The organism is Rahnella sp. CG8, from assembly GCF_023701875.1.
In the GTDB taxonomy this organism is placed as follows: domain Bacteria; phylum Pseudomonadota; class Gammaproteobacteria; order Enterobacterales; family Enterobacteriaceae; genus Rahnella; species Rahnella aceris.
In genome coordinates this window covers 1-43018 of sequence record NZ_JABAED010000036.1, presented here as the reverse complement: position 1 = coordinate 43018, position 43018 = coordinate 1, and the positions used below count along the sequence as shown (strand labels likewise).

Sequence of the window (43018 nt, the reverse complement as noted above, 5' to 3'; positions counted from 1 at the left end):
CCATCTGCGTTTCCACTCTGACCTTAGGTTTTGACCTTAATACCCCACCCCAACCCTCCCCTTCGCAGGGGAGGGAGTTAAAACAATCCCCCCATTTATCACAAAACCGTTAACTCTCCGCGAGGATTCCGTAATCCCTCCCCTTGTAATCTGATGCCATCGACAGCAACCGGATCGGTGGCAAAAATGATTAACAGACGTAATTTCCTGCTGGGCAGTGGCGCGGTATCTGCCGCGGCCATGATGGGGCTGGTCCCGTCACTGTTTTCCCGCAATGCCGGCGCGCAGGTAAAACCTGCGAAATTCGAAATCATGCTGACGGATGCCCAGTGGCATCAGCGCCTCAGCGATGATCAGTACCGTATTTTGCGCGAAGCAGGCACCGAACGTCCTTATTCCAGTCCGTTAAACAACGAACATCGTGCGGGCGAGTTTGCCTGCGCAGGCTGCAACCTTGCTCTTTTCTCTTCAGCGACCAAATTCGACAGCCATACCGGCTGGCCGAGTTTCTGGCAACCTCTTGCCGATGCGGCGCAAACCAGCCGGGACACCTCGCTGGGTATGGTGCGCGATGAAGTGCATTGCCGCCGGTGTGGCGGCCATCTGGGACATGTGTTTGATGACGGTCCGCAGCCGACCGGTCTGCGTTATTGCATGAACGGGCTGGCCATGACGTTCACCCCTCAAGCTTAATCTGTCAGGAAATTGACTATGAAAATTGCATCGAAAAACCGGCGTAACTTTCGCCACTACAGCCTGATCGCCGGGCTGATGCTGGCGTCTGCGTTCGTGTTCGAAAATAATGCCTGGTCATGGGGCGGGGGCGCTGAACCGGCGGTCGTGATCCCGGCACCGGCAAAAGATGAGCCAGCAGGCACTGCACACAGCGAAACCGCGCTGTTTGCCGGTGGCTGTTTCTGGGGGATTCAGGGGGTGTTTCAGCATGTAAAAGGCGTGACCAGCGCGGTGTCCGGTTATGCTGGCGGTGTGGCGCAAACGGCCAGTTACGAGCAGGTCAGTACCGGCGAGACCGGTCATGCGGAATCGGTGAAAGTGACCTTCGACCCGACACAAGTAACGTATGGCGAACTGTTGCACATCTTCTTCTCGGTGGGGCATAACCCGACCGAGTTAAACCGTCAGGGGCCGGATACCGGCAGTCAGTACCGGTCGGCGGTCTTTCCTCTGAACGCTGCGCAGGCGGAAGTGGCGAACGCGTACATCGCCCAGCTTAATGCCAGCCACAGTTACAGCGAACCGCTGGTCACCAAAGTTGAAAGCAATGCGCACTTTTATCCGGCTGAGGCTTATCACCAGAACTTTTTAAACGATAACCCGGACTATCCGTATATTGTGGTGAACGATCTGCCGAAGATTAAAGATTTAAAGCAATATTTCCCGGCGGAATATCGTGAACAGCCGGTACTGGTGAAACAATAACGGATTTATTTTTTCAGCCCTGAAAAATAACAGGAGAGTGCACATTCCGGGTCAATGCAATGTGCACTCTTTGCAGCACATTAAACGTTAAATCAGAAATCCATCTCTGCGCCTAAATACGCACCATCAATAATGCGTTCATTAGGATTTCCCGCAGTGCCGTCAAGGCCAACATAGCGGTAACCGGCTTTTACTTTTAATGGTGCGACCGGGATCCAGCTAAATCCGGCATCGGCTTCGGAATAAGATTTTACACGATTGCTTAATGCATCAGGTGCTGCATAACCCTCTGCATAAAATGCCAGACTGTCGGTGAAGGGGACGGTAATACCGCCGCCGACGGGAAATGCCACGCCTTCATTATCAGAAGTAGAACCCTGCATATAAAGCGCTTTCGCGCCGAGATTAATCATTGCCGGGCCTGCCGGAATATTAAAACCGGTGCTCACGCCACCAATCTGGCGGCCATTTTGAGTATTCTTCGCCCAGTTACCCTCGACATAAAGACCGGATGTCTGACCGCCCATACCGGCGTTCAGTTCAGTGAAATTTGTGCCCGCTTTTACACCCAGTTCAACAGCCTGAGTCTGGCCAGAGAAAGCCATAAATACCGCAATTGCACTGCCAGCGACAGTCAGTTTGATTGTGTTAGTACGCATTTGTTTACCTATTTTTTAAGTGATCGGCGCTGAGCAGTCTTTGCCACTCTGCCGCCAGACGGATACCCCGTCAGTGAGTGGCTATAAAACACTCTTCCGGCCATCGTCATCAATTTATATGTCAGATTGCAACATAAATAGGTTTTTATTCTTAATTTTACTTTTATTAAAGATGAATAACCTGAAGAATGCGGGCGTGTTCAGTACGCGACACAAACAAATTGCGGGGAATAGGTACTGCTTACCACATACGCCTGGTCCCGTATCTTCTTAACACCAATGTTGAGTGAGGCATTATCGCCCGTGTTTTCCAGCCACATCTGGTCGAAATCAGTATCTGGCGTGTTATCCAAAGGTGACGGCGTCACTTTGTCAATGGTGAAATGATAGGTTTTATTATCCACTTTGACACCATGACTGAGATAGACGGTACGCTCAAGATAGGTACTGGCTTTGGCCGACTTTACATAGCCTTCGTACTGAATAATACCTTTGTCTTTATCGTAAAATTGCAGGCTTTCAACAATAGAAAAAACCAGTTGCCCCTGCTCAATATCCATATTCACTTTACCGAAGGCTTTACATTTTAAGGTAGGAATATCTTTGGATGGCCATAAATAAAGAACGGTTGCTGCGATGACGCAAACAGTTGCGACGGTGGCATAGAACCACTTCTTTTTAATCATGATCATGGTTTGATCCACTTATAGTGATAGAAGTTATCACACGAAATAATCTCATTATTATTACCAAGAGTGCATAAGGACAACAGTGTTCGGGCGTTGTTTTGAGATGAATAGGATAATTCACTGTTATAAATGAGCACGTTGGTTTTGTTGCACGTCAGGTTATTGGTTTTTAGTGTGTGACTGACCCGTTCCAGCACCGCAGTTTTGGCATCGTCCGAAATATCTTTAAGGAAAATAATATCGCAGCCGGTGTCGGGCTGTTTTATTTCGGTCATTCCGTTGGTGGCGTCGTCGTATTTCCACGCGCCGAAAGACAGGCTAACCAGAACCAGCAGGCAGAGCAGAATAAAAAGAGCACGCCGTGCAGGTTTAACCGGAGCAGAAACTGAATCGGGTGTTTGCACCCTGAGCGGAGGCGGGGAGGCCGGTGCCTGCCCGGCAGGCGGTGGCGCATCAAGGCGTTGCACACTGACCGCCGGATTCAGTTTAAAACCGACTTTGGGGAGGGTAATAATGAGTTCGTGGCATTCAAACAGCGCCAGATTGCGGCGGACAATACTGACGTACTGGTTAAGATTATTGCCGGAAGCATGCAGGCCGTGCTTGTCCCAGACTGTTTCCAGCAGATATTCCCGCGTCAGATCACGCCCTTCAGATGAAAGAAATTCTTCCAGCAACCGTGCGGCCGGGAGTGTCAGTTTGATCACGTCCTGGCTGGCAGGATAGTGCAATGTACCATCGTCTGAGTTGAATTCTATTTCGTTATCAATGAGATACTTCATCTGATCCTGACAGTAATAAGTAAAGCCACATCAAACCCGTTCGGATTTACACACCGCTAAGATTAATATTATACAGTCTACATTCCGCGGTCAGAATCTGTGAAAGGTATAGGTAAAAACTTCAGCCAGCATAGGGGAAAAAAGCCAATTATTATATCTGTTAAAGATACCATTAAGGAATAAAAACCTATATATACCCACTTTGGGCAATTAAATTGTCTGTCATCCCGAAATCCGGTTTCCTTCTCGCATTGTTGAATGAGTGGGAGTGGTTACGTGGACGTTACCTTTACGGATTTTCTTATCGGATTTTCTTCTGCGCTGGACTTGTTAAGCCCTGAAAACGGACATCGTGGTGTGCGGCGTGCTTATATCGTGATGAATATTGCCCGTCAGCGCCAGTTCAGTCCGTTGGCACAACAGCGGTTGTTCATTGCTGCACTTTTACGTGATATCAGCAGGGGGGCACATGCTCCGCACGATTGCGCCAGCCAACTTGCGGATATCCCGTTACTGGCCGACAGCGCGGGTCTGATCGTCGCAAGAGGACGGCAGCATTCAGAAAACCGCCTGCTGGATCTGGCCGATAATCTGGATTTACTGGCATTGCATGAATTTCCACGCGGTCATTATCCGGTGCGCGCGGTCGAAACCCTGTGTGATTCCATCGGATCCCGTTACCTGCTCGACGACATGCTGGCGTTACGCGAGCTTGGACTGGAAAAGGAATTCTGGACGGAATTCGCCTCCGCCACGCTTATCAGTACAGCCGCGTCCTTTTCACCCTTTGCTGACCGTGTGTTAAGTGACAAGGAAATGACGCAACTGTCTGCCCTGCTGGCTGTCGTCATTGACCTGCATTGCCGTTCAGCCGCACAACATTCTGTTGTGGTGGCAGGTATCGCCGCCAGGCTTGCGCAAATGTACGGGTTTTCTAAAAAAGGTGTCGCGCGGATCCGCGTCGCCGGTTTGCTGCATGATTTAGGTAAACTGGTTGTCCCCGCCGCCTTGCTCACCAAAGCGCAGCCTCTGACGGATTTCGAACGCCGCCAGATCCATATACACCCGCAGTTCACCTGGAAAATTCTTTCGCGGATTGCCGGCATGCAGGACATCGCCCGGATGGCCAGCTTTCATCATGAACGGCCGGACGGCAAGGGATATCCCTTCCATCTGCGCGGTGCACAGCTCGATCTCGGGCCGCGCATTATTTCGGTCGCCGACTGCTATGCCGCGCTGCGTGAAGCCCGTTGTTACAAACCGGCATATTCGCCGGAAAAAAGCCTCATCATAATGCAGGAGACCGCAGCGCGCGGTGGGCTCGACCCTGAAGTGGTGGAAGCGCTCCGTTCGGATTTGATGGGGGCGGGGCAGGATATGCTCAGTGCATCACTGCTTTTGCCTTAATACTGATTTCAACCGAATAGAAACAACAGCTGAAACGTTTACTCAGAGTCAACCTCTGGAGAACCCCTCATGCTGCGAGTGTTTTTATTTATTTTATCAATGAGTTATGCATCTTTGTCTTTCTCCGGCACCCCGGAGCATTATGTTATCAACGCAGATCGCACAACCATTACGTTGTCGTGGGTCATGCTCAGCACACATCCCTCGCAGGCGAATTTATCGCAGGTATCCGGCGATGCTTTTTTAGATCATCAGCAAAACATGCAGAATCATATAGATGTCAGAATTCCGGTTTCCTCGCTGGAGGCTTCGAACCTGCTGCTGACGCATCAGTTAAAGAGCAGTATGTTCTTTGATGAAAACCGTTATCCCTGGGTCACGTTCACCAGTCAAAAAGTCACGCAGTCGGGAAATGGGCAATTTAAGATTTTTGGCATGCTGACTATCAAAAATATCCAAAGACCGGTTGTGCTGGATGCTGTTATGAATGACGCCAGCGCGAAGTCCCTGATTCTGCACGCACACACGGCGATTTCCCGCTCTGCTTTCGCGATGGACAGTCTGCTGTCGTTGGTCGGTGACACGATTAACATCGATATTGATATTGCCGCGCAGCCTTATAAGGCATAACGCGGCTACGCGCTTTATCGGAATAGTTTCGTCCGTGACAGGGGTAAAAAAGCGCACGGGCAAAACAACAAACAGGCGTAAAACGGGGCTGCTTACACCTCAGGCGGGTTTCCGGATAGTTGGCGATCGAAATGATCGCGCAACCCAGACAAAATTCTTTTTAAGTGATCGGCTATTTGGCGACGTTATTTAGCCAGCAGTTCTTTGCGGACAATTTCTGCGCCTGCACTTAATGCATCCAGCTTGCCTCTGGCGACGCCACGGGGTAAAGGAATCATGCCGCAGTTGGTGCAAGGATAGAGTTTATCGGCGTCTACAAACTGCAGGGCTTTCCGCAGCGTTGCGGCGACTTCTTCCGGGGTTTCAATGGTATTGGTCGCCACGTCTATGGCACCCACCATCACCTTTTTACCGCGGATAAGCTCCATCAGTTCCATCGGAACATGCGAGTGATGACATTCCAGTGAAATGATATCGATATTAGATTTTTGCAGTTTGGGGAAAATCTCTTCGTATTGTCTCCACTCTGTGCCCAGCGTTTTTTTCCAGTCGGTATTGGCTTTGATGCCATAGCCGTAGCAAATGTGCACAGCCGTTTCACATTTCAGCCCTTCGATGGCTCTTTCTAACGTGGCAATGCCCCAGTCATTCACTTCATCAAAGAACACGTTAAAGGCCGGTTCGTCAAACTGGATGATATCGACGCCAGCAGCCTCTAATTCTTTGGCTTCTTCATTGAGAATTTTGGCAAATTCCCAGGCGAGTTTCTCGCGACTTTTATAGTGGTTGTCATAAAGCGTATCGATCATCGTCATCGGCCCCGGAAGAGCCCATTTGATCGGTTGTGTGGTTTGCTGGCGCAAAAACTTCGCATCTTCAACAAAAACGGCCTTTTTGCGACTCACCGGGCCAACAACTGTCGGCACACTCGCTTCATAGCGATTACGGATCTTAACCGTCTCACGTTTCTCGAAATCAACGCCCTCGAGATGCTCAATAAAGGTCGTGACAAAATGCTGACGCGTTTGCTCGCCGTCACTGACAATATCGATACCTGCCTGCTGTTGATCTTCCAGACACAAACGCAGGGCATCTTTTTTGCCGTCAATTAATTCCTGATCTTGCAATTTCCACGGGGACCAGAGCACCTCAGGTTGTGCCAGCCACGAAGGTTTAGGCAAACTGCCCGCAGTCGATGTCGGTAATAATTTTTTCATACACAGGTGACCTTATATTTTTTATGGTTAATCAGAGAGCGGAATGGGCAGACCATTGTTCAAGAACAGTTTGGTAAGGTTTGATGAAGCATTCTTCAGTAAACTTCCCCTGCTCAATAGCCAGATGGCCACGTTCTTCCCGGTCATAAACAATACGGGTTAAAGAATAATCCTGGTAATTCAGGCTGGGTTGATACTGTAATCCTGCCGCAGAATTAGCATTGTAAATCTCAGGGCGATAAATCTTCTGAAAAGTCTCCATCGTGCTGATGGTGCTGATAAGCTCAAGATTAGTGTAATCACTGAGCAAATCGCCAGAAAAATAAAATGCCAGAGGTGCAACGCTGTTTTCAGGCATAAAATACCGCGCCCGTAATCCCATTTTTGCGAAATATTCATCAGTCAGGGAGAGTTCATCCTGCTGATATTCAACGCCTAATACAGGGTGTTTATTTCCCGTGCGATAGTAAGTGTTTTTGCTGGAAACACTCAGGCAGATAACCGGTGTTTTAGTGAAATTATCTTTGTAAGTCGCTGATTTTAAAAATTGTTTGAATATATTCCCATGTAATTCGCCAAAATTATCCGGCAGGCTAAATTCAGGTTGATCCTTATTATGCTCTGGCAGTAAAACGCTAAAGTCATAATCACGCACATAGGAGGAAAAGTTATTTCCTAAAATGCCTGCAATGCGTTGGTGGGTTTTTTTATCAACGATAGTTGTTTTCAGTATTTCAATCACCGGGAAGCTGTCGGCCTTGCCTTCAGCATCAATATTCAACTGAGCAGTAATAATATCGAGTTCGACACAATACCGGTCTTTATTAGGATTATCCCAGTTCGCCAGGGAATTGAAGCGATTATCGATCATCACTAAGGTGTTGCGCAGGTTTTCCTGGCGTTTTTCACCCCTTGCCAGATTGGCAAAATTGGTGGTAATACGCGTATTTTCCGAGGGGTTATAATTCTCGTCGAAACGGATGCTTTTAAGGGTAAATGTCAGTTTTTTATTCATTGTTATCAGGTGTCCCGGCTGCTGAAAAATCTACGTTATTTCAGTCGTTTTCGTATTTTTAAGAGTGAATCGCGATGACTCTTTTATGCCTGAGTCATTGAGTGAAAAAAAGTGATTTAAATTCACTGAACATGAGACAAATTCATGATCATGCCTCCCCGGATGCCGTTCCTGCCCGCAGGGAACAGACACACTTCGGTGTTGACCGAAGCATCTGATTTTTGCCGGTAATAAGCTGAACGAAATTCATGAAGGAGCAGAACGATGATCGCAGTACTTTTTGAGGCAGATGCAGTACCCGAAGCGCGTGAGCGGTACCTTGAACTGGCGGCAGAACTGAAACCATTGTTATCGGACACGCCGGGATTTATTTCCATCGAGAGATTCCAGAGCCTGACCACGCCCGGAAAAATCCTTTCATTATCATGGTGGGAAGATGAAGAGTCGGTGGCAGGGTGGAAACAGAATCTGATGCATCTGGCCGCGCAGAAAGAGGGTAAACAGTCGATTTTTTCATTCTACAGAATACGCGTTGCCCGTGTATTTCGTGACTATTCTTCCGACAAGTCTTCCGGTAAAGGAGCGCATCAGCATGTATGACATTCACGTGATCCTCGACCATTCACCCGGTTCGCTGGCCTCCCTTGGCCGTATTCTGGGCATGAACGGTGTGGGGCTGGAGGGCGGCGGCGTATTTTCCACGGCAGAAGCGGGGCATGCGCATTTCCTGATAGAAGACGGTGAAAAAGCCCGTCAGGTTCTGACTGATGCTGGCTTTGACGTGAGAAAGCTGTCACGCCCGCTGATAAGAAAACTACCCCAGACACTCGCCCGGAATGGCATTAACATTCTGGTACAGTACAGCGACCACGATAACCGGCTTATTCTGCTGACGGATGACGATATCCGGGCGGCTGAAGTCACTCAACAATGGGCGATACCTTCTGCATGAATTTTCTTCAAACCGAATACGACAGTGAGCCGGATGAGTCTCTTGAAAAATCCATGTCACTGGTGGCTTCAGCAATATCTGACCCGTCAAGGGTCAGTATTTTGTGTGCCCTGATGGACGGACGCGCGTGGACCGCGACTGAACTCAGTGCGGTGGCGGGCATCGCCGCCTCCACAACCAGCGGTCATCTTACCCGGCTGCTCAGCAACGGGCTGGTGATTTGCCTGACGCAGGGGCGCCACCGGTATTACAGCCTGGCGGGCCACCATATCGCCGGATTGCTGGAAAACCTGATGGGGGTTTCCATGCATAACCACAAAACTTTTGCGTCGCGGACGCCGGTCGTTCTGCGTTATGCACGAACTTGTTATGACCATCTGGCCGGAGAGCTGGCGGTAAAAATCTACGATTTTCTGCTGCAGGAAAACTGGCTTGAAGCGGACGGTTACGCGCTGACTCCGGCCGGGAAAGCCCATTTTCAACGACTGGGCGCGGTGCTCAATCCGCGCCCGCGCCGCAAGGCTTGCTGTCCTTGCCTTGACTGGAGCGAAAGACGCTTCCATCTCGGAGGCGATGCGGGGCAGGCATTAATGACGCTTTTTCTGCAAAAAGCGTGGATATCCCGCACGCAGGGTTATCGTGAAGTGAGCGTCACCGACAGCGGCAGAATTGCCCTGAGCCGCCTGTTCGGTTTGAATCTGGCCTGATTCTGCAGGCTATGTTTACGCTTGCTTCGCCCCGCGTGACCGACGACTTAGCTTGTCTCCATACAAGACTGTGTTGAAAGTAACGGGGCATATCGCCACCAGATCAGCAGCCCCGTCAGGGCGATAACGCTCAGAACGCTGAACGCCGTAGCGAACGAATAATGCCCTGCAATCATACCCGTCAGGGCCGGGCTCATGGCCGCGCCGACGCCCTGCATCAGCATCACCACGCTTTGGCCCGCGTTGACATGACCGTTTCCGCGCAGCAGCACCACAATAAAGCTCGGCACTACCACGCCCAGTACGCCAGCCGCGAAACCATCAAGTATTTGCACCGGCACCATCATTAAAGGGGCGGCAGAACTCGCCGCCAGCGCTGCCCGGACGGGCATGATCAGTAGCGCCAGCATAATCAGGCGCCAGTAGCCGACTCTGTCGATGCGCGCGGCGGTCCAGATTGCTACCGGGATCATCACCATCTGAGAAATAATCACGGTTGCGGCAGCGTACAGGCCGGGATTGACGGAGCCGGGCGCCGCAGCGATTCTCATGCTGAGCATCGGCAACAGCGCCGCATTGGCCAGATGAAACAGCAACAGTGTCAGACCGGTGATCAGCAGCGGTTTATTTTGGGCCAGCACCGAGAAATCGGGAACCTGAGCGGATGCGCCAGACTCCAGCCCTCGCGCGGCATCATCGTCTATATCGCTGCGGCGGATGCCCGTCAGTGCGATGAGCGTTAATAACATCGTGCAGGTCATGAGAATGAAAATACCGCCGATGCCCCAGTACCAGGCGATCCCTCCGGCAATCAGCGCGGTGATAAAATTCCCGGCATGGTTAAACGCCTCATTTTTACCCATCTGCGCGCTAAAGCCTTTTTGCCCGGTCAGACCCAGCGTGATCCCGGTGATCAGCGGACCGACAAACGCAGCACATATTCCGCTCACGATCTGCGAAAACGCCACTACGGCATTTGCCTGACTGAGCCAGAGCAGCAGCGTCGTGCCGGTGATCAGCACGCACAGCAGCGCCAGAATCAGCCGCTTGTTTTTCGATGCATCAGTCATGAAGCCCGCAGGGAGCGTTGCCAGCAACCCTGCCACGCCGCCAGCGGTCATCAGCAAGCCGATATCATCGGGCTGCCAGTGGCGTTGTGTCAGAAAGATCCCCAGAAAGGGCCCAAGCCCGTCACGAACATCCGCAATAAAAAAACTGGTTAAACACAGTGCCTGCAATGAACGAATCGACATTTTTTTACCCTTCAGCGTTATTAACCAGCTTTATAAGCGATGAAGTATAAACAGGATTTTTCTATCAGGGATGACAGGAATGTTAAAACTCATGACGCGGTTTGCAGGGTTGCAACCCCTCCCCGACACCCGAAGGGTATTAAGGAGGGGCTGTGTGGTGAGGGGGAGCAGTCAGATTGTTTTGTATGACAACGTTCTCAGATCGCCGCTTTCGCCCGTTGTTTCACGGCATAAATCAGCACCACAGCGAAACATACCATCGGCAGGGCGTAAGAAACGGCGGTGTTGTAGTGGTCGGCAATTGCGCCCATCAGATACGGCATCACCGCGCCACCGACAATCGCCATGATCATCACCGAGCTGGCGCGTTTGGTTTGTTTGCCCATGTTCTTGACGCCCATCGCGAAAATGGTCGGGAACATGATCGACATAAAGAAGAAAATCGCCACCAGTGCAATCACCGAGACGTTATCAATACCGGCCACCACCACGCCGCACAGCACAATATTGATGATGGCGTAGACCACCAGCAGCGTGGCCGGGCGGACAAAGCCCATCAGCCAGGTGCTGAAGAAACGCCCGACCATAAAGCTGATCATGCCGACAGACAGCAGATACGACGCGTTCTGGTTCGACAGCGTGTGCCAGTGTTCGGTGGTGTAGTTAATGAAGAAGGCACCGACGCCAACCTGTGCCGCGACGTAGAAGAATTGTGCGATGACGCCGCCGGTGAAATGGCCGTGCTGCCACAATCCTTTCTCGATACCGTGATCTTCCGGAGCGCTTTGCTCGCGGATGTCCGGCAATTTTGTGCGTCCGAACAGGAAGGCAATCAGCAGCACTAACACGGCGATGGCGACGTAAGTGGTTTTCACCGAGGACAATCCGTCCGTCGTGGTGCCTTGTGTGGCGGAGAAGAACAGTGAACCACCGATGATCGGGCCGATGAACTGACCTAAACCGTTGAAGGACTGAGAAAGGTTCAGGCGGCGTTCGGCTCCGGCCGGATCGCCGAGAACGGTAGCGAACGGGTTAGCGGCGGTTTCGAGACAGCCCAGACCGAGGGCGATCACGAACAATGCGAACAGGAACATGCCGAAGCTGCCTGCGGAGGCGGCGGGCACGAACAACAGTGCGCCCAGGGCATACAGACACAGACCCACCAGGATCCCGGCTTTATAACCGAACCTGTCCATGAAGAAACCGGCGGGCAGGGCGATGATAAAATACGCCCCGAAATAGGCGGCCTGTAGCAGACCGGACTGGGCTTTATTGACGTGCAACACGTCCTGGAAATGCTTATTCAGGACATCCAGCAGCCCGTAGGATAAACCCCACAGGAAAAACAGCGTGGTGACCAGTATGAACGCCAGTCGGAAACCGGACGTCGTTTTGCGCTGCGCATAAGCGGGCGCGGCAGTTTTATCGGCGAGCATGTTGTATTCCTCAGTATCTGGTGACGCATGTAGGGGGTCAGCTCAGGTGGCTGATTTTTTATGTCAGATAACGTGAAAAACGGTTTCTCCCTCATAGCAGGGAGATGTATAGCTATTTCTGATCAGCCAGCGAAAAAATCTTCTCCATTTCCACCCACTTTTCACCGGCGGGCGTCCACGGCGTAGGGCGCTGATACTTCCACATCAGGGCTTCCCATTCGCAGACTTTCGGATCCTCCAGACTGCGGCGTTCGAACAGTCCGCTGTCAAAATCTTCCGTGGTTTCCATCACCATCATCAGGCGGTTGCCCAGCCGGTAAATTTCCATGTCTGCGATGCCATAGCGGCGCAGGTGCGCGGTAATTTCCGGCCAGATTTCGCGGTGATAACGCTGATATTCTTCGATAAGCACCGGATCGTCCGCCAGATCCAGCGCCTGACAATAGCGGCGTTTCATGTTAAGGCCCGGTCGAGATGCATATAACCGCCGTCCACGGTCAGCCACTGGCCGGTGGTGTGCGAGGCGCGGGAAGAGAGCAGGAACACCACGGTGTTGGCGATTTCCTGCGGCGTGGTCATACGCTGTCCCAGCGGAATATGCGAAGTGATTTGTTGCAGCTTTTCTTCGGGATGGTCGAAGCTTTTGATCCAGCGTTCGTACAGCGGCGTCATGACTTCCGCCGGGATCACCGCGTTCACGCGGATACCGTCGCCGAGCAGCGCCGCTGCCCATTCGCGGGTCAGCGCCAGAATGCCGCCTTTGGCCGAAGCGTAACCGCTGGTGTTGCCTTGTCCGGTGAGTGCCGTTTTTGAGCTGATATTGACGATAGCTCCCCGGCTGGCGCGCAGGGCGTTCAGGCTCAGGTGCGCCATCAGGTAATAGTGGATCAGATTCTGCTCGAGCGATTGCACAAAGGCTTCGCGACCGGCATCCAGCCCGACGCTGTCGTTGGCACCGGCATTGTTCACCAGCCCGTCGATGCTGCCGTAGCGGGTAAGCACCTCATTCACCGCTGCCTTGCAACTGGCTTCGTCGCGCAGTTCAGTCAGTACAAAACTGGCCTGTGGCGAAAGCTGTTGCAGTTTATGCATCAGTTCATTGGCCGGTTCGGTATTGCTGATGATCACCGGAACCGCGCCTTCTTCCGCCAGCGTCAGCGAAATCGCCGCGCCGATACCGGAACCGCCACCGGTGACCATCACCACTTTATTTTGCAGATGCAGATTCATCAGTCATTTCCTGTAATCGGTAAAGGCTGTAATCGATAAATCGTGCAGGCATTGCCGCCATAAATGGCTGCCTGCTCGTCAGAACTGAGTGCGGCCGTGGCCTGTTCACATAAATCCCACGGATTTTCATCCCCGTCTGCCAGTAAACACACCGGCCAGTCGGAACCAAACATCAGGCGTCCGGCACCGAAAACGTCCAGTGCGGCATCGAAATACGGCAACAGATCGCGGGCTGGCATACCTGCCGGACGCGGCTCGGTCAGCAACCCCGAGAGCTTGCAACTGACGTGTTTTAACCCCGCCAGCGGTGCAATCTGCTGCTTCCAGTACGCTGCACCCCGGCTGAGATCCGGCTTGCCGAAGTGATCGAGCACCAGAAAATGCCCGTCATGCTTTGCCGCGAACTGCACGGCATCGCGCAGATGGCGGTGTGTCACCAGAATTTCATAGACATAGTCCTGCCGCTGAATCTGGCGAATACCCGCATTGATGGTCGGATTTTCCAGCCACTGCGCAGGTGAAGACTCGTCCTGAACCTGATGACGAAAGCCGCGCAGCAGCGGGTGTGAAATCGCCTCCAGATCCCGTTGCAGTGCGGGTGATGGCAGATCCACCCAGCCGGTCACGGCATGCACAAAGTCGGTTTGCTCTGCGATCTCCAGCAGCCAGCGGGTTTCCTGCACAGAGGAACAGGCCTGAACCAGAACCGTGCCCTGAATATCGTGACGTTGTAACGCAGGCCGCAATATCTCCGGCAATAAATCCTGTTTCAGCACCGCCATGTCATCGCCTATCCAGCGATAATCCTGCGGGATGTAGCGCCAGAAATGCTGGTGGCTGTCGATTCGCATCATCGGCGTTCTCCTTGCTGCTTTTTCGATCATTAAGGTCAGGTGTGATGGCGGTATCTTTCGATCGACGCCTGATGCATCTCAATGGAGAATCCCGGTGCCTGCGGCGGCATATAGGCCGCGCCCCGGACGTCGCACGGATGCACAAAATGCTCGTGAAGATGGTCAACGTATTCGATGACGCGGCCTTCGTGCGTACCTGCGATGCACAGATAATCAATCATCGACAGATGCTGCACGTATTCGCATAACCCGACGCCGCCCGCGTGCGGACACACCGGCAGATTGTATTTGGCCGCCATCAGCATCACCGCCAGCACTTCGTTGACGCCGCCCATGCGGCAGGCATCAATCTGCACCACGTCGATGGCTTCGCGCATAATGAACTGCTTGAACATGATGCGGTTCTGGCACATTTCGCCGGTGGCGACTTTAACCGGTGCAACGCCCTGACGGATTTTGCGGTGGCCTTCGATGTCGTCCGGGCTGGTCGGTTCTTCGATAAACCAGGGGTTGGCAAAGGCGAGGGCGTTCACCCAGGGGATGGCGTCGTTGGTTTCCCATACCTGATTGGCGTCGATCATCAGTTTGCGGTCCGGGCCGATCACTTCGCGGGCGATGCGCACACGGCGGATGTCGTCTTCCAGGTCGCGCCCGACTTTTAGTTTCAGATAATCGAAACCGGCGTCGACCGCTTCCTGACATAAACGGCGAAGTTTATCGTCGGGATAGCCGAGCCAGCCCGCTGACGTGGTGTAGCACGGGTAGCCTTCCGCCAGCAGTTTCTCCGTGCGCCGGGGTTTGTTGTCGGCACGTTGCTGCAATAAGGCCAGCGCTTCCTGCGGCGTGATGCAGTCGGTGATGTAACGAAAATCGATGCAGCGCACCAGCTCTTCCGGTGACATATCCGCCACCAGTTTCCACAGCGGTTTACCGGCGGCTTTGCTCCATAAATCCCACACCGCGTTAACCACCGCGCCGGTCGCCAGGTGGATTGCGCCTTTGTCAGGACCAATCCAGCGCAACTGGCTGTCGCTGGTGAAATCGCGCCAGAACTGGCCCATATCGGCGGTAATGTCCGCCAGTTCGCGGCCCACGATCAGATGTTCCAGCGCTTTAATCGCCGCACAGCAGATTTCATTGCCGCGCCCGATGGTGAAGGTCAGGCCGTGGCCTTTCAGCGCCTGAGTGTCAGTGTCTAAAATCACATACGCGGCGGAATAATCCGGATCCGGGTTCATGGCATCCGAACCGTCCAGCGCCAGCGAGGTCGGGAAACGCACATCTTCAACACGTAAAGCGGTAATCGTTGTCATCGCAAAATTCCTTTAGCTGTAAAGGGTTATGCCTGCACTGTCTTCTGGCGCTGCTCACCCAAACCTTCAATCCCAAGCCGCATCACCTGACCGGCTTTCAGGTACACCGGCGGTTTTTGCCCCAGTCCGACGCCCGGCGGTGTGCCGGTAGAAATGATGTCACCGGGTTGCAGGCTCATGAAGTGGCTGAGATAACTGATGATTTCGGGGATCTGGAAAATCATGGTGCGCGTATTGCCGTTCTGCCAGCGCTTGCCGTCAACTTCCAGCCACAGATTCAACTGGTGCGGGTCAGGGATTTCATCCGCTGTCACCAGCCACGGACCGGTCGGGCCGAATGTGTCGCAGCCTTTACCTTTGTCCCAGGTGCCGCCGCGTTCAATCTGGAATTCGCGCTCAGAGACATCGTTGATCACGCAGTAACCGGCGACGTGCGACATCGCATCGGCTTCGCTGATATAGCGCCCGCCGGTGCCGATCACCACACCGAGTTCCACTTCCCAGTCGGTTTTGACAGAATCACGCGGGATCTCCACGTCGTCATTTGGCCCGACCATCGCGCTGGTCCATTTGCTGAAAACCACCGGTTCTTTCGGGATCTCCGCGCCGGTTTCGGCGGCGTGGTCGGCGTAATTGAGGCCGATACAGATAAATTTCCCCACCTTGCCGACACAGGCACCCAGACGTGGTTCACCGCCGACCAGTGGCAGCGTGTGCGGATCGAGCTGGCGCAGTTTATCCAGCGTTTCAGGCTGCAGAAATTCGCCGCTGATGTCGGCAATATGTGCGCTGAGATCCCGCAACGTGCCGTTGTCATCCAGCAGGCCGGGGCGCTCAGAACCTGCGTTGCCGTAACGTAATAATTTCATGGGTCAGTGTCCTTCTGTGAAAGTCAGATCGGTGAAAATCAAATGTTTAAAGCCGCTGGCGTGTCAGTTGCTCCAGCCGCCGTCAATAATTTGAACCGTGCCGGTGGTGTATGAACTGGCGTCGGAAGCCAGATACAGCGCAAGCTGGGCGATTTCTTCGGTTTTACCGATGCGCCCGATCGGCTGGCGGGAAACAAACGCCGCGTACACCTCGGCTTCGCTGCGGCCTTCGGCCTTTGCCTGTGCCGCGATGCGCTGGCGCAGGGACGGCGATTCCACCGTGCCCGGACAAATCGCGTTACAGCGAATGCCGCGGGTGACGTAATCCGCTGCAACAGAACGGGTCAGGCCAATCACGGCCGCTTTTGAAGCGCTGTAAGCAAAGCGGTTCGGCACACCTTTGATGCTGGAGGCGACGGAAGACATGTTGATCACTGAACCGTGGTTGCGCTCAAGCATGGCGGGCAGAAAAGCGCGGATCATGCGGAACATCGCGGTGACGTTAAGATCGAGCGCAAACTGCCATTCGCGTTCGGTGCAGGTCAGGATATCGCCGCTGTGCACCACGCCGGCGCAGTTGAACAGCACATCGAGCGCGCCGGTTTCTTCTGCCAGCGCAGCAATCGCCTGCGGGTCGGTCACATCAAGCAGACGCGGGGTGATGCCGGGAATATTGTGTAATGCGTCGATGTTGATGTCGGTGGCAATCACCTCTGCGCCTTCACGGGCAAACAGCGTGGCGGTGTTGAAACCGATGCCTTGTCCGGCGGCGGTGATCAGAACTTTTTTCCCGGCCAGGTTCATAACAATTCTCCCTAAAAGGTGCTTTAAAGGCCTAATGGTCAGGCCATTGGAGGTGAAAAAAACGCGTTAAACGCAGTGCTTTTTGTTAAGATGTTCGGCAAGCTTCTGCTTAAAACGCCATTTCGGTTAACCAATTTTTTACATGCATAAAACAAATCAGCAAGATTTTTGTCCGGAAAATGCTAGCTGAATCACTTAATGAGAATTGACCTCAGGTGTCCGATGCCGATAAAAAAATTAGAAAATCCCAGAATATACAGGCAGATAGCTGACCAGCTTAAAACGTTAATTGATAACAAAGAATTTCCGCCCGGCAGCCGTCTTCCGGCCGAGCGTGAACTGGCGAGTCAGTTACAGGTCAGCCGCGCGTCGGTGCGTGAGGCGCTGATTGCGCTGGAAGTGATCGGGCTGGTGGATGTGCGGGTGGGAAACGGCGTCATTGTCCGTCAGCAACCTGCCGTTCCGGTCACGCCTTCACAGGAGCCGGTGATGTCGCAGGCGGGGCGTAATCAGTGGGCGGATGTGGATGATGAGCTGAATATTGAGCTGGATTTTACGGCTGAACTGCCACCGTTTTCGCTGTTGCAAACCCGTCGTCTGATAGAGCCGGAAACCGCCGCGCTGGCGGCAAGAAATGCCACTGACGCCGAACTTGCGGCGATCAGGCAGGCATATGAACAAAACTGTCGCGATAACCGCAATGGCTCGGCAACGCATCCCGGCGACCGGTTGTTCCATATCCGTATTGCGCAGGCCAGCGGAAATCCGGCTTATGCCTTCATCATCGCCCACCTGCTCGGCCACCGTTATGGCACCATGTTCCGCAGCCTGCAATTACACTACACGCCGCAGGACATGCCGCACCGTTCTGAGATTGAGCACCTCGAGATCCTGACCGCGCTGGAGGCCCGTGACAGTCGTGCAGCGAAGAAGGCAATGAAGGAACATCTGGATGCGGTGATTAAGATTTTCGGGCAAGGGTGACAACGTTCGCTGCATCTGACATCGTATTTTTAATGCGACTTCATTCCGGCTGCCGTCATCATCATTCTGAATAAGAATGCCACCACGGCCAGTGATAAAACACTCAATGAATAAATGACGATCAGCCAGACGACGCGTTTCCAGAAGGGCTTCTTACTATTAACGGTCATATCCTGCATCAGGAACCTCCGGTGATAACCGGGCGAAATGCGGTCATTTCGCCCGATACTGTTGCGATCAATGGTAGCCTTCGTTTTCCCTGATTTTCCCCCGGAAGACGTAATAGCTCCAGAAGGTATAAATCAGGATCACGGGGATGATGAACACCGCGCCAACCAGCATAAATGCCAGGCTTTTCTCTGACGATGCCGCATCCCAAATCGAGATGGCCGGCGGAATAATATTCGGCCAGATGCTGATCCCAAGCCCCGAAAATCCGAGGAAAATCAGCGCGAGAGTCAGCAGAAACGGCATATAGTGCGCGTGACTTTTTATCGCCCGCAAAATTCCCCCGGTACAGGCTAAGACCAGTACCGGCACCGGCAGAAAGGCGATCAGATTCGGCATGCTGAACCAGCGATGAGCAATATCGGCATGGGTCAGCGGCGTCCAGATGCTGATCACACCGGTGATCGCCAGCAGCGTTATCACCAGGGGTTTAGCCAGACGGCACATCTTCTGATGCAGGGCATTTTCCGTTTTCATGATTAACCATGTACAGCCCAGCAGCGCGTAGGCGACCACCAGCCCGATACCACAAAAAATAGGGAAGGGGGCCAGCCAGCTTAACGCTGAGCCGCTATACGTTCTGCCTGTCACCTCAAAGCCATTAAGCACTGCGCCGACGGCCACGCCCTGACTGAAGGTGGCCACGATGGAACCGGCAATGAACGATTTGTCCCAAAACGGACGGTGCTTTTCGGTCGCCTTGAAGCGAAATTCAAACGCCACGCCGCGAAAAATAAGACCGAAAAGCATCAGGGTTAACGGAATGGTGAGTGCATCGGTGATCACTGAATAAGCCAGCGGGAAAGCGCCGTATAAGGCCGCGCCGCCCAGTACCAGCCAGGTTTCATTACCGTCCCACACCGGTGCAACGGTGTTGACCATCATGTCGCGTTCGGTTTTGTCTTTATTGAACGGGAATAAAATACCGATACCCAGATCAAAGCCATCCATTACGATGTACATCAGGTTCGCAAATACGATAATTCCAAACCATATAATAGTGTAATCAATCATATTTTTTACTTCCCTCAGGATTGCTCAGCCCTTCCTGCGCCGCAGACAGCGGACGCGCCGGTGTGTTTGGCTTACCTGGTCCACCGTGAGAAACCTCATCACCTTCACCGGTCACCGGCCCTTTTTTGATAAGACGCATCATGTAAACGTAGCCAATACCAAAAACGGACGAGTACACCAGCAGGAAAGCTAACAGGCTGAGGCTCATGTGCATTTCACCGTGTGCGGAGACGGCATCGCGGGTGCGCTGAACGCCATAAACCACCCACGGCTGACGGCCAATTTCAGTGGTAAACCAGCCCGCAAGCAGGGCAATCAGACCGGAAGGTCCCATCAGCAGCGTGAACCAAAGGAACGGGCGGGACTGATAAAGCCGCTTTTTATAACGCAGCCACACACCCAGCACGCCTGCCGTGATCATCAGCAGACCGAGCGCGACCATGATGCGGAAAGACCAGAAAACTACCGGCGAATAGGGACGATCTTCTTTCGGAAAATCCTTCAGCGCGGGCACCTGTTTTTGCAGGCTATGTGTCAGGATCAGACTGCCCAGATAAGGGATCTCCAGCGCATATTTCGTGCGTTCCTGCTCCATATCCGGGACGCCAAAAAGAATTAACGGTGTGGCTTCCCCGGGCGGATTTTCCCAGTGCCCTTCAATGGCCGCAATTTTGGCGGGCTGATATTCCAGCGTATTCAGTCCGTGGGCGTCACCGACCATTGCCTGAATGGGGGCGACGATCAGCGCCATCCACAATGCCATGGAAAACATTTTCCGAACCGCTGGCGTATCATTGCCGCGAAGCAGGTGCCAGGCACCGGAAGCCCCCACAAAGAACGCACTGGCGAGGAAAGCCGCGATGGACATATGGAACAGACGATAAGGAAATGACGGGTTAAAAATGACCTTAAACCAGTCCGTCGGCACCACGACGCCATTGACAATTTCATAGCCCTGCGGAGTATGCATCCAGCTGTTCGATGCCAGGATCCAAAAGGTGGAGATAAGCGTGCCCAGCGCCACCATACAGGTCGCAAAGAAATGCAGGCCAGGCCCCACCCGGTTCCAGCCGAACAACATCACGCCCAGAAAACCGGCTTCGAGGAAAAATGCGGTCAGCACTTCATAGGTCAGTAAAGGGCCGGTAATGCTACCGGCAAATTGCGAGAATCCGCTCCAGTTGGTGCCGAACTGATAGGCCATCACCAGACCTGACACGACCCCCATGCCAAAGTTAACAGCAAAAATTTTGGACCAGAAATGATACAGATCCCGGTAACTGCGGTTGCCGGTTTTCAGCCACATCCCTTCAAGCACCGCAAGAAAACTGGCCAGCCCGATCGTAATGGCAGGAAATATGATGTGAAAAGACACGGTGAATGCGAATTGTATTCTTGCCAGGTGAAAAGCATCTAATCCAAACATTGCTGACATCCCCTGTGGAGAAAGTGGGACACGTTAATTAAAATTAACATACAGAGTACACTTGTGATTTATACGTGATTAAGATGAAAGGATTGTGCACTGATATTATTTTGCGGGGTAGATACAGTTTGGTGAAAATACACTATAACAGTTCAGGTTATTTTCATTTTTATCATTAAAATTCAATGGGTTAATTGTTGTTTTTTTCGTGAAGCGAAATTGATTTTATTTCCCGCCTGCGCATGATAGAAATTAAAAACATTGTCGCCAGCATGGTGTAGTTTATTGATTTTTAAGGATTTATATTTAATCTGTATTTTTTACTCCGCCGGGAGTAAATTTTATCCCTAAAACGTATATTCAATTTTAATAAAACTGTTATAGCTCAATCCGGTTCAGGGAAATGAACCGGAAATAGTTTTAACATGATGATAAATTGAGTATTCGGATATGATGGTAACAATGTTTATGTGGAATTAATTTTAGCTGTTTTTAGGAATTTACTGAATGTTCATCAGCCTATTTCCCTGACGCTATTCGTGCTGGAGGGACGGGGTTTCTGCGCCGTCACCGGACAGGCCAACCCTGACGCACAAGGCAATGATCAGCGCAGCACTTAACATCACAATACCTGCCGTGATAAATACCCCGGAGATCCCACCCAGTCCGAACATGACGCCTCCCAGTGCCGCACCGGCCGCGATAGAAGATTGCACGGCAGCCACCACCATGCCTCCTGCGCTCTCAGCCTGATCGGGCACCGAGCGGGTTACCCAGTTTGACCAGGCGACGGGGACACCGCCGAATGCCAGCCCCCACAGCAAAACCAGCAGCGTGAGTCCGGTGATCTGAACGGGCAGTAATATCATCCCCAGCGCCGCGATACCGACTAAACAAGGCATCACAATCAGCGTCAGGCGAAGGCTGTAAGTCATTATCCATCCGGCCAGCAATGTGCCCGCAAAATTTGCCACACCGAATCCGAGCAATAGCAGGGCCAGTCCGCCCGCATCTACATGACTCACGCTTTCCAGAGAAGGGCGAATATACGTAAACAGGGCATACTGGCCGGTATGTGCCAGCACGCAGCCGGACATCCCCGTGGCAATGCCGGGACGGCGCAGCAATGTTAAGACTGATGCTATATGTGTAACCTGACGGGGCGCCATGCGCGGTAATGTGAACCACTGAAAAGCAAGAGTGACTCCTCCCACCAGAGCCGCGGCAATGAACGCGCTGCGCCAGCCATAGAGTTCACCGAGAAAGCTTCCCAGCGGCACGGAAACGACGGTTCCCACCGCAATACCACTGAAGATAACCGACAGTGCCCGCGGCACGAGTTTCTCCGGAACCAGCCGCATCGCAACCGCTGCGGCCATACTCCAGAATCCGCCCAGCGCGACGCCAAGCAGGATCCGCATCACCAGCAACACGGCAAGGCTGGAGGAAAGGGCGACCAGCAGGTTTGAGGCGATCATCAGCACAGTAAAACTTAACAGAACGGTTCTGCGGTCAAGCTTACGGGTCAGGCCCGGTACCAGCAGTCCGGCGAACAGCGCGATAACCGCGGTGACCGTCACCGCCTGACCGGCCAATGCTTCCGTCACCTGCAGGTCTGAGGCCATGGGCGTTAACAGGCTGGCTGGCAGGTATTCTGCTGTTAACAAACCGAACACGCCCATGGTGAGGGAGAAGACTGCCATCCATGCTGGCGGAGCCTGTTGTACATCTTGTTGGGTCGCGGGCGCTGAGCCCTCTGTTTTATGATTCATTTCAAATGTTCCTGAAGATTAACGTAGCGCAGAGTCTAGGCAGGATGGTTGAGATGATCTATGATTCGAAATCCTTGTTTTTTGACTATTACTCCTGAAATGACCCAGCACGATCCCTTTGCCCTTTCTTCTGACCTGATCAGTGAACTCCTGACAGGAATGCGTCTGCGTGGTGTGCAATATCGCCGCATCCAGACCGGCTCTGAATTTGGCATGGCGTTCAAACCGAGGCCCGGACATGCTTATTTTCACTATCTTGCCGTCGGTTCCGCTGTTCTTAAAACCGGGGATGGCGCGCTCCATCCATTGTCTGCCGGTGATGTCATTTTTATGCCGCACGGAATGGCACATCAGCTTCTTTCTGAACCCGGCCATACCGCTCAGGACATTGACGACTTCGATGTCGCCCCATTAGGGGAAGCCGTGAGTGGTGTGGATACCTGCCCGAGCAGGGATACGATACCGGGCGCGATTCTTTTTTATGGCTGCATGGCGTTTGATCTGGGCGGAATGCAAAGTCTGGGTAAACTGATGCCGGAAACCATGGTGGCGGATGCCAAAGGCGAACGCTATCCCGGACTGTTGCCGGTGATGGATTCGATGAAACGTGAAATATGCTCCGGCCGCATCGGCTTTGCAGGCATTCTGGCCCGGCTTGCGGAAGTTGCCGCGGCAATGATTGTTCGCGGGTGGGTGGAATGTGGATGTGAAAATGCCTCAGGCATTGCCGCTGCATTGCGGGAACCCCGGCTGGCTAGGGCAATTCTGGCGCTGCACCGGCATCCGGGCAGGAACTGGACCGTCGCGGAGCTGGCGGCAGAGTCGCACATCTCGCGCTCGGTTTTCGCCGCGCGTTTTCAATCGATGATTGGTGTATCGCCGTTGCGTTACGTGACGGAACTGCGCATGCAACTCGCCACGCAGTGGCTCTCAGACAGCAAGATTTCTATCGAGAACGTGGCATTTCGTCTGGGTTATACCTCACAGGCTGCGTTTAGCCGGGCTTATAAGCGCATTACCGGGCAATCGCCCGGTGTCAGCCGTTAATTGCTGTGAGTCATCGGGGCATAAAGAATATTCCCTCAGGCTGCTTCGGGATAAGCCAGAAGCAGCCTGTATACGTCATCAGCGGGAGCTGTTGCTCTCCAGAAACTCCCCGACGCATTTCATACAGGCTTCCCGTTCCTCGACGTGTGGCATGTGGCTCGAATTCTCGAAAATCACCCATTCAGCGCCTTTGATTAAATCCGCGAACGGCTGCACCACGTCGGGAGCGGCTTCATCGTAGCGGCCGGAAATCAGCAATACCGGCACGTTAATGGCGGGCAGGCGGTCGATCACCGTCCAGTCTTTCATGCTGCCAATGACATGGAATTCAGTCGGGCCGTTCATGGCGAGGTACACCGTCGGATCCTCGTCCATCGCCGCAAAGGTACGTTTTACCTCCTCCGGCCACGGATCGAGACGGCAGACATGGCGGGCATAGAATACCTGCGACGCCGCTTTGTATTCTGCGCTGTTGAGGGTTCCGGCGGCTTCATGTGCCAGTAAGGTTTCCTGAACCTCCGGCGGCAGTTCGCTGCGCAGGCGGGCGGCGGCCTGCAACCAGAGTTCCATCGAGGCCGGTGAATTGGCGATGACCAGCGCTTTCAGGCCAGGAGGTTGCATGACGGCGTGTTCGGCACCGAGCATGCCGCCCCAGGACTGGCCGAGCAGCGCGTAATCTTTTTCAATGCCCAGATGGCGCAGCAAATTATCCAGTTCCGCCAGAAAGAACGAGGGCTGCCAGAAGCCGGCGGGTTTGTCGGGAAGGTGCGTCGAGCGGCCATTACCAATCTGATCGTAGTGGATCACCGCGCGGCCGGTTCCGGCGATATCGCGGAAGGCATCAACGTAATCATGGGTGCAGCCGGGGCCGCCGTGAGCAATAACCAGCGGAGTCTTGCCGTTGTGTAAATCGCCACAGATGCGGTACCAGGTCTGGTATTCCTGAAACGGCGCATAGCCTTCAGTGATGTTGTACATTTTGTTTCCCCTGTCGGTGAATAATAACCACAGGGTAAACATCGGGGCGGCGTTGAACAGCTAGTAAAAAAGATAGAAAACAGGGCAGATTAACTGTCGAGTAAACGGTAATGCATCGCGCGAACCACGGCCTGCACACGGTTACTGGCCCCCAGTTTGCGGGCGGCGGTATTGAGATGGAGCGTGACGGTGGCAATCGACCGGTTGAGTTTGCGGGCGATCTCTTTGGCGGTTAAGCCTTCTGCCGCCCACGTCAGACATTCGCGTTCGCGCTTGCTTAAGCGCACGTGGCGACAGGTGAGAATGCTGCTGTCGAACAGCGGAAACACGCACTCCTGAAAGGTCAGCGCCAGCAGGCTCAGTTCGGCCAATACATCATGAATATCCAGCTCATGTCCCGCACCGGTGTGAATGCCGGTGACCGTCACAAATCCACCATTTGGCAAATGCAACGGCACCGTCGCGCCGCTCGGCATGTTGTTATCGCACATGTAATGGGTGACCGGTTTGTTGAGGTCACTGAGGCGGTTTTGCAGCGAGGTATTGTCCGGGCGCTGATAAGACCAGACAAACGGTGCGCAGCTTTCGAGAGCGTAATGCTGCACCGGATCGACCTGATAATACCCGTTCTCCAGCCATAACCGCTGCATGTCGCCGGGCACATTACACATCCGCAACAGCGACGGTGTGATCAGCTCGCCCTCAAGCGAACGCGGTACCGGCGTGTAGTCGTAAATCAGGGCGTCAAACCCCAGGCGCGAGGTCTGAGCGAAAAGCTGATCAAACGCACCATCAACGGTCGTTTCCCGCAAAGACACTGCACTCTCTTGCACCGCGAGCTTCATGAATTTATCTCCGCATCACTGTTTGCCAGTCTGAATGGGCTGATCGGGCACCGGTTTTGCTCAATCTCACCTGGTAAGGAAAATTTATGCAATCGCGGTGCCACATCGCTGACGGTGCAAACCTAGTATTTTTGCTAACTACCGGCGCGGCCTGACTGCGGATAACGTAAAGCCACAGGGGAAAAGACTCTCGCTCTGCACCAGAAACTGTCATTAAGAGGATTGTCATGCACCGTTACCGATTTTTGCTCTGGCGACCGCTGCAACTGCTGCCGGTGTTGCTGGGGATAAGTATTCTGACTTTCGTGATGGTGCGCGCCATACCCGGCGATCCGGCGCGGATCCTGCTTGGGGTACGCAGCACACCGGAAGCCATCGCCCGAATCCGGGTGCAGTACGGACTGGATCTGCCGGTCTGGCAGCAATATCTCTATTTTCTGCGCAACCTGTTTCATGGCGAGATGGGCAAGTCACTGATTTACCGTGTGGATACGTTAACGCTGATCATGTCGCGTATTGAGCCAACCCTGTATCTGGTGCTCGGCAGCGTGCTGCTGGCGATGCTGTTTACTGTGCCGCTGGCGGCCGGAGCGGCACGACATCGCGGGCAACTGGCGGATCAGGTGATCCGTTTACTTTCTACTATCGGCCTCGGATTACCGGCGTTCTGGCTGGCGATCATGATGATTTTACTGTTCAGTCTGTCCCTCGGCTGGTTCCCGGTGTCGGGCTATGGCAGCGATGTCGGCGAGCGTATTCATCACCTGTTTCTGCCGTGCCTGACCGTTGCGCTGGCGCTGTCAGCGGTTCTGACCCGTAACCTGCGCGCCAGTCTGCTGATGGAATTACAGAATGATTACGTCACCGCCGCCCGTGCGCGGGGGCAAAACGAAAACCGTATTTTCTGGCGACATGTGATGCCCAATTCACTGGTGCCGACAGTCAATCTGCTGGCAGTAAATATCGGCTGGCTGATTGGCAGCACGGTGGTAATTGAGAGCGTATTTGCCATTCCCGGTATGGGGCAGTTGCTGGTGAAAGCCATTATCAGCCGTGATTACATGGTGGTGCAGGGTGTGGTGCTGGTGTTCGCCCTGGCGACAGTCATCGTGAACCTGATTGCAGACTTACTGACTGTGGCGCTGGATCCGAGGGTGAAGCTATGAGCATGACCGAAAAGATAGCGACACAACGCATGGGGCATTTTCACCTGCGCGGGTTGCCGCGCCAGCAGGCGTTACGGCTCGGCATGCTGATGCTGAGTGTCTGGGGTCTGATTGCGCTGCTCAGTCCGTGGATCGCGCCGTTCGATCCGATTGCGCAGGATGCATCTGTGACACTGTCACCCCCAACGTTCGCCCATCCGTTTGGCACCGATAACTTTGGCCGCGACATTCTTTCCCGCGTGATGTGGGGGGCACGGATTGATCTGCAAATCTGTCTGATTGGTGTGATTTTTCCGTTTACCTTCGGCACGCTGATCGGCGCGTTTGCCGGATATCTCGGCGGCGCAGTCGATACCTTTTTCATGCGGGTGATAGACGTGGTGCTGGCGTTTCCTTTTCTGGTGCTGATGCTGTCGATCATCGCCATTCTCGGGCCGGGACTGGGCAGTTTTTATATTGCGATGGCGATGGTGGGCTGGGTGTCGTATGCCCGTCTGGTGCGCTCGCAGGTGCTGACGCTTAAACACCGGGATTTCATTCTGGCCGCGCGCAGCCTGGGCTACAGCCATCCGCGTATCTTACTTTTGCATCTTCTGCCCAACGCGCTGACCAGTTCGCTGGTGTTCTCGATGTCCGACTGCGTGCTGGTGTTACTCAGTGGCGCGTCGGTGAGTTATCTCGGCCTGGGCGTCCAGCCGCCGGTAGCGGAATGGGGCGTGATGGTCGCCGAAGGCCAGAGCTTTATTACTACGGCGTGGTGGATAACCACCTTCCCCGGTTTGGCGATTGTGGTGCTGGCGATGAGTTTCAGCCTGCTGGCGGACGGACTGGGTGACAAACTGGGGGAACGGCCATGACGTTAATGCAGGTTTCCGGCTTAACCATTGAAGACCGGCAAGGTGTGGCGCTGGTGGACAGACTCTCGCTGACATTGAATGCGGGCGATATTCTCGGGCTGGTCGGCGAAAGTGGCTCCGGCAAAACCCTGAGCTGTCGCGCCATGATGCGTCTGCTGCCCGGTGAAGGGCTGCATATTCGCGCCGGGGAAATCCGCCTCAATGGCACCGATTTACTGACGCTGAACGATAAACGCATGACGGCCATTCGCGGGCGGGAGATCGGCATGATTTTCCAGAATCCGGCCAGCCATCTGAATCCGGTGATGACCATCGGTCAGCAGATTGCTGAAAGCCGCCGTCTTCATTTTGGGGCCAGCCGCCGTGAAGCGCAGAGTCAGGCGGTGGAACTGCTGCGTCAGGTCGGTATTCCGGATCCGCAGCGACGGGCAGATAACTATCCGCACGAGTTTTCCGGCGGCATGCGTCAGCGGGCAATGATCGCCGTGGCGCTGGCCTGCGAACCCAAAATGCTGATTGCTGATGAACCGACCACGGCGCTGGATGTCACGGTGCAGATGCAGATTTTACGTCTGCTCCGCGATCTGCGCGACCGGCTGGGTATCGCGATTATTCTGATCACTCACGACCTTGGCGTGGTGGCGCAAACCTGTGACCGCATTGCGGTGATGTACGGCGGGCGTTTATGTGAAACCGGTGAAAAACGGCCGGTCCTGGCCCAGGCGCAGCATCCTTATACGCGCGGCCTGATTGACTGTCAGCCGGTCAGTGAAGGCGGCAGCGGACGGCTGATCACGCTGCCCGGTCAGCCACCGGTCGCAGCACATTTTCCCAGTGGTTGCCGTTTTCATCCGCGCTGTGCGCAGGCGTCCGCGCTCTGCCGTGAAAATCAACCCGCGATGTCAGCGGGCGGCCACGCAACGGCCTGTCATCATCCGCTGAACCACGGGAGGCACAATGAGTCATTCGTCTGATCTCACGCCGCAGCCGTATCCGCTGCTGGAAGTGGAAGCACTCTCCGTGACATTTCCGGTCTCCGGCTTTGGCCTCAAAAAGCGTCACGTTCAGGCGGTGAACGGTGTGTCCCTGCATATTCACGCAGGCGAAACGCTGGGGCTGGTCGGTGAATCGGGCAGCGGAAAAAGTACCCTCGGGCGGGCGATGTTGCAGCTGGAAAATGCCAGCGCCGGACGGGTTCGTTTTAACGGGCAACTGATTACCGACGGCATGAAACCTGACATTGCCCGTCTGCGACAGCAAACCGCGATGATTTTTCAGGATCCGTTTTCCTCACTCAACCCGCGCCAGACGATTGGCGAAAGTATCGGCGAGGTGTTGCGGGTACACAACAAAGTGGCGAAAGCGGAGATCCCGGCGCGGGTCAGCACGCTGCTGACGCTGGTTGGCCTCAGCCCGGAACATGCCACGCGCCGTCCGCAGGCGCTGAGCGGTGGACAATGTCAGCGCGCCGGCATTGCCCGGGCGCTGGCTATCGAGCCACGCCTGATTGTCGCTGATGAATGTGTTGCGGCGCTGGATGTGTCGATTCAGGCGCAGATCATCAATCTGCTGATGGATCTGCGCGAAAGCATGGGGCTGGCGATCTTATTTATTGCCCATGATCTGGCGATTGTGCGCCGCCTGTGTGACCGCGTGGCGGTGATGTATCTCGGACGTATTGTCGAAAGCGGGCCGACGCAAACGGTGTTTAATGCGCCGCGCCATCCGTATACCGCCGCGCTGGTAGCGGCAATCCCTGAAATCGACCCCGACCGGCCGCTGCCGGAGCATCCGTTACAGGGAGAACCACCCAGCCCGGTTTCGTTGCCTGCGGGCTGCGCTTTCCATCCACGCTGTGCCTTTGCGCTGCCTGAGTGCAGGCACGGTGCGGCACCTGAAACCCGGCATATTGCCGACCATGCCTTCGCCTGTGTTCTTGATAACCACAAAAGCGACGGGATCAATCCGATGACTGAAGGAATGTTACATGAAGCAAAAGCATTTTAACGTTGTGGCCGCCGGGGTGCTGCTGGCGTTGAGTCTGGTCAGCGAAATGGCGCAGGCTGCGGGGGTACTGACCATCGGCCGTCGTGAAGACAGCACCACATTTGACCCGATCAAGTCGGCGCAAAACGCCGATAACTGGGTGTTCTCCAACGTGTTCGATCCGCTGGTGCGCGTTGACAATACCGGCACCAAACTGCTGCCGGGCCTGGCTGAAAGCTGGACGATTTCGCCGGACGGTAAAACCTATACGCTGAAAATGCGCGACGCGAAATTCTCTGACGGCACACCGGTGACCGCCTCTGATGCTGTGTTCAGCCTGACGCGTATCCGTGATGACGCCGGATCGCTGTGGAAGGATTCATACAGCATTATCGATACGTTGAAAGCCCCCGATGCCCATACGCTGGTGATCACCCTGAAAACGCCGTCGGCAGCATTCCTTTCTCAACTGGCACTGCCGAATGCCTCGGTGATTTCGCAGCAGGCGCTGACCAAACAGGGCGCGGATGATTTTGCCGAACACCCGGTGGGTTCCGGCGCGTTCAGCGTGAAAGAGTGGACGCGCGGTGAGAAAGTCGAACTGGTGAAGAACCCGTACTACTGGGACGCCGCAAAAGTGAAACTCGATGGCGTCGAGTGGCTGACGCTGCCGGACGACAATACCCGCATGCTGAAAGTGCAGGCCGGAGAAATTGACGCGGCACTGTCGATTCCGTTCTCGCGCATTTCATCGCTGCAAAAAGACCCGAAACTCGCCGTCGAACTGGATACGTCAACCCGTGAAGATCACCTGCTGATCAACCATTCTCACGGTGACCTGGGCAAAGTGGAAGTGCGTCAGGCGCTGGACTTCGCCATCGATAAAAAAGCCATTATTGATACCGTGACGTTTGGTTACGGCAAAATCGCCAACTCCTACATCCCTGATGGCGCGCTGTATCATTACGCTGACAACCTGCAACGCCCGTACGACCCGGAAAAAGCCAAACAACTGCTGGCCGCCGCCGGAGTGAAAAATCTGACCCTGAAATATCTGGTGAATGCCGGTGATGAAGTGGATGAACAGATTGCGGTATTGCTGCAACAGCAACTGGCAAAAGCCGGGATCACTGCCAACTTGCAGAAAGTGGATCCGAGCCAGAGCTGGGACATGTTAGTGGCGGGGGACTATGACATTTCGGTGATGTACTGGACGAACGACATTCTCGACCCTGATCAGAAAACCACCTTTACGCTGGGCCATGACTCGAACATGAATTACATGACGCGTTATCACAATGACAAAGTGAAAGCGCTGGTGGCCGCCGCGCGGGTGGAGATGGATCCGAAGAAGCGTGAACAGATGTACATCGATTTGCAGAAAATGGCGAAAGCCGATGTGAACTGGATTGATCTGTATTACAGCCCGTACCGCAACGTGACCCGAAAAAATATCAAAGATTTCCACCAGAACCCGTTAGGGCGCTTCACACTCGAGGAGACGGTGAAAGAATAAGAAATCCTGCACCAGGGAGATAATAAGAAAGTTGAGACAAAAGTCTGTTTTGCCCTTTTTAGCCCGCTTCCGAGCGGGCTTTTTTATTGCCTGTAAATCTGACGTTTTCCCCCGTTACATCTTCAACGCTTCATCAACTGCCAGGCAGATGCTGCTTGATTTTGAGCGGTTGCTCAAGTACCTTGCTGGCCTTGAGCGTTTGCTCAAAATCTATCTGAGGCACTTTTTATGTTCGTCAATAACCGCTGGCTGATACTTGCGATTGTCACCAGTACACTCTTTTTGATCATCATTGATATGACCGTGTTGTACACCGCTTTACCGCGTCTGACGCAGGCGCTGGGCGCCACGGCATCGGAAAAATTATGGATAGTGAATGCCTATCCGCTGGTGGTCGCCGGTCTGTTACCGGGCGCGGGAATGCTCAGTGACCGCATCGGACACAAAAATCTTTTTATGAGCGGGCTGCCGGTATTTGCGTTCGCTTCCCTGTGCGCGGCGTTTTCTGCCAGCGCTGAAATGCTGATCGCCTCCCGCGTTTTCCTGGCGATTGGCGCGGCGATGATGATGCCTGCGACGCTGGCAATTGTGCGCCACGTATTTACCAACGAACGTGAACGTGCGCTGGCGATCGGCATCTGGTCGGCGGTGGCTTCCGGCGCTGCGGCGCTCGGGCCGGTCATTGGCGGTGTGCTGCTGGAATATTTCTGGTGGGGCTCGGTGTTCCTGATCAACGTGCCGATTGTGCTGGCCGTTTTCCCGTTTGCACAGGCGCTGATCCCGCGCGGTGAAGGTAATAAACAACGTCCGTGTGATTTTGCCGGTTCTGCGCTGGTGATGGCGGGGCTGGTGGGCGTGATTTACGCGCTGAAAGAGCTGAGCCAGATTAATTCGTCGTGGCTGGTGATCATGGGTTCTGCGGCCGCAGGCGTCCTGTTCCTCGGTTTATTCGTCAGAAGACAAAAACGCGCAGTACAGCCGATGATCGACTTTTCACTGTTCCGCAACCGTGCGTTTGCCTGTGGCGTGGGCGTGGCGATCACCTCAATGATTGCGCTGATCGGTATCGAACTGGTGCTGAGCCAGCGGTTGCAGCTGGTGCTTGGACTGACGCCGTTTATGGCGGCGATGTTTATCCTGCCGATCCCGGTGGCGTCTGCGCTGGCCTCGCCGCTGGCGGGTATGCTGATCCCGCGTGTCGGTGTGCGCAAAATGATGCTCGGCGGCTTCGCGATATCTGCACTCGGCATCGTCATTCACGCCCTGGTCTACGATGGCAGCGCGGTGATACAGCTGATCAGTCTGTTTATTTTAGGTTTTGGCCTTGGTGGCGCAGTGACCGCAGCCTCGACGTCGATCATGCTCAACGCCCCGGAAGACAAGGCCGGAATGGTGGCCGCGATAGAAGATGTGTCGTGGGAAATGGGCGGCGTGCTCGGCGTGACCTTGCTGGGCGGCCTGATGACGGCGGTTTACAGCCGCAGCCTGACACTTCCGCAAGGACTGGTCAGCGGTGAAACGGCGTATGACAGTCTTGATGAAGCCTTGACGCTCGCCGGGCATCTCAGTCCTGAGCATGCTTCGTTACTGACCAGTCTGGCTCGAACCGCATTTGATCAGGCGTTTCTGGCGGTGCTGATTTCTGCGGCTGTGCTGGTGATTACCAGCGTCGTGGTGCTGAAAATCGTGCTGCGTAAGTCCGTGGGCACACGCCAGGCTTCCTGATAAAATGCCGGTCTGAGCAACTGCTCAATGCCAGTACAGGATAAATTATGAAAGAAAACCGGGAAGCGTTAAGGGCTAAAATTCTTGACGGAGCCATCAGTCTCTTTATCGAAAAGGGGATTGAAAAAGTCACGACGCGCGAGCTGACGGAGTACGTCGGGATTTCCCGCAGCCACATTTATCATTATTTTCCTGACTGGCAGACGCTGTGCGTTGAAGCGCTGTCGGTGGTGATGATGGCGGAGCTGAAAGAGTTTTCCGCTGAAATTTCACCGCTTGAGCCCAAAGCAAAATTACACACGCTGGTGTGCAATTATCTGCCCGATACGCAGGGCGATATCTGGCAGTTGTATGGTTCGCTGTGGCAACTGGCGGCGCATAATGAGGCTTACGCCGAACTGGCGCGGCTGATGGTGCATAAGTGGCTGGCGCTGCTGGCCGACATTATCCGCGCCGGGATCGACAGCGGCGTGTTCCGCCCGACCGATGCCGGACGCGTTACCCGCCAGTTGTCTGCCATCATGAATGGCTATTCCGATCAGCTGATCGTCATGCCTTCCGCCGCCGCACGTCAGGAAGCGATGGACGATATTCTCGATTTTATCGGGCGGGTGCTGGAGAAATAAAAAAGGGAGAGGGTATAGCAGAGTTGTCTGCTAAACCCCCTCCCAGCCTCCCCCTTCGCAGGGGGAGGAGCAAGGCAAACCGACCCTTAATCTCCCGATGCTGAGGAAGACAGCGCCCGGCTCCCTCCCCTGCGAAGGGGAGGGTTGGGGTGGGGTATTACAGCAATTTTAGGGAGTTGAAGCTTGCTTCGACATTGCGTGCACCAGCAAAATTCCTCCCAATCGTTTTCATTTAATGACTTCTCATTCCTGCCGCAAACATCAGCAGATGAAACACCGATGCCACAACAAATAACGCCAGCACGCTGCCGCCCCAGATGACGGCCATCCAGCCGACACGCTTTAAGAACGGGGCTTTAGTGATGTTGCTGTCATCCATTTTTCTGATGAGATTCATAACGCGATTCCTCAGTGATAACCCTGATCCGGTGTGACTTTCCCGCGGAACACGTAGTAGCTCCAGAAGGTGTACACCAGAATGATCGGGATGATGAACAGGGCGCCGACCAGAATAAAGCCCTGGCTTTGCGGCGGTGAAGCCGCTTCCCAGATAGAAATGGACGGCGGAATGATGTTCGGCCAGATGCTGATCCCCAGACCGGTATAGCCGAGGAACACCAGCGCCAGCGTCAGCAGGAACGGCGCGTGATGCGCATTTTTGCTGATGGCGCGATACATCCACGCGGAGACCAGCACCACCAGCACCGGTACCGGCAGGAACCAGTAAAGATTAGGGCGCGAGAACCAGCGGGTGGCGATATCGCTGTGGGTCAGTGGCGTCCACAGGCTGACTGCAAGCGTCACCAGCAGGAATACCAGCAACAGGGGTTTAGCGATTTTGTGCATCGCTTCCTGCAATTCGCCTTCGGTTTTCATAATCAGCCAGGTGCAGCCGAGCAGGGCATAAGCCACCACCAGCGCAAAACCACAGAACAGCGTGAACGGCGTCAGCCAGTCCAGTGCGCCACCGGCATAAGTCCGGTTCACCACCGGAATTCCGTTGATCACCGCGCCCAGCACCACGCCCTGACAGAAGGTGGCGATCACCGAACCCCAGATGAAAGATTTGTCCCACACGTGACGTTTGGCCGGACTGGCTTTGAAACGAAATTCAAAGGCTACGCCACGGAAAATCAGACCGAACAGCATCAGGGTCAGCGGGATAGTCAGTGCATCCAGAATCACCGAGTACGCCAGCGGGAATGCGCCATACAATGCCGCACCGCCGAGCACCAGCCAGGTTTCGTTGCCGTCCCAGACCGGCGCAACGGTGTTCATCATCACATCACGGTCGTGTTCTTTTTTCACCAGCGGGAATAGCAGGCCGATACCCAGGTCGAATCCGTCCATCACCACATACATCATCACGCCGAAGATGATGATCAAAAACCAGATCAGCGGTAAGTCGATACCCATTATCAAGCTCCCTTATTTTCGTCAGTCAGTGATTCTGAAATCGCAGACAGCGGACGCGCAGGCGTGCGGTGCTGGCCCGGACCACCGTGATCAACACTTTCACCTTCGTGCGCCTGCGGACCCTTGCGGATCAGACGCATCATGTAGCCGTAACCGACACCAAACACCGAACAGTAAATGACGATGAACAGGATCAGGCTGACGCTCATCTGGATGACGTTATGGTTAGATACCGCATCTTTGGTACGCAGCAGGCCATAAACTACCCACGGCTGACGCCCCATTTCCGTGGTGATCCAACCCGCCAGCAACGCCAGCAGACCGGAAGGCCCCATCAGGAAAGCAAAGCGCAGGAACGCTTTAGAGGTATACATTTTGCCGCCACGGCGCAGGATCAGGCTCAGCACCCCCAGCAAAATCATCAGCATGCCGAGACCGGCCATGATGCGGAAGGTATAGAAGATGACGGAAGAGTTCGGGCGGTCTTCTTTCGGGAAGGATTTCAGCGCCGGGATCTGATGCGTCAGGCTGTGCGTCAGGATCAGGCTGCCCAGATACGGGATTTCAATCGCGTAACGGGTTTCTTCACGGTTCATATCGGGATAGCCGATCAGCACCAGCGGGGAAGGTTTGTTGTCTTTATTTTCCCAGTGGCCTTCGATGGCCGCGATTTTAGCGGGCTGATATTTCAGGGTATTCAGGCCGTGCGCATCGCCCAGGAATGCCTGAATTGGCGAGACGATCAGCGCCATCCACATTGCCATCGACAACATGGTGCGAATGGCTGGCGTATCGCGACCGCGCAGCAAATGCCATGCCGCAGCAGAGCCCACGAAGAAGGCAGACGCCAGAAACGCGGCGGTGGTCATGTGCATTAAGCGGAACGGGAAGGACGGGTTGAAGATAACCTTCATCCAGCTGACCGGCACCACCAGGTTGTTAACAATCTCGTAGCCCTGCGGGGTTTGCATCCAGCTGTTGGAAGCGAGGATCCAGAACGTCGACATCAGTGTGCCGAGCGCCACCATGCAGGTAGAGAAGAAGTGCAGGCCCGGTCCGACGCGGTTCCAGCCGAACAGCATCACGCCGAGGAAGCCAGCTTCAAGGAAAAATGCAGTTAGCACTTCGTACGTCAGCAGCGGACCGGTAATGCTGCCCGCGAATGACGAGAACATACTCCAGTTGGTGCCGAACTGGTAAGCCATCACCAGACCGGAGACCACGCCCATACCGAAGTTAACGGCAAAGATTTTCGACCAGAAATGATACAGGTCGCGATATGCCTCTTTTTTTGTTTTCAGCCACATGCCTTCCAGAACAGCCAGAAAACTGGCAAGCCCGATAGTAATAGCGGGAAAAATGATGTGAAAAGAGACGGTGAAGGCAAACTGGATCCGGGCCAGTTCTAGCGCATCAAGACCAAACATAACAACCTCTTTTGTGTGTCAGGTTACCCTTCCAAACAGCAATACCGGTACGGGAACCGGCGATGTATGACATTCGCAGGTGAAGTCATGAATGAAAGGGTGGGACTGCCGGGGTTTTGCGAGAAACCGATTTAAGCACATCGCGCGAAGGGATTAACAGGGACCGTTCCGTGGGGAAATTAGTCGCTGAAACACTTTCAGTACGGGTAAAAAGCAGGGGCGGGAAAACTAAATTCGGAGAAAAGCGGGGGAAGGGAATTAACCACAAAAAGTGAGAGGTCATGTTGTTGCATTGATCTGGATCAAAAAGTTGTGATGTTTTTCAAATGTAATTTCCCTGCATTCGGTAATGGCTTGTTGTGTGCAAAATTGGTAACAAGAAAGTTAAATTTGCAGGAGTGACAGCGCATTCTTATTTTTAATGCAATGTAAATTTATGTCATCGGTTTTGGTGAAAAATGGAGCCGGAAGGTAATTTTTGTAGCATTTTTTTACATTTTAACGGAAGTCTGCCCGGGTGACTGAGGAAAAAAGACGCCCGAAGGCGTCAGGGTAATAAGCCTCCTATCAGCTCAAAAAAGGCATCTTCACTAAACGCCCGCTCTGGCCCGGTGAAGGGATTTGCAGGGCGCCATGTCCAGTCCCTGTTTTCGCCAGCACGCATAAACAACCGGCACAGGACAGTGACGCGACCCTGAACGCAAAGACTGGATTCCACACAGCCTGTGACGCCCTGGCCATATAAATAGACCGGCGTGAATTTCACCTGCCTGTCTTCATAAAACAGCCGTATACCCGGAACGCTGAATGATTTCCCGCCCATCAGACATTCAACCAGTGAGATAGGGGTGCCTTCGATCCGTATACCGGTGCCTTCCAGCCATTCTTCCATGTTTTCCTGCAGCAGGCTGATCCGCTGCCGGAACTCGGCGATATCCGCCTGACCTTTATTTTCAAAAGAGCCAGTGCGAGGTTGGCTGTCTTGTAATTTTTTTAGAAACCGTTCTTTTGCTGACATACTTCCTCTGTAATTTAAGATGGCTGACGTCCGCCGCCACAAACATCAGTCAGTGATCTGCCTGACCATTTTTTTCGGTTGTCGCCGGTAAGTTCTGGAGGAGCAACACATACCTGTTCAGCAACTGCGTGAACTGGTTATCCACTTGCATAATCCGCTGCGGGGATATGCCTTTTTGCTGCTGTTTATCCTGCGCCAGTTTGCGCAGCGATTCTTCGACTGGCGGCGAACTGTTCAGCGCCTGCTGGATGGCAAACACGGAGGATTTTAGCTGCGACACGGTCATATATTTACCGCGTTGTTCATCCAGCCCGTTGAGTTTGTCCGCCAGTTGCTGTAACTGCGTATTCGCCTGTTGCCAGCCATCGAGGTTTTCCAGCGGTATCGCACTGGCGTTAAGCTGTTGTGTCCAGTTTTTTGCCAGTTGTTGAGATGCGGGGTTATCCGGCCAGAGGATTTGCGCCTGTTTTACCAGTTGTGCTCCGGTGTCCTGTGCCCAGCGCGGTGGCAATGCTGCCAGCTGGCGTGTTTGCTGTTGGGTGGCGGCCAGAAATGCCGGTGCCTCGCGGTGGAGCATCTCAGCCTGTTGGTTCTTAAGTGTTTCCAGCGCCTGTGCGTTCAGCGATTTTGGTAATACCGGCAGCGTCGCCATCAGTTGCTCTGCCGTTTGCGGATGATAAAAAGCATCTATCCCGGCTTTAAAACCGGTACCGGCCAATGCCGTCACCACGATACCTGCGATAAACCCTTTCCACTGCACCGGACGTTTCACTGGCGAAGGCGGTGCAATCACCTGCGGTTCGGCAGGTCCGCTCTGCGCAACATACACCCATTGTTCACCGGGTTGCGCGGTCCACTCTTTTTCCGCTTTTTCTGCCGCTGCCGCCGGTAAAACGATTGCTGCATCGCTGGTCGCGTGCATATTCTCCAGCCTGACGGCAGTACCATGCATGAAACTAGTCAGTGCTTCCAGCTGGCTGACGTGTTTCAGTTCAAGGCGTTGCAACACATTGCAAAGCGAAGCGATCAGTTTTTCTGCCTGATAAATCTGCGATAAATCATGATATTCCAGTGACATACCGCGCAATATTTGCTGAAGACGCTGACTCAGACCCGAAAGAATTTCCATCCGCGCGTGCACCGGCTGCGGCCACAGTCCCGGCCACTGACGTGAAATTAATGCCTCGAGGATCGCCAGCCCTTCATTTAATCCCGGCATGCCCGCTAGCCGCGCTCTGGCCTGTGTGTACCAGGAGGCCGTTTGCAGCTCGATACCGTTTTGCTGGAACAGGTTCAGACACAGGTGTTCCACCTTTTTCCAGTCCACATCGGGACGCGCCGGATGGGTTAATTTGCTCAGTTCTTCGCGTAAAACCGCGTAATCAGCCAGCGCACGCGGGTCATCCCCGGTGCGCAACTGGCGGTTTTTGTCTTGGGTTATCATCTTGTCTTACCTGAGAAAGCTTTATTTGGCGGTAAAGTTTGTGCACCCGATTTTTTGGGTGCACATTGACTAGCATTGTAAATTAATAATTATCGCCACCTAAAAATGCGATGCGTTCATTTGTCATTTTTGTCTGACAATCATAAATATTAATCCTGTTTTGAATTGGCGTAATTTCCATATCCGCATCCGATAATTTTCCGCATTTAAGCGCTTTTTCATTCACCCACGCTTGTTGTGATTTCTTCATGGAAGTTTTAATCGAGTCCGGGAGGCTTTTCCAGATATCATTCAGGTTTCGGTCGCTTCTTGCATAGTTATTTTTTGAGTTGGATAATTTTACAGTGAAATTAGAAGTGATGATATGATCTTTATTCACTGCGAGTGTGGACATTTTATATATAGAGTTCTGAATGTAATTAACTCTGCTTACAGATATATCCTTTTTGTTATCAGCCAGACTGAGGCTGTAGGGATAATTACTCCATACAACTTTACCGTTATTCATTTTCCCATTATCTGAAATGATACTGGACAGATACTCCGGGTTGTTTTTTAACACTTCAAGGGTTTCTGGTGGAAGTTGTGCCGCTATTGTTGCACTACAGTTCAGCGTTCCGTCGGTTGTTGATGTTGTTGAGACATTAGAAATCGTCATGGGTATTGAATCTATTTTACTCTGAAATTCCTGGATGTCTTTTTTATAGAATGCTCCGGAGTTGATAATATAATCGTTCTGCAGTTTCGCTCCTGCTTCACTTTTGATGTAATCCTGAACAGCTTTGACAGCATCATCTCTGCCACATTTGAAGTCTTCGCCTCCAAATAGCCCCGCTTGCGCGCTTAAAGAAAATAATGAGGCGGTGGTCAGTAAAAAAATACCTTTAAACATATATAAAAACCCTTTATTAATTTAAATGACCAGACATTGCGCCTGGTTAGCTTTTCCATGCATATGATCTGTTTTATTTAGAGGCTATTTCATGATTGTGGGTTACTCCTCCCTGTTGACATTAAATTTTAAAAAACAGGAATTAAAATATTTTAAATTTGTCACACGTAATTCTGTTGTTTCATATGACGCATCAGCACGCGGCCTTCCGGCATAAACTCTGTTCCGAAGCGCACAAGTCCGAGGTCTTTCAGTTCGGCGTCGAGGGCGTACTCAAGATGCCCCGGCCTGGACTGCGGCAGCAATATCACATTGATTTTTCTCAGGCGGGGTTCGTATTTGAGTAACGTGCCGGAAAGCGTGGTCAGCAGCGAGTGCGCCGTGCCGGGCATCCCTTGCAGGATTTTGCTCATGTCCGGCAAGCCATAATCGGGCAGGTGCGTAAGCGTGCCCGCGCGACAGTTAAGAATGCGCTGCATGTTATCAAGCACAGAGAGGATCACCTGATTCTCTTCGCTGACGTTGTGCAGGTCGAGGCCGCCGGCAAAGTTGCCAGTGAGGATTTCATAAAGAGAGGGGGATTTTGAGTTCATTCGCGGTTAAAGTCCTTTCTTAAGCACAAAGCACTGCCGCGCGCGCAGGATCAATTGAAACCAATCCGGCGAGTAGCGTGTCCATTTCGAGGATGAGTTTTGCTTTATCAGTATCGCCGCGCTGGAATTGCATTCTCAGCAGTTTGAGTCGTCGTGCTTTTACTTCAAACAGCAGGGCCGGCTCCCATTGCTTCAGCGTGAGGCTATTTCCTGTGCTGTCCAGTTCTCCAAGTAAGTGGAGTGCCATTTCATTTTTTCCATATTGTTCAGCAACACGAGCCATGAGCAGCCGTATTAGCCAACGTTGGCGAGGTGTAGTGATCCCCGGGCGAATCTGCAACCAATTGAGTGCAGCTTCAATACCTTCACCGTCTGCCTGCGCCAGTGCTTCGGTTTCAAGCTGAAGAACATCTTCATCGCCACTTGCAGAGACTGCATTGGGTTCAGATTGCCATCGCCCGTCATTGTCCTGAATATCACGAGCGATCCAGCCTGCGGTCACTTCGTCTGCAAAGGGGGTACCGTCACTGTAGGCCAGCGTTTCCAGTCCCGGTAAACGAAGCAGCAATAACCGCAGATCCTGTTCGATAAATTCTGCCCAACTATCATAAGGCGCCCCCGACTTGCTGAGTGCCTGGTGCAAGTACCATTGAATATCCAGCCAGAAATGGTTCACGCCTTCAGTAAACATCCTATCTGCATTTTCCAGTAATTCGCTCCAGCTTTGTTGCAGATACAGGCGTTTGAGTTGGGCACGGTAGTCAGTACGGGGTGGTACCAGGCGAGTACAACCTTTAGCGTCCAGCGGAGGTAGTTGGTCGACGGTGTCCCAGCGTATTGTAGTCATCAAGCGGTGTCCTGATAGCCAGCCTTGTGGCTGGTCTCGCAGGTACTGAGCTAACGCCTTAGCCTGATCGAGTAACTCACGACCAGACTGTATTACCTTTAATGTCGGCATGTCCGGCGAGATGGAGCGCGAATCAGACGTTGCCTGACCGCCGCTATTTTGCGGAACAACGGCATCGAAGCCACCAGACTGAGCCAGTCGGGATTCAAGGGCATCATAAAGACCGCCCAACTGTGGTCGGTTTGCGTCTTCCCATGATGTAATAACGTCTTCAAACAGGGTGAGTGCAGCCAAAATGCGTTCAAACTTTGGCTTATCGACTTCGGGATACAGCGAAAGGCTGTCGAGGACTTTACTTCCTGCCAGCCACTCCATGGCAGCCCGCCTGCTATTTTTTCGTGATGGCAACAACTGGTCGCCATAGCGTGAGACCAGTCCGCTCAACAGCTCCAACCCTTCGGCCAGACCCGATTCGCCGTCGCGATGCAATCGTGCCCAGAGGTAATAAGTGGCCACCCTTACGTCTTTGCATACAGTGGTCAGTAATTTCTCCGCCAGCTGGCATACCAGTTCAGTATCCGCGCCTGAAAGCTTATTAACTTCTTCACGCATACGTTGAAAATCATCGTCATAACCGGGATCTTCACCAGTTGCGTTATCGCTGCTAACCGGGTTTAGCCATTTTTCCCACAGCGCCGTTTGCACTTTGGCCTTTTGCATCAATATATCTGGGTTTTCCTGTGGGCATAGCGCTAACAGGGTGTGTAATGTGGCCATGAGACATTCCTTTTCGTTATGGCATTTTTAATGTGGCGGGGCTGGGAAATACAAATTTCTGGATTAAAAATTGAAACCTTTTCAAACTCTACTTCGGAGTTGAAAACTCCTATTTCAACAATGGCTATTGTTTTTTAGGATGAGCAATAGTCCATACCTGTGGTTTCTTTTCAACGTAGAAAGTAAATCGATGAAAGCTTTTAGTTGGTTAAAGTCTCTTTCTCCGGCCAGTTGTATAATTCTTCCGGTAATCCTTTTGGGAAAAAACCTTCCGGTGGCACATCAATAAATTCGCCTTCAACCCGGCGGATAAGGGTCCAGCCGGTTTTTGCCCACTGAGACTCCAGCCAGCAATATTCCTTTTCACCTGTTTCTGAATCCACCCAGTCACTGCGTCGGGTACCTTGTCTCGCTGAGGCCGGTTTACCATAGTCTTCAGCAATAAAACGTGCGGGTGCACAATCAATATCCGGCAAATAGAATCCTGTCTGGCTGGGAATATCACCTAACTCAATACGTACTGATTGATCTAATTTATACCGAGGAATCGTCTTAGGTAAATCTGATTTATCATACATTGAATTAATATAAGTCAAATCCCCCTCATCCCATGCACCTCTCAGTGAATCAGAAAGTCTATGATCTAATTTTGATGCGATAGTTTCTAACTGGGAAATAACCAAAATTTCTTCTTCAGTCATCCATCCATTCCAAAACTCAACAATACCTTTGCTAATATTGCTCATAGCATGACCGATATCGAATGCTTTGATGTCGTTATGAGTTCGTAGAATATAAGCTTTCATGTAACGTTCTTTCATCGGTCTGATATTAGGCATCACGCGTGACTCCCATACTATATCAGCCTGCTGCCATTGAGGGAGTTTGCGAGTATTAATCGGCATTTCACGTTTATATCTTGCCAGGGCTTCTTCATGGGCATCAATGTAGGCAATAATGGCATCACGGGTTTCGGCATAATGTTCTGCTGAGATAAATTTTTCTAAAAAGTAACATTCCTGCGGATGTAAAATTCCCATTATTGTTTCCTTTAGATTTATCCGCCACGTCCTTGTTAATCACAGTAACCGGTTTAAATCAAAACCGGCTACATGCACAAAAGTCATTTAGCTGTTTATAAAAACGCTGCCCTTATCATCCCGCTCCAGCAGTGACC

At 53.2% G+C, this 43018-nt stretch carries 44 protein-coding genes; 16 read left to right on the top strand and 28 right to left on the bottom strand.

The window, feature by feature from the left end; all coding sequences use genetic code 11:
• Positions 1 to 186 precede the first annotated feature (186 nt).
• On the top strand, positions 187 to 693 hold the full coding sequence (gene msrB, locus HGO41_RS22985; RefSeq protein ID WP_013577892.1) for a peptide-methionine (R)-S-oxide reductase MsrB: 507 nt from the start codon (positions 187 to 189) through the stop codon (positions 691 to 693).
• Positions 694 to 711: 18 nt separating this feature from the next.
• Positions 712 to 1440, top strand: a complete 729-nt coding sequence (msrA, locus tag HGO41_RS22980) for a peptide-methionine (S)-S-oxide reductase MsrA (protein ID WP_014416561.1) — start codon at positions 712 to 714, stop codon at positions 1438 to 1440.
• A gap of 92 nt (positions 1441 to 1532) precedes the next feature.
• Here msrA and HGO41_RS22975 read toward each other — a convergent pair whose 3' ends face one another.
• The 3 genes from HGO41_RS22975 to HGO41_RS22965 all read right to left on the bottom strand — a co-directional run bounded on the left by HGO41_RS22975 (position 1533) and on the right by HGO41_RS22965 (position 3570).
• Positions 1533 to 2099, bottom strand: a complete 567-nt coding sequence (locus HGO41_RS22975; RefSeq protein WP_250981497.1) for a YfaZ family outer membrane protein — start codon at positions 2097 to 2099, stop codon at positions 1533 to 1535.
• A 200-nt stretch (positions 2100 to 2299) separates the two neighbouring features.
• Positions 2300 to 2785 carry a FidL-like protein gene (locus HGO41_RS22970; RefSeq protein ID WP_250981496.1) on the bottom strand — a complete coding sequence of 162 codons (486 nt, stop codon included), beginning with the start codon at positions 2783 to 2785 and terminating at the stop codon, positions 2300 to 2302.
• 2 nt (positions 2786 to 2787) lie between these two features.
• Positions 2788 to 3570 carry a winged helix-turn-helix domain-containing protein gene (locus HGO41_RS22965; protein ID WP_131637335.1) on the bottom strand — a complete coding sequence of 261 codons (783 nt, stop codon included), beginning with the start codon at positions 3568 to 3570 and terminating at the stop codon, positions 2788 to 2790.
• Between the two features lie 276 nt (positions 3571 to 3846).
• On the opposite strand from HGO41_RS22965, the gene HGO41_RS22960 reads away from it, so the two are divergent.
• Positions 3847 to 4977, top strand: a complete 1131-nt coding sequence (locus HGO41_RS22960) for an HD-GYP domain-containing protein (RefSeq protein ID WP_250981495.1) — start codon at positions 3847 to 3849, stop codon at positions 4975 to 4977.
• Between the two features lie 69 nt (positions 4978 to 5046).
• Positions 5047 to 5607, top strand: a complete 561-nt coding sequence (locus HGO41_RS22955; protein WP_013577886.1) for a YceI family protein — start codon at positions 5047 to 5049, stop codon at positions 5605 to 5607.
• A gap of 185 nt (positions 5608 to 5792) precedes the next feature.
• Here the strand turns inward: HGO41_RS22955 and HGO41_RS22950 are convergent, their stop codons facing one another.
• Together HGO41_RS22950 and HGO41_RS22945 are read right to left on the bottom strand one after the other, a co-directional pair.
• On the bottom strand, positions 5793 to 6824 hold the full coding sequence (locus tag HGO41_RS22950; protein WP_013577885.1) for a methionine synthase: 1032 nt from the start codon (positions 6822 to 6824) through the stop codon (positions 5793 to 5795).
• A gap of 31 nt (positions 6825 to 6855) precedes the next feature.
• Positions 6856 to 7839 carry a DUF1852 domain-containing protein gene (locus tag HGO41_RS22945; RefSeq protein WP_250981494.1) on the bottom strand — a complete coding sequence of 328 codons (984 nt, stop codon included), beginning with the start codon at positions 7837 to 7839 and terminating at the stop codon, positions 6856 to 6858.
• 264 nt (positions 7840 to 8103) lie between these two features.
• Here HGO41_RS22945 and HGO41_RS22940 point away from each other — a divergent pair, with 264 nt between their 5' ends.
• The 3 genes from HGO41_RS22940 to HGO41_RS22930 are packed head-to-tail and all read left to right on the top strand — an operon-like array spanning position 8104 to position 9498.
• A complete protein-coding gene (locus tag HGO41_RS22940) occupies positions 8104 to 8439 on the top strand; it encodes an antibiotic biosynthesis monooxygenase family protein (RefSeq protein ID WP_013577883.1) in 336 nt (111 codons plus the stop codon).
• Positions 8432 to 8791 carry an amino acid-binding protein gene (locus HGO41_RS22935; RefSeq protein ID WP_250981493.1) on the top strand — a complete coding sequence of 120 codons (360 nt, stop codon included), beginning with the start codon at positions 8432 to 8434 and terminating at the stop codon, positions 8789 to 8791. Before HGO41_RS22940 ends, HGO41_RS22935 begins: the two co-directional genes overlap by 8 nt.
• Positions 8788 to 9498 (top strand): ArsR/SmtB family transcription factor, encoded by a 711-nt coding sequence (locus HGO41_RS22930; protein WP_014416555.1) that lies wholly within the window; start codon positions 8788 to 8790, stop codon positions 9496 to 9498. The genes HGO41_RS22935 and HGO41_RS22930 overlap by 4 nt, the downstream gene beginning before the upstream one ends.
• Positions 9499 to 9545: 47 nt before the next feature.
• Here HGO41_RS22930 and HGO41_RS22925 read toward each other — a convergent pair whose 3' ends face one another.
• From HGO41_RS22925 to HGO41_RS22890, 8 genes are all read right to left on the bottom strand, one after another.
• Entirely contained in the window at positions 9546 to 10751 is a 1206-nt protein-coding gene (locus tag HGO41_RS22925; RefSeq protein WP_013577880.1) for an MFS transporter, read from the bottom strand.
• A 197-nt stretch (positions 10752 to 10948) separates the two neighbouring features.
• The gene (fucP, locus tag HGO41_RS22920) at positions 10949 to 12187 is read right to left on the bottom strand and encodes an L-fucose:H+ symporter permease (protein ID WP_013577879.1); all 1239 of its coding nucleotides are present in this window, start codon (positions 12185 to 12187) and stop codon (positions 10949 to 10951) included.
• 112 nt (positions 12188 to 12299) lie between these two features.
• A complete protein-coding gene (locus HGO41_RS22915) occupies positions 12300 to 12644 on the bottom strand; it encodes an L-rhamnose mutarotase (RefSeq protein WP_013577878.1) in 345 nt (114 codons plus the stop codon).
• Positions 12641 to 13417 (bottom strand): L-fucose dehydrogenase, encoded by a 777-nt coding sequence (locus HGO41_RS22910; protein WP_013577877.1) that lies wholly within the window; start codon positions 13415 to 13417, stop codon positions 12641 to 12643. The genes HGO41_RS22915 and HGO41_RS22910 overlap by 4 nt, the downstream gene beginning before the upstream one ends.
• On the bottom strand, positions 13417 to 14271 hold the full coding sequence (locus HGO41_RS22905; RefSeq protein ID WP_250981492.1) for an amidohydrolase family protein: 855 nt from the start codon (positions 14269 to 14271) through the stop codon (positions 13417 to 13419). Before HGO41_RS22905 ends, HGO41_RS22910 begins: the two co-directional genes overlap by 1 nt.
• A 35-nt stretch (positions 14272 to 14306) precedes the next feature.
• Entirely contained in the window at positions 14307 to 15584 is a 1278-nt protein-coding gene (locus HGO41_RS22900; protein WP_250981491.1) for an L-fuconate dehydratase, read from the bottom strand.
• A 26-nt stretch (positions 15585 to 15610) separates the two neighbouring features.
• Positions 15611 to 16453 (bottom strand): fumarylacetoacetate hydrolase family protein, encoded by an 843-nt coding sequence (locus HGO41_RS22895; protein WP_250981490.1) that lies wholly within the window; start codon positions 16451 to 16453, stop codon positions 15611 to 15613.
• A gap of 63 nt (positions 16454 to 16516) precedes the next feature.
• Positions 16517 to 17257 (bottom strand): SDR family oxidoreductase, encoded by a 741-nt coding sequence (locus HGO41_RS22890; RefSeq protein ID WP_013577873.1) that lies wholly within the window; start codon positions 17255 to 17257, stop codon positions 16517 to 16519.
• Between the two features lie 222 nt (positions 17258 to 17479).
• Between HGO41_RS22890 and HGO41_RS22885 the strand changes: the two genes are divergently transcribed.
• On the top strand, positions 17480 to 18241 hold the full coding sequence (locus tag HGO41_RS22885) for a FadR/GntR family transcriptional regulator (protein ID WP_013577872.1): 762 nt from the start codon (positions 17480 to 17482) through the stop codon (positions 18239 to 18241).
• A 29-nt stretch (positions 18242 to 18270) separates the two neighbouring features.
• On the opposite strand, the gene HGO41_RS22880 is transcribed toward HGO41_RS22885, so the two are convergent.
• The 4 genes from HGO41_RS22880 to HGO41_RS22865 all read right to left on the bottom strand — a co-directional run bounded on the left by HGO41_RS22880 (position 18271) and on the right by HGO41_RS22865 (position 22681).
• Positions 18271 to 18420 (bottom strand): DUF2474 domain-containing protein, encoded by a 150-nt coding sequence (locus HGO41_RS22880; RefSeq protein WP_013577871.1) that lies wholly within the window; start codon positions 18418 to 18420, stop codon positions 18271 to 18273.
• A gap of 58 nt (positions 18421 to 18478) precedes the next feature.
• Entirely contained in the window at positions 18479 to 19483 is a 1005-nt protein-coding gene (gene cydB / locus HGO41_RS22875; RefSeq protein WP_250981489.1) for a cytochrome d ubiquinol oxidase subunit II, read from the bottom strand.
• Positions 19476 to 20909, bottom strand: a complete 1434-nt coding sequence (locus HGO41_RS22870) for a cytochrome ubiquinol oxidase subunit I (protein ID WP_013577869.1) — start codon at positions 20907 to 20909, stop codon at positions 19476 to 19478. Before HGO41_RS22870 ends, cydB (HGO41_RS22875) begins: the two co-directional genes overlap by 8 nt.
• Positions 20910 to 21442: 533 nt before the next feature.
• Positions 21443 to 22681, bottom strand: coding sequence for an MFS transporter (locus HGO41_RS22865; protein WP_013577868.1), 1239 nt, complete (start codon positions 22679 to 22681; stop codon positions 21443 to 21445).
• 60 nt (positions 22682 to 22741) lie between these two features.
• Here HGO41_RS22865 and HGO41_RS22860 point away from each other — a divergent pair, with 60 nt between their 5' ends.
• Complete coding sequence (locus tag HGO41_RS22860) at positions 22742 to 23728, top strand: AraC family transcriptional regulator (RefSeq protein WP_112197593.1); 987 nt, start codon at positions 22742 to 22744, stop codon at positions 23726 to 23728.
• Positions 23729 to 23806: 78 nt separating this feature from the next.
• On the opposite strand, the gene HGO41_RS22855 is transcribed toward HGO41_RS22860, so the two are convergent.
• Both HGO41_RS22855 and HGO41_RS22850 read right to left on the bottom strand, forming a co-directional pair.
• Positions 23807 to 24706, bottom strand: coding sequence for a proline iminopeptidase-family hydrolase (locus HGO41_RS22855; protein WP_131637319.1), 900 nt, complete (start codon positions 24704 to 24706; stop codon positions 23807 to 23809).
• A gap of 89 nt (positions 24707 to 24795) precedes the next feature.
• Positions 24796 to 25551, bottom strand: a complete 756-nt coding sequence (locus tag HGO41_RS22850; RefSeq protein WP_013577865.1) for a LuxR family transcriptional regulator — start codon at positions 25549 to 25551, stop codon at positions 24796 to 24798.
• Between the two features lie 227 nt (positions 25552 to 25778).
• Here HGO41_RS22850 and HGO41_RS22845 point away from each other — a divergent pair, with 227 nt between their 5' ends.
• The 7 genes from HGO41_RS22845 (at position 25779) to HGO41_RS22815 (ending at position 33427) form a co-directional block, all read left to right on the top strand.
• Complete coding sequence (locus tag HGO41_RS22845; protein ID WP_037033096.1) at positions 25779 to 26717, top strand: ABC transporter permease; 939 nt, start codon at positions 25779 to 25781, stop codon at positions 26715 to 26717.
• Positions 26714 to 27574: an ABC transporter permease gene (locus tag HGO41_RS22840; RefSeq protein ID WP_250981488.1), complete on the top strand. Its 861-nt coding sequence runs from the start codon at positions 26714 to 26716 to the stop codon at positions 27572 to 27574. Before HGO41_RS22845 ends, HGO41_RS22840 begins: the two co-directional genes overlap by 4 nt.
• On the top strand, positions 27571 to 28548 hold the full coding sequence (locus tag HGO41_RS22835) for an ABC transporter ATP-binding protein (protein WP_013577862.1): 978 nt from the start codon (positions 27571 to 27573) through the stop codon (positions 28546 to 28548). Before HGO41_RS22840 ends, HGO41_RS22835 begins: the two co-directional genes overlap by 4 nt.
• A complete protein-coding gene (locus tag HGO41_RS22830; RefSeq protein WP_013577861.1) occupies positions 28532 to 29581 on the top strand; it encodes an ABC transporter ATP-binding protein in 1050 nt (349 codons plus the stop codon). The genes HGO41_RS22835 and HGO41_RS22830 overlap by 17 nt, the downstream gene beginning before the upstream one ends.
• A complete protein-coding gene (locus tag HGO41_RS22825) occupies positions 29562 to 31076 on the top strand; it encodes an ABC transporter substrate-binding protein (RefSeq protein WP_013577860.1) in 1515 nt (504 codons plus the stop codon). Before HGO41_RS22830 ends, HGO41_RS22825 begins: the two co-directional genes overlap by 20 nt.
• A 228-nt stretch (positions 31077 to 31304) precedes the next feature.
• Positions 31305 to 32801, top strand: a complete 1497-nt coding sequence (locus HGO41_RS22820; RefSeq protein WP_013577859.1) for an MFS transporter — start codon at positions 31305 to 31307, stop codon at positions 32799 to 32801.
• Between the two features lie 47 nt (positions 32802 to 32848).
• Positions 32849 to 33427: a TetR/AcrR family transcriptional regulator gene (locus HGO41_RS22815; RefSeq protein ID WP_013577858.1), complete on the top strand. Its 579-nt coding sequence runs from the start codon at positions 32849 to 32851 to the stop codon at positions 33425 to 33427.
• A gap of 232 nt (positions 33428 to 33659) precedes the next feature.
• Here HGO41_RS22815 and HGO41_RS22810 read toward each other — a convergent pair whose 3' ends face one another.
• From HGO41_RS22810 to HGO41_RS22770, 9 genes are all read right to left on the bottom strand, one after another.
• The gene (locus tag HGO41_RS22810; protein ID WP_013577857.1) at positions 33660 to 33824 is read right to left on the bottom strand and encodes a DUF2474 domain-containing protein; all 165 of its coding nucleotides are present in this window, start codon (positions 33822 to 33824) and stop codon (positions 33660 to 33662) included.
• Between the two features lie 11 nt (positions 33825 to 33835).
• A complete protein-coding gene (gene cydB / locus HGO41_RS22805) occupies positions 33836 to 34843 on the bottom strand; it encodes a cytochrome d ubiquinol oxidase subunit II (protein WP_013577856.1) in 1008 nt (335 codons plus the stop codon).
• Positions 34844 to 34845: 2 nt separating this feature from the next.
• Positions 34846 to 36270 (bottom strand): cytochrome ubiquinol oxidase subunit I, encoded by a 1425-nt coding sequence (locus HGO41_RS22800; protein WP_013577855.1) that lies wholly within the window; start codon positions 36268 to 36270, stop codon positions 34846 to 34848.
• Between the two features lie 547 nt (positions 36271 to 36817).
• Positions 36818 to 37288 (bottom strand): hypothetical protein, encoded by a 471-nt coding sequence (locus HGO41_RS22795; RefSeq protein ID WP_250981487.1) that lies wholly within the window; start codon positions 37286 to 37288, stop codon positions 36818 to 36820.
• A 49-nt stretch (positions 37289 to 37337) separates the two neighbouring features.
• On the bottom strand, positions 37338 to 38732 hold the full coding sequence (locus HGO41_RS22790) for a VasL domain-containing protein (protein WP_250981486.1): 1395 nt from the start codon (positions 38730 to 38732) through the stop codon (positions 37338 to 37340).
• 82 nt (positions 38733 to 38814) lie between these two features.
• Positions 38815 to 39624, bottom strand: coding sequence for a lysozyme inhibitor LprI family protein (locus HGO41_RS22785; protein WP_013577852.1), 810 nt, complete (start codon positions 39622 to 39624; stop codon positions 38815 to 38817).
• 161 nt (positions 39625 to 39785) lie between these two features.
• Entirely contained in the window at positions 39786 to 40217 is a 432-nt protein-coding gene (gene tssE / locus HGO41_RS22780; protein WP_013577850.1) for a type VI secretion system baseplate subunit TssE, read from the bottom strand.
• A gap of 19 nt (positions 40218 to 40236) precedes the next feature.
• The gene (gene tssA / locus HGO41_RS22775) at positions 40237 to 41841 is read right to left on the bottom strand and encodes a type VI secretion system protein TssA (protein WP_200227857.1); all 1605 of its coding nucleotides are present in this window, start codon (positions 41839 to 41841) and stop codon (positions 40237 to 40239) included.
• Positions 41842 to 42041: 200 nt separating this feature from the next.
• Complete coding sequence (locus HGO41_RS22770) at positions 42042 to 42881, bottom strand: type VI secretion protein ImpA (protein WP_250981485.1); 840 nt, start codon at positions 42879 to 42881, stop codon at positions 42042 to 42044.
• Between the last annotated feature and the right edge of the window lie 137 nt (positions 42882 to 43018).

Excerpts from the sequence above, each read along its gene's own strand:
- HGO41_RS22895 (WP_250981490.1), bottom strand. The coding sequence starts at position 16,453 with ATGAAATTATTACGTTACGGCAACGCAGGTTCTGAGCGCCCCGGCCTG.
- HGO41_RS22965 (WP_131637335.1), bottom strand. The coding sequence starts at position 3,570 with ATGAAGTATCTCATTGATAACGAAATAGAATTCAACTCAGACGATGGT.
- HGO41_RS22770 (WP_250981485.1), bottom strand. The coding sequence starts at position 42,881 with ATGGGAATTTTACATCCGCAGGAATGTTACTTTTTAGAAAAATTTATC.
- HGO41_RS22820 (WP_013577859.1), top strand. The coding sequence starts at position 31,305 with ATGTTCGTCAATAACCGCTGGCTGATACTTGCGATTGTCACCAGTACA.
- HGO41_RS22885 (WP_013577872.1), top strand. The coding sequence starts at position 17,480 with ATGCCGATAAAAAAATTAGAAAATCCCAGAATATACAGGCAGATAGCT.
- fucP (WP_013577879.1), bottom strand. The coding sequence starts at position 12,187 with ATGCTCGCCGATAAAACTGCCGCGCCCGCTTATGCGCAGCGCAAAACG.
- HGO41_RS22900 (WP_250981491.1), bottom strand. The coding sequence starts at position 15,584 with ATGACAACGATTACCGCTTTACGTGTTGAAGATGTGCGTTTCCCGACC.
- msrA (WP_014416561.1), top strand. The coding sequence starts at position 712 with ATGAAAATTGCATCGAAAAACCGGCGTAACTTTCGCCACTACAGCCTG.
- HGO41_RS22930 (WP_014416555.1), top strand. The coding sequence starts at position 8,788 with ATGAATTTTCTTCAAACCGAATACGACAGTGAGCCGGATGAGTCTCTT.
- HGO41_RS22845 (WP_037033096.1), top strand. The coding sequence starts at position 25,779 with ATGCACCGTTACCGATTTTTGCTCTGGCGACCGCTGCAACTGCTGCCG.
- HGO41_RS22855 (WP_131637319.1), bottom strand. The coding sequence starts at position 24,706 with ATGTACAACATCACTGAAGGCTATGCGCCGTTTCAGGAATACCAGACC.
- HGO41_RS22825 (WP_013577860.1), top strand. The coding sequence starts at position 29,562 with ATGAAGCAAAAGCATTTTAACGTTGTGGCCGCCGGGGTGCTGCTGGCG.
- HGO41_RS22865 (WP_013577868.1), bottom strand. The coding sequence starts at position 22,681 with ATGAATCATAAAACAGAGGGCTCAGCGCCCGCGACCCAACAAGATGTA.
- HGO41_RS22840 (WP_250981488.1), top strand. The coding sequence starts at position 26,714 with ATGAGCATGACCGAAAAGATAGCGACACAACGCATGGGGCATTTTCAC.
- cydB (WP_250981489.1), bottom strand. The coding sequence starts at position 19,483 with ATGATTGATTACACTATTATATGGTTTGGAATTATCGTATTTGCGAAC.
- HGO41_RS22870 (WP_013577869.1), bottom strand. The coding sequence starts at position 20,909 with ATGTTTGGATTAGATGCTTTTCACCTGGCAAGAATACAATTCGCATTC.
- HGO41_RS22800 (WP_013577855.1), bottom strand. The coding sequence starts at position 36,270 with ATGTTTGGTCTTGATGCGCTAGAACTGGCCCGGATCCAGTTTGCCTTC.
- HGO41_RS22935 (WP_250981493.1), top strand. The coding sequence starts at position 8,432 with ATGTATGACATTCACGTGATCCTCGACCATTCACCCGGTTCGCTGGCC.
- HGO41_RS22880 (WP_013577871.1), bottom strand. The coding sequence starts at position 18,420 with ATGCAGGATATGACCGTTAATAGTAAGAAGCCCTTCTGGAAACGCGTC.
- HGO41_RS22910 (WP_013577877.1), bottom strand. The coding sequence starts at position 13,417 with ATGAATCTGCATCTGCAAAATAAAGTGGTGATGGTCACCGGTGGCGGT.
- HGO41_RS22790 (WP_250981486.1), bottom strand. The coding sequence starts at position 38,732 with ATGATAACCCAAGACAAAAACCGCCAGTTGCGCACCGGGGATGACCCG.
- HGO41_RS22815 (WP_013577858.1), top strand. The coding sequence starts at position 32,849 with ATGAAAGAAAACCGGGAAGCGTTAAGGGCTAAAATTCTTGACGGAGCC.
- HGO41_RS22955 (WP_013577886.1), top strand. The coding sequence starts at position 5,047 with ATGCTGCGAGTGTTTTTATTTATTTTATCAATGAGTTATGCATCTTTG.
- cydB (WP_013577856.1), bottom strand. The coding sequence starts at position 34,843 with ATGGGTATCGACTTACCGCTGATCTGGTTTTTGATCATCATCTTCGGC.
- HGO41_RS22785 (WP_013577852.1), bottom strand. The coding sequence starts at position 39,624 with ATGTTTAAAGGTATTTTTTTACTGACCACCGCCTCATTATTTTCTTTA.
- HGO41_RS22850 (WP_013577865.1), bottom strand. The coding sequence starts at position 25,551 with ATGAAGCTCGCGGTGCAAGAGAGTGCAGTGTCTTTGCGGGAAACGACC.
- tssA (WP_200227857.1), bottom strand. The coding sequence starts at position 41,841 with ATGGCCACATTACACACCCTGTTAGCGCTATGCCCACAGGAAAACCCA.
- HGO41_RS22890 (WP_013577873.1), bottom strand. The coding sequence starts at position 17,257 with ATGAACCTGGCCGGGAAAAAAGTTCTGATCACCGCCGCCGGACAAGGC.
- HGO41_RS22915 (WP_013577878.1), bottom strand. The coding sequence starts at position 12,644 with ATGAAACGCCGCTATTGTCAGGCGCTGGATCTGGCGGACGATCCGGTG.
- HGO41_RS22905 (WP_250981492.1), bottom strand. The coding sequence starts at position 14,271 with ATGATGCGAATCGACAGCCACCAGCATTTCTGGCGCTACATCCCGCAG.
- HGO41_RS22810 (WP_013577857.1), bottom strand. The coding sequence starts at position 33,824 with ATGAATCTCATCAGAAAAATGGATGACAGCAACATCACTAAAGCCCCG.
- tssE (WP_013577850.1), bottom strand. The coding sequence starts at position 40,217 with ATGAACTCAAAATCCCCCTCTCTTTATGAAATCCTCACTGGCAACTTT.
- HGO41_RS22830 (WP_013577861.1), top strand. The coding sequence starts at position 28,532 with ATGAGTCATTCGTCTGATCTCACGCCGCAGCCGTATCCGCTGCTGGAA.
- HGO41_RS22950 (WP_013577885.1), bottom strand. The coding sequence starts at position 6,824 with ATGAAAAAATTATTACCGACATCGACTGCGGGCAGTTTGCCTAAACCT.
- HGO41_RS22835 (WP_013577862.1), top strand. The coding sequence starts at position 27,571 with ATGACGTTAATGCAGGTTTCCGGCTTAACCATTGAAGACCGGCAAGGT.
- msrB (WP_013577892.1), top strand. The coding sequence starts at position 187 with ATGATTAACAGACGTAATTTCCTGCTGGGCAGTGGCGCGGTATCTGCC.
- HGO41_RS22925 (WP_013577880.1), bottom strand. The coding sequence starts at position 10,751 with ATGTCGATTCGTTCATTGCAGGCACTGTGTTTAACCAGTTTTTTTATT.
- HGO41_RS22795 (WP_250981487.1), bottom strand. The coding sequence starts at position 37,288 with ATGTCAGCAAAAGAACGGTTTCTAAAAAAATTACAAGACAGCCAACCT.
- HGO41_RS22860 (WP_112197593.1), top strand. The coding sequence starts at position 22,742 with ATGATTCGAAATCCTTGTTTTTTGACTATTACTCCTGAAATGACCCAG.
- HGO41_RS22945 (WP_250981494.1), bottom strand. The coding sequence starts at position 7,839 with ATGAATAAAAAACTGACATTTACCCTTAAAAGCATCCGTTTCGACGAG.
- HGO41_RS22975 (WP_250981497.1), bottom strand. The coding sequence starts at position 2,099 with ATGCGTACTAACACAATCAAACTGACTGTCGCTGGCAGTGCAATTGCG.
- HGO41_RS22970 (WP_250981496.1), bottom strand. The coding sequence starts at position 2,785 with ATGATTAAAAAGAAGTGGTTCTATGCCACCGTCGCAACTGTTTGCGTC.
- HGO41_RS22940 (WP_013577883.1), top strand. The coding sequence starts at position 8,104 with ATGATCGCAGTACTTTTTGAGGCAGATGCAGTACCCGAAGCGCGTGAG.